Genomic DNA, 56,833 nt, shown 5'->3' on the forward strand with positions numbered 1-56,833 from the left:
TCAGTTCGTCCGCCTTCAGGGTCGCAAAGTCGGTGGCCGGGTTAGGGGGTAGCTTCTTCGGCCAAGCCACGTCACCCACCTTCCGCACAGCGGGGATGGATACTGTGATGTCGGCGAACGTTGGCGCACGCGCCCTCTCGCCCGTGAACATTTCTCCGGGCACTTGCGAGCGATCACGCGTTGTCGTGATCAACATGTCCACCCGGCTTGCGTCGGCTTGCGTCTCGGCGACCGGCGTCAACACACCCTTCGGGTGGCCGCCGCATCCGGAAACCACGATGAGCGTCAAGCAAAGGCTGATCACGTGGCGGCTGCCTGCATACCCTGTCCGACCGAAGACTGAATTCGTCAAATGCGTCTCCACAAATCTGCTGTTCTACGACGTCACTAGTGAACTAACCTTGTCTGGCGATGACCCAACCCAAGGAGAGAAGACCGACAGCTGCAGTCCAACTGCCCAGCACGCGGCAAGCGACCCGCAACGGAAACGCTGTGGCCGAAACGACCAGCGCTGTGGCTACCACTATGATTGATGTCGCAACGGCGGTCGTTCCCAGAAGCGTAATGAGGCCGGCATCGTCGACCTGTATTTCTATCCCGTTCTGGAAACCGAAAAGCCCGCCATAGGCAGCTGCCACAGGGATGGCGAATCTTGGCGGCAGTTGAAGATCGGCGGCTATCGCAGCGCCGATCAGGAAAAGCGCGGCCCTGTTCACAATTTCCAATGTGCCTGTGGTGCCGAGGCTTTGACCAGCCAGGCTTGTGAGAAACAATGCAATCGGCGCGGCAAGCACGATTGCTCGCGCGGAGGCTGGTCGCTGTGCGCCCGCCAGGAGACTAAGTGCAATCAGCCGAATGACGTCCGTCGGGCTCAGGAGCAGGTGGATCGCACCATCGTAGAAGGGACCCACTCCAGAATTTACGAGATGCGCATGGGCGATCGATGGCGCTGACCACGCCAACAGTGCCATCACTGTCCCGACGCTATGCGGTTTCACGCCAATGCACCCAATAGAAAGTAGGAGCCGCCCAGCAGCACGCCTCCACCGAGAAAGCGCACCGCAGTTCTGCCCCTTGGGAGCTTTTCCACCGCGCCAATTCCGATGCCCACGGCATGGAGTAGCCCGGTCCCAATGACGAACCCGGCGCTATAAAGGACTGCGTCGGCGCCCGGAGCGAGTTCCGTTCCATGCGCGTGCCCATGAAACAGGGCGAAGACCATCACCAATGGGATCGCGATCGCCAGGCTGATGCGCACGTCGGTCAGGATGAACAGCCCGAAGATGATCGAAGAAGCCGCAATGCCAATTTCGACCCAGGGCAGGGGAATTCCGAGAAGCCCCATCATCCCCCCGGCCGCCATGGCGACAGGAAAGACGATCGGGAGGATCCACAGCGCCGGAGGCCCAAGCAGGGCACCCCAAAGACCGACCGCGACCATCGCAAGCACATGGTCCGATCCGCTGACAGGATGGCTCAGCCCCGAGAGGAGCCCGCTGACGTGTCCCCCTTCCGCGTGCGCAAAAGCGGCGTCGGCATAACCCACAAGCATCGCGCATACGATTGCCGCGAGGAAAAACTGTGAGACGTATCGGTGTATCATTGGGCCTCGATGACAGTTTAGAAGAGAAGCAGCGTTCGTTCGATTGTCCAGTAGGCGCCCAGGGAACCGACGATATAGCCGGGGGCATAGCGCGCCCAGCCGGACAAATCGAATTGAAGCAGGCGCAGCGCGCGGTGGAGCATGAGGATCAGCAAAACAAATGCCAATTGCCCGATCTCTACCCCGACGTTGAAGAAGAATAGAGCGAGGGGAATATCGCCTTTGGGTAGTCCAGTCGTCACCAGACCGCTGGCAAATCCAAACCCGTGCAGCAGGCCGAAGGCAAAAGCGACAATCCATGGTTGGCGGAGCGTAAAACTTGTTTGGCCCCGCCAAAACCGCGCGATCTCAACACCCAGGAACAGGATCGAAAGGGCAATCGCGGCGTTGAGAGGGCCGGTAGAGATTGAGACATAACCAAGTGTGGCCAGAGCGAGCGTGATGCTGTGCGCAACTGTGAAGGCGGTGATGGTCTTAAGTAACGAGCTTGCCGTGCGAACGATGATCATCAGGCCGACAACGAAAAGCAGGTGGTCCATTCCGAGAAGAATGTGCTCGATACCGAGCGACGCATAGGTTTTGGCCACTTGCCAGATGGTCTGATTGTCGGAGAGTTCGATCCACGGCCGCGCCGGTTTGATAATCTCCGTCACTTCCCGGCCGTCAAGCCAAGACATGCGGACCAGCACATCTGTAATCGTCGCCTGCAACCCCACGAAATCGATCCGCCGGCCTGCAATGTCGCCTTCGTCGAGCGCAATGCGGCGTCGTTCGATCGTGGAATCACTCAGGCGCTGAATGAGCGGATCAGCTCTGTCGCGAGAACCCTCGGGCATTTGCAGTAACACGGGCAATGGCATGCCGGCGTTGACTGGTGTCCGCCAAAGGACATCGTATTGTTTCGGCCCAATCTCCCGTATCTGAAGAAAGGCGGGTCGGGATTCATGCGCGTAGGCGGCTTGCGTCGTGCCGACGCATGCAACGCAAAGCGCTGCGGTGAATTGCACTATCAACAGCCATAGGCAGCGCAAATGACGGAATCGCCCAGTCACGATCATGGAGTGCGAGCTCCCGAAGGCGGTTCCCCGCGCTCGACAGCGGGAAGGGTAACCTTGTACTTTTCGCGCATCATTCGGTAGGCTTCTTCCCGGAACTCCGCACGTCGAGCATTGAGCCAGGCAGCCCGAACCTCGTCCTCGACTTCGTCGAAGCTCGGCTTTGTCGGGAGCGTCTTGCGTTCGACAAAGACAGCATGCCAACCATATCCAGATTCGACCGGGCCGACCCATTTCCCCGGTCCAAACTCGAAAACACTCTGGGCAAACGCCGGACCGAAAATTGTCTGGAGATCCGTTTCCGTCCGCTCCGCATAGGAATTCTGGAACATGAACCGATCACCGTCCTGCGGGTCGGCCATGGCTGCCACCGCCTGCGCAGCAGCGCGTTCAGCATCCTTCCCGCGCTGGTCTCTCGAATAGTAGACATGGTGGAAGCTGATCCTCGGCGGCAAAAGGAACTCGCTCTGGTGGGACTGGAACCACTCGCGCAGTTCCTCAGCTGTTGGATCGTGAAGTGCCGACAGGTCTTCCGCCAGAAAATCCATCTTTTGCGCCAGTCGACGTTTGACGATAATGTCGTCTTGGTCGAGCCCCATGGCGATTGCTTCGCGATAGAGCACTTCCTCGCGAACCTTCGCCTCCACCAATCCCTGAACGATTTCTTTTGAAGGGGGAGGGAGCCCTTGAGACCGCCACGCGACGAGCAACTGATCAATGTCGCCTTCGCTGATGACGATCTCGTTTTGCTGACGCGCGCCCGTCGGCCCTTCCTGGCCGCCCACCAGAAAGAGCACCCCGCCAATTACCGTGAAATGGACAAGCGGCTCACGGACGAGCCGCTTCAAAGCTTCATTCACTCGATTGCTCAAGATACGCCCTCAACCAAGCTGTTGTCGCTCAAGCCTAGCGCTTGACCGTGTTGAGGTCCGTCAGCGTTTCAGGTGCGGGAATGACTTCGTAGTTGGCATAGCCGAACTCATTGCTGCGCGCGAGCAGCGTCCGCTCACTGACCTGGTAGGCGGTCCAGCTCAGCAGTTCATTGCCGAAGTTCTCGACGATTTTCCCGTCTGTGACTTCGTAGTGAACTGGAACACCGAGGTAGGCATCTTGCGCGCTGTTGCCGAAGTGCTGCGGTATCGGGTGACTGGGGTCGAGATTGAGCAATACCCGCTGCCCCGTTGCGTCCCACACCGTACGAAAGACGTCGCCGGTGACCAGGTTCTTCAACCAGACCGTTTTGCCCACGATCAGCCCGGTCAGAGCCTGCTGGTCGAGTGTCTTGCCGCCTGTGCCGATATCGGCGATGCGAACGCCTGCCGCTGCCCGCTCCTTGCTCTCACCTGGCGCATACCAGATCGGCGAGGTCCAGGCACGCTCCTGAACCGTCGCTGGAACGACTTGCGGGACCTTGATGCCCAATTCCTTGGCCTGAATCGTTGTCCAGCGGGGAGTCGGGATTTCCAGTACGCGTGCGTAGTAGAAGGCATGAACGGATGGATCGAAGTCCGGGTCAGTCCAGACCTTGGAGAGTTCGGCTGATCCAACGCTGTTCTCGTAGGTCGCTCTCTCGAGGTCGACCGTGGAGCCGATGGCCGGCACTTTGCCGGTGACCGGGTCGGGCTTCCGGTCGCCCGACCACACGACATCATAGACTTTCTCGAAGGACTGACCGCTCGCAGACCATCCCTTGACGATCTGAACGCGATCGAGGTTCCCCGATGTCGGATCCTTGACGGCCCAGACGAGGAAAGACGGTGCCTTGTCCGTCTCCGTCGAGGGTAGATCGGATCCCATCGGCACGCCTCTCTTGTAGGCCTCCTTGACCCAATGCTCGCTCCAGCGCTCGCCCCAGAGAGACCGGTCGGAGAAATCATAACCACCGAAGAGGCGGACCTTTATACGGGTGCCGCTCGTTGCATAGGTTTCCTTGCGTTTCATTGCTTCAAACAAGGAATCGCGCGTGTTCTCCTCGGCCCAGAGCGCGCTCAGGCCGGCGGGGTTTTCGTATTTGGGATCAAGGCCGGCAAACATCTTGCCTTCCATGCGACCCTTCATGTCGCCGTCGCCGGCGGCGTGTCCGCCGTAGAAATTGTCCTGACGGTAGGGAGCCGCAGCGTTGTGGGAGTCCGAGCCGCCGACAAAGCCAGGTTTATACGGATTGTAGCCACGCGTGTCCTCGAACGCGAGGCCGTTGCGGAGGGCGTCACGCACGAAGCTGCCCCTGATCCCGTCAAAGCGGCCGGCCGGATCGCCGAGCAGATAGCTCATGATCTCGAAGTTGGCGAACTCGTCGTTCGGGGAGAGCAGAGGATGGGTTTCAGACGCGCCCTTGATCTGCTTGATTTCGATCAGCGGCTCATTGCGCATGCGCGAGGCCGCCCATGCCTCGTCGATCGGCCGGCCCTTGCTGTCGACTTCGGTCGGGTACATCAGACCATCGGACAGATTGGCGTTGTGCGAGATGGCAAGGAGCTCTATGCCGGCCGCCCGCTGCTTATCCATCCATGCCCACAGATCTTCGGGCGCCTCTGAATCGAAGGACGAGAAGGGGAATTCCGGAAGATGCGCCGAGTCCTTGAAGTAGATGTTACGGTGCATGTTGCGGCTGTTCGGCGTCGACGTCCATTCATAGGCGTTGAAAGCGGTGAATTTGCCGGGCTCGTTCGCCGCGTTGGCCATCTCATTGTTGCGGTCCCAGACCGATGACATTAGTTCGGGCGAAACCAGCTCCTTGATCGGCTGGTTCGATGTCATGGTCCGACCGAGCTGCAGATAGACGCGCTGGATGTCTGCCGGCGTCTTGATCTGGAGTTCCTTGCCGAGTTCGCTCTTGGCGAGAGCCGCGCTTGGATCGTTTGCCTGCTGGATCACGCCCACATATTCGGAGTGATCCGTGACACCCATCCAGTCGAGCGGCTGCTCGATCTTCATGTCGAAACCCAATGCGTGCTTCAGCGGCTTGCCCTTGGCGTAATCATAGGCGTCTGCCGGCGTGGCCTTCGTGTTGCCGAAAATATAAGCGTCGAACGACCAACTTGTATGGATGTGTTGCTCTCCGAAAAAGACATCCCTGTCGGGATTGGGATCGGCGAGCGCCGGAGATGAGGAAAGAATGGCGAGCACGCTAACCCGGGCCATCCAAATAGCGACTGAAGAACTATGAAGTTTAGACATATCCCCTCCAAGACCCGCAAAACGGGGTAAAGTATCGATCAGACCATCCAAGCTCGCCAACGAGGTCAGCATCTCTCGGCGAGAACTTAGCTTCAGCCACCGATCAAACTTTTCATTTTACGCCAAAGGCGCTCCTTTGATGTGTCCGGATTCGCCTAGGTGGCAAAGCGCGCCCGATAGTAGTCGAAGAGAATCATGCTTGAGATGCGAATGCCTGGCGTCTCGCAAGCCCTCGTTGCGTTCGGCCGCTTCCAGACAACCGCTCAACCGCCGTTTTGTCAACGGAGTCCGCAGAGATTGTCGAGCCGGCCGCCTGCTGGGGTAATCAGAACCGCTCTGACCGCTTCGACGCCGCAGTCGCGCTGCCCTTCAAGGGGCCCGCGAATCTGAGGGTCCAGTTGGTTCCAACTACCGAATGGACAACATTGACGTAAGACACGTCCGCGCTTCTTTTTCAGCCCTGATAATACCAACCTTCTGTTGCGTTGCGTACGTCCCGCATATATATGATTGAACTACTTTAACGATAGCGTGGGGAGCGCCGTCAATAGCCGAAGTCCCTGTCATCTCCAGCCATGTCCTGCATGGCATACCCAGCTTCGTACGCGATGAGATCGGGGAAAAAGCGCTGAGCCGCGCGAACCGGGCTGCAGGATTCGATGTCGATTTGATTGAGGATCGGAATTTTTTCATTCCGCAGCGGGCCCTATTGAACTTCATCGATGAGATCGTAAAGGCCGCAGGAGAGCCCAACCTCGGGCTGTTGTTGGCTCCAAGCATGAATGTGGCCGCGTATGGCAGCTTCGGCCGCTTCATTTTTGAAGCAGAAACCCTCGGTCAAGCGATTGAACGCAGTGTGGCAGGCCTGAGCTATCACAGCACATACGATCGCCTGTCGACGACGATACGCGGTGACGAGGTCCTCTACAGCTACGCCTTCGCGTTGGCTGGCTCACCAGGATATGTCGCGGTGGCAAGCGCCGCGGCCGGAGAACTGTTAAGTGTCGCAAAGGCATTTCTGCCAACGAGTTGGCGACCGCTGCGTGTCGAGCTCGATATTCCGAAGCCGACAAACACATCTGTTTTTGAAGATGTCTTTCAATGTCCTGTGATGTTCAATGCGCCCGCGGTCGGGGTCGCCTTTGAACGTCACCGGTTGTCAGCCTCGACGAAGCGAACGTCACCGGCTGCCCTAACGATTGCCGACCTAGCGCGCGAGCGGCTGGGAGGTGCTCCACAAAACCTTATCCAAGTTACTGTCGAGCAGATCCGAACACAGCTAATGGCCGGTAACATCATGATCGACGATATCGCCCGGTCGATGGATACCAGCGTCCGGACCCTTCAGCGGGAACTTGGCCGCGCAAATACGGATTTCCGCAGTTTGACAAACACAGTGAGAACGCAACGCGCCATCGAACTCCTTCAGCACACGGGATTATCGATAACCAGCATCTCCGGCGATCTGGGCTATTCGTCTCCCACCGGGTTCACCCGCGCCTTTCGAAAAGCAACCGGCTGCGGACCACGCGAATTTCGTGACAAAAACTCAGATAGCGCCGCCGGATGACGTTCTGCGTCAGGCGAATGCCGCGGCGGGGCGTCTGAGCGAGCATCACAACTTCAGGCGAACAGTTGGACGATATGATTCCCCCGATGCGCTCTCACCGGCACACTTGCGCCGAACGAACGCGGCGCCCCCGCCGGCGCTATTGCCGAGGCTGCATCCGAGCAGCCCGACAAACGAACTGGGCAGATGCACCCAGGGACACCGCATTGGGCTGCAGACGGTGAGCCAGTTCCGCATACAGTGCCCACCGGGTGTTTTGGCGGATCGTCGCGCCTAAGTGTTCGGGAGGAGGGCCGGTGGATGGGTCAGAGGGGTGTGACCCACCGGCGAGCCTAGTGAGTGGGAGATTGATGGTCGATGGCCTGCTGTTGCGATGGCCAAACCGCTTGAAACATCGCAAACATGAAGGCAGTGGTGAGACCGAACAGCAGCAGACCGGCCAGCGACTGGAGCACGCCCATCATCTGCCAGTGCGGCGGCAACGAGACGTTCCCAGTCCCAAACCCCGTCATGGCCCCCAGTGAATAAAGCATGGCAGATTTTGTATCCGGGATGGCGCCGAGCGCGAGGTAGGCGAGAGCCCAGCTGATCGCTTCAATCCCGTGCAACGCCACGATCAGGAAGACGGCTGTGTTCATGGCTACCGCAAAGCGGAACATGAATTTGCGCCGTCGGTCTATTTCCTGAAGGAGAACGGTGAAGCCGTCGTAGATGAACGCCAAGCCGAACACGTGGATGATAACATTCAAGAGAATGAGTGGCAGGCTCCAAGCCCAATCGGTGCCCCACGGCGTCTCATCGAGAACATTCATGCAGTGTTGTCCCATCCAAATTGGATTCCAGTGAACCCAGCGCGTCAACAACGCAGCGCGCAATTAGCGTCACGGCCGCGGCCCGGATCTCAATAGTACGCAAGGGCGAGAGGAATTTAGGCTTGTCTTGCAGATATGCACAAGGGCAATGTTCTTGTTGTCTGGAGGCTCGGTCGGTTAGGGCGGTCGCTCTCACCTGATAGCTTCTGCATATTCGCCGCCACCGAGCGTGGCAAGAGGGGTTGGGGGAAGCTTGTCCATGCAACCCCGCGCTCGCGTTTCTGACGCTGATCTCGCAAGGGCAGGTGACGTGGCTGGCTGGCGCGTGCCTGCCAATTCGCTGAGCTGAACGGCCCGTGCTGCTGCACGAGCAACGCAGCCCAGCGTTGCAGGGATGCGGTGGGGGAAGTGCCTGATCAAGACCGAGCGGCTTGATAGCGCAAAATGCGGACTGCCCAGTCTGAGGTGCCACCGATTCTGGCGGATGAAGCAATGTCAACGACTGCTTGGCGTCAAATGGTAAGAACCGGCCACGAGAGTGTAGCAAGAGACAGAGCACCCGCTCGGGAGAGCCACCGCCGGTGAGCACAATCGGTTGGCTAAAGCCTGTGCGACAAATCTGTGATTGTGGCGACTGCTTGCGTGGTGGGGGAGCAATTGATGGACATATCCGTGACACAGAGGTCGCAGGACTCAGAAGGATCGCAAAGATCTTCGCCAAGCCCAGCAGAGGTTCGTGATCAGCTTGCGCGCATCATGTCCAGTCCGGAATTTCCGCGAGCGGGCCGCGGCGCGGCTTTCTTGACTTTCGTCGTCGAGGAGGCCCTGGCGGGCCGCGCGCAGCGCCTGAAGGGATACACCATCGCGATCGACGTGTTCAAGCGCAGCAAAGACTTCACCCAGGACGATCCCGTCGTCCGCATCGAAGCCGGACGGCTGAGGCGTGCTCTCGAGCGCTACTATCTTGTCGCCGGACAGCTCGATCCTATCAGGATTGACATTCCGAAAGGGCATTACGCACCTTTGTTCGCTTGGAACAGCCAGATACCAACAGCCCCCAAGACAGCTTCGGTCGAGGATGGTGGCGTACAGCCCGGCCGATCCCGGCTACGTCGCTGGTGGCCGACGCTTGGTCTTGTCGGCTTCATCGGCCTTGCCGCGCTGACATACTGGGCGAGCGAGCATGCAATTGGGGCCGCGCAACGAGACAGTACTTCGAAGGCGCCTAATGAGCCGACGCTCGTGATTGCACCGTTCGCCAATCTGGGTGACGGGCCGCAGGCGGAGCTCTACACTCTCGGTCTGACCGAGGAGCTGCTCAGCGCTCTGCCACGGTTCAAGGAGATCAAGGTCTACAGTCGTGAGACGTTACGACAGCTTGCCCCAGGGAGCAGAGCTTCGGAAGTTCTTGGCGGGCCGGGCGCTCGCTATCTGCTGGCAGGCGGTGTCAGGGTGTCCGGATCCAAGGTCCGGGTGACGGCCCGTCTCATGGATACATCTGACGGAGCAATCCTCTGGTCGCAGAACTACGACGACGACCTTAGCAGTCGAGAACTCTTCATCATCCAGTCCGACGTCGCCCGCAAGGTTGCGACCGCTGTCGCCCAACCTAACGGTATCGTCGCGCGGGCCGTCGCCGACAACCCTCCTTGGGTGGCCTCGGGATCCACGACTCGCCTCGCTTCTACCCATATCGGTCGAAACTGATCTTGGAGACGCGCCTGGCCGCCATAGACTGTCTTTAAAAGCGCCGTGGCAGGACCTACTTCGAAAAAAAGTAAGATCGAGCCGGAAGCCCAGACCGCTGTGGCCGTTTTCCGGCGCCTCCGCCCAGTAGCGGATGCCGGCTGTGAGATTGATCGTTTTCCACGACGAGGCGTTTCGCGACATGTGCGACGACTTTCAGACTGCAAATGACGAGAAGTTGCTTTGGGAACGACCGACCGCTCCAGAATGGTAAGCGTGGCGTGATGGCCGCCTACCGGCGCCACCCTGTAGTGAGATAGTGTCCACCAAATTGTAAGTGGACACTATGGCGGTATCCGATGTCGGGAACAGGCGAAACGGCGAAGCGCGGTCGACGAAACTGGTCGCTGGAAGAGAAATGGCGAATTGTTGAAGAGGCGCGGCTTCCCGGCAATTCGGTAGCGGAGGTGGCGCGCCGCCACGGAGTCAACAGCAACCTGCTTTTCCGCTGGGTGCGGGCAGCCGAGGTTGGAGAACTTGGTCACCCGCCGGCCTCCCTTGTGCTTCTGCCGAAACCCACCCTAGACTTCATTCCGATCGGCGTGTTTGGACGAGGCGATGACGAAGGGCCAGCGATGGCAATACCGGTCACCCCTGCTGCGCCCGTTCCCCCGGTGGAGAGTTCGGTGCGGCCAAAATCGGTGTTGCCACCCAAAGGGCCGACATTGGACGAGCGCCCCGGCGTCATCGAAATCGATCTTGCCAATGGTGTTCGCGTTCGAGTTGACGCGTTCGTCAACGAGAAGGCTTTGCGGCGTGTTCTTGCGGCGCTGAGTGAGGCGTCGTGATTCAGATTGCTGCGGGGACAAAGGTGTACCTGGCCTGCCGGCCGGTCGATATGCGCCGTGGGTTCGATGGTCTGTCGGCGGAGGTCGCCAACACACTGAATGCCGATCCCTATAGTGGCCATCTCTTCCTCTTTCGGGGGAAAAGAGGCGGCTATTTGAAGGCTCTTTATTGGGACGGAACTGGGATGTGCCTTTTTGCCAAGCGATTGGAGCATGGCAAGTTCGTTTGGCCGTCGATCGTCGATGGCGTTCTGCAGATGTCGGCAGCCCAACTTTCTCTGCTCGTTGAAGGGATGGACTGGCGGCGAACGCGGATGCCCGACGCTTTGCCGAAGCCGGCGATGGTTTAATAACGCATTGTTTTTGCGAGAGAAACTCGTAGCAGGATAAGGCTTCTTGTGCTACAGAGACGCATGTCTCTTGTTGCTTCCGATCCGCTTGCCGAACTGGAGGAATTGCGTGCGTTGACCGCGCAGTTGCAGGCGGAGCTTTATGCCAAAAACCTCTATATCGAGAAGCTGAAGGCGCAGCTTGCGACGTTAAAGCGGGCCCGTTTTGGTCGTTCGTCTGAGAAACTTGATCGCCTGATCGAGCAACTCGAATTGACGATCACCGACCTGGAGGAAACTGAGGCGCAGGCCGGCGTCGAACAGAGACAAGACTGTTCATCGCTCTTGCCGCCCACCGCTGCCGCGAAGGTGAAGTCGCCCCTGGGGCGCAAACCCTTACCGGCCCACTTGCCGAGCGAGACGATCACCCATCCACCGGTCTGTTCCTGTCCGAAGTGCGGCGGGACCGTCTTCAGCAAGATCGGTACGGATGAGCGCGAAGTGCTGGAATATGTGCCTTCACACTTCAAGCGGGTCGTGCATCTTCGGCCGAAGATGAGTTGCCGGGCCTGCGAGACGATCGTGCAGGCGCCAATGCCGTCGCTGCCAATCGAGCGCGGCCGTCCTGGCCCCAACCTGCTTGCTCATGTCCTGGTCTCCAAATATTGCGACCATCTTCCCTTGCATCGCCAAAGTGACATCTATGCTCGAGAAGGCATCGACCTCGATCGTTCGACGCTTGCCGGATGGGTCGGGGCGATGGCGGCGCTGCTCAAGATCCTGAGTGAAAGGATCGGTGACCATGTCCGGGCAGGCGAAACGGTGCATGCCGATGACACACCCGTTCCAGTCCTTGATCCCGGACGCGGTAAGACTAAAACCGGCCGCCTTTGGACTGTCGTTCGAGACGAGCGGCCGTGGGGATCGACCGTACCGCCCGCCGCTTTCTATGCCTACTCCCCAGATCGCAAGGGAGAACGTGCCCATCAACTGTTGTCGGAGTGTCGCGGCTTCCTGCATGCAGATGCCTATGCAGGCTTCGATAAGCTTTATGAGGGCCATGAGCTCACCGGCCAGGCACGGCTGACGCAAGTCATGTGTTGGGCACACGCCCGTCGCGATCTGTACGATGAATTCCTTCGCAACCGCTCGCCGGCAGCCGAGCAAGCTCTGAAGCTGATATCGGATCTGTTTGCGATCGAGGCAGAGGTCAACGGCGCGGGACCACAGATGCGGCTTGCCACGCGGCAGGCCCGGTCCGTCCCCGTGTTGGACACGTTGAAACGCCATCTCGACGGCACGCTCGCCCGCATCAGCGGCAAGAGTGAGTTCGCCAAGGCGATCCGCTATATCACGTCCCGCTGGCAGGCATTTACCGTCTACGCGACTGACGGGCGCCTCGAAATGAGCAACAATGCCGCCGAGCGGGCAATCCGGCCTTTGGCCCTTGGAAGAAAGAACTATCTCTTCAGCGGCTCAGACGCCGGCGGCGAACGCGCCGCCGTCATCTACACGATCGTCGAGACCTGCAAATTGGGCGGCATCAACCCGCACTCCTACCTCGCCGACATCATCAATCGCATCGCCGATCATCCCGCAAATAGGATCGACGAACTCCTCCCCTGGAATTGGTCCCCCCAGCCATAGTGTCCACTTAAAATCATAGTGGACACTATCCAACTTCAGACCAAGCACTCCCCGCGGTCATCACGCAACGCTTACAGATTGGTGAGGTGCAAATGGTGTGATGCGAACGGTCGAACCGGGATCCTTAAACCCGCTGCTAGGGGCAGTGCGCATAAAGTCGCGTTGAACTGAATGGGACTGGATCCGCGGAATTCATCAGGGCCAGCGGCATTGAACTAAACGGCCGCAATCGAAGGCCGTATACATGCCTGCACCCGACCAACGCGCTGCCACACCAAAAGTCCTTGCCAAGCGGAGACCGGACACTCAGCATAAGCAGGAAGGCTCGAGCACAGGCTTGAGATTGCGAACTGATGAACTCGCGCGGAGATTGATATCCTAAGGCGCTGTGCGGGTGAAGATTATTGTAATGTTCGAACCAGAACGGCAGTTGCGCCATGACGGTTTCGGCATCCGGGGTGGGATTCACCGCGACGTAATCGCGCTTGAAGGCTGCGCACCGGCGTTGTGCACGGTTCCATGCCGATGTCGCAGAGCAAGGACGCGGTGTCCCTGGCGATGAAGCAGGAGCCGTTGTCGGTGAGCCATTCGATGGGCTCGGACAGCATGTTGATGCGGCCGAAGCGGTTCTCTACGGCGGTGATCATACTCCTACACACTTAACTAAGTGGGGGAGCATGCCTGGGCCTTTCGGGGGCCAATTCAGTCTCGGCCTTGGAGACGAAGGTCAACGATCACTCTTGCTTTCGCCAACGCATCTTCTTGAGTATCTGCCAGGATATGGTCGGGGTCTGTGGAGAGAAGGTGAGCGCCTGGCGTTATATGCACGCGCCACCCCGCCCCGTAGTGAACCATCTCTAAGCTGTATCCACGATATTGAACGCGGCTGTTTTTCAGGTCTATCATATAAGTTTCCCTTTCGATTCAACTTTGACACGGTCTGCCACACACACATTGACGGCTATCAACGATTTGGATTCGATACGAAGTACGGCGTTCGCCAACGGTTGAGAATGTTGCAAAGAGGAGCCCTTGTCGGCTCGACGATCGCGTCGGCCTCCCTGGCCGCCGCCGTTATGAGCACCTGTCGCTATCGGGGGGCAAAACTAGTTGGCGAAGCAATTCGCGCATCCGTATCATGATCGTAAGGGTCTCAAATTTTGCTGGGACGGCGGGTATCATGACGTCCGGCCAAGTCAGAGAGCAGACCACGGCATCCACTTTGCCGAAGGCACGGGTCGTTGTGTTGCACAGTGCCTCTAAGTGCGAGAGTTCGTGTATGTCCGTAAACAGTGCAATTGCGATGCCGCCATTGGCTTCTATGTCGCTGATCACCTTGTTCACACAAGTCGAATCGCCGGCGAATGGAATGACAACATTCATGCCTGAGATCCCCAGGGCTGTTGCGATCCTGGCACCTTGTTCCTGATCGCCGCCGAGGACGATTACCGTCTTACGCTCTTCGAGCCTCAATGCATCCGTCCTTCACATCAACAGCACCGCCGTCAACGCCAAGACATCCGGATAAGGATGTCAGCTCCTTTCTGAGAGAGAACTGAATATTGTGGTCGGCGTCCGAGGGGGCCGCGCATCCAGCATGTAACAGGCGGCGGCGACCTTTTGCGTAGCGCGAAGGCCGCGCATCGGAGCGACGTTGGGCGAAACAGCTGTCTACGCTGACGGATCGCGGCTGAGAATCGTGCATGGTAGAAAACTCTCATCGCATGGATCGCGAAATGGATAATTCTACGCTCAAAACGCTCGTTTGGATTTGATGCAGCGCAAGATCGGCCGCCTTCGGAAAACCCAGTGAGGCCGATCGCTCGTGACGTCGGCATGGAGGGTAATGCAGTGTGGCCGATAGGCGACACTTTCAGCCGATGTGGACCACGCCGAATATTCAATGGCAGTTCATCTCGTATCGACGTCAGGGCCGGCTACCCAGTCCACGATCATTCGATATTGTACCTTGGCCTGCGAGTAGCTTCGGTAGAAGTCGAGCAAATCCCCAGTCGGGTCGGACAGGCGCTGGAAGCCGGAAATAAAGGCCATAACTGTTCCTATCGTCGTCTGGCCTGTGATCACCAGATAGCCGCCCGCGAGCAACACCATCAGCGAGCCGAGCGAGTTGGCGATATTGAGCAGGGACTTCAATCCGAACTTCAGAAGATAAAGTTCAATCCGGTTTTGAAAGATTGTCCTGGTGGTTCGATGGGTCGCGTGGAGCATGGCCCTCTTACTGGACGAACGGTCAACAGCCTGATCGCCAAGCTTGCGCACCAAGCCGATCTGTCGCTCGACCCGCTGATTAAGGCTTTGTTGCAGGTATCTGGCGAGGAAAAATTGAGGGATAACTGCAGCAAGACTGAAAATGGCTATCAGCGGCTCCATGTAGATCATATAGGCGAAGACCGACATCATCATGCTGGTGTTGACTACAAATTCCGAAATGCTCGTTCCGACGAAGCCGCCCACGGTGTCGACCTCATTGCCAAGCACGTTTGCAGTCTGTCCACTTGCTTCTGTCGGTTGCTTTGCTCTCTTACATGCGACTTCCGCCAACTGGTCGCGTGCGGTCTTGATAGCGCTTTCCCCCATCCAGCCCTGATAGATCATCAATACATATTTCAGGCTGGAATAGGCGCCTAGGATCGCGAGGTAGACAGCGCCGAGGACGGCGAGTCGCCTGATATCCTTTGTTGCGACGGCCTCATCTATCACTCGTCGCTGCAACTCGATCGGAATGAAGTTGAACAGCGTCACGCTGATGGCGACGGCGCCGACATAGAATTGGTGAAAGCCCGTGGCGCCCCAGATGAATTTCCCAAATGTTTCGTTCAACTGAACAGACGCAGAGGGGGCGAGCGGCCTGATGCGACGTGCGATAGTCTTTAAAATACTCCATCGAGGGCTCGTCATTTCCGAATTTTCCGTCCTGGCAGTCATGTTAATTCTCGATCGCTTGGAAGTCGAATACCGAAGATGTCCAGCCAGTGCCCCGTCGGCCGCGATCGCCTTCAATTGGCATCGAACTCAAGGCCAATCGGCCTGGAGTTAGTCGCCTTCAAGTGCGCGGTAGATTTCCTGTTCCTGGGCAAAGTGCAATCGTACGACTGCGTCGAGCCCATGAAGCAGACGTTGGATCTCCTCGAGTTGCTCCGAGCTTGGGCCTACAAAGCCGACCGCCCGGCTAAGGGATGACAGATGATGGACTTGGCGCCGAATTTCCATGTGAGTCCGACTCATGCCGGCCAGGGCATGCGATGAACCCAGCCTCCGCCGCAGCAAAGGATACAACTCGCCATCGTCCCGCTTTTCGTGAGGGAGGAGCTGCTCTCGCAACAGTACTTCCAACTTGGCCAGACTTTCACGGACGTCGGCGTTGGAGAGATGCTGGATTCGATCGCTCGTGTGGCGTATTTCGTCGACGATCGAGATCAGATTGCGATGCTCAGCCTCCAGCTCGAATAATTCTTGCTGTGACAAGTATTTGCCGTGGGCCCATAGGCGCAGCGGACGACCCAGGGCACGCAGAGCGTTGAGAATGGCTATGACATCGATGGCTTCCTGCGCAAGCGCGCCTTCGATCGGTGCGAGATAACCGAATGCGGCCACGACCATGCCAACACATGACAGGCCCATTCCGACGTAAACGCTCTGGAGCGCGATGCGCCGGGATCGATTTGCGATACGAACTGCACTGACGAGACGATCGAGGCGGTCAATGAGGATGACGACATCGGCCGCTTCTGCTGATGCTGCGGCCCCACCCGCACCCATCGCCACCCCCACGCTGGCCGCTGCAAGGGCAGGAGCATCATTTACGCCGTCGCCCACCATCATGACGGGCGCTACCACCTTTTCGGTCTCCACTAACCGTATCTTGTCTTCCGGTTTCATTTCGGCGACGATGTTATCGACATCGAGAAATGACGCTAGGCTTTCGGCGAGATCTTTCCGGTCCCCCGTGGCAAGCACAATCCGCTTGCACCCGGCTTCACGCAGCTGCCTTAGAACTGTGCCGGCTTCCGGTCTGACCTCGTCAGCCAGAAGAAATGCGCCTGCAAGGATACGATCCTTAGCAACTGCGATGGCAACGGTTCCCTCCCGTTTGATCCAGAACTCAAGTTCGCGCGAGAAGTCGCTGTCATCGGTGATCGGGCGGATGAAGTCCCAACCGCCCACTGCGATATTATGGCCATCAATGCGCCCTCTAATGCCGGAGCCAGGCAGTTCTTGCAGATCGGATGCCGGCCGGAGGTCGAGCCCACGTTCACGAGCGGCAGCGACGAACGCACGGGCAACGACATGGTGGGAGCCTTGATCGATCGAAGCAGCCAAACGCAGGATCTCGTTCGGATCCAGATCGTTGCGGACTTTGATCTCTAAAAGACGAGCGCGACCGCCGGTGATCGTCCCCGTCTTGTCAAGCAGAACCGTTGTTGCGCGCGTGAGCATTTCGAGGGGGCCACCGCCCTTCACGAGGATTCCTTTGCCGGCGCAGCGCGAGACGCCCGAGATCAGCGCGACAGGAACTGCAAGTATGAGGGGACAAGGGGTCGCAACGACCAACACCGCAAGTGCCCTGACCGCTTGCCCTGAGAAAAGCCAGGCAAGCCCCGCAACGAGCAGCGTCACAGCGAGAAAGATGAGGGCGTAACGGTCCGCAAGCCGAGCCATTGGCGCTTTGGTTGATTTCGCAGCCTCGACCAGTCTTGCAATGCCCGCATAGGTGCTCTCATTTGCTGATCGTGATGCTACCATCTCGAACGGATTTCCGGCGTTGATTGTGCCGCTCATCAGGTGTTCGCCGGATCGATGTTGGACAGGCAGCGCCTCGCCCGTCAAGGCGGACTCATCGAGGAGCGCCGTGTCATCCTTCAAGCTGCCATCCACCGACAGTACTTCACCACCACGCACGAGGACCCGGTCGCCAGGCGCAATGCACTCAATCGGGACTTCTTCAAACTGCACACCGGTGAAACGCGTCGCCGTGCGCGGAATCCGTTCAAGTAGCGCGGTCAGCTCGCGGCGTGCCCTCCTTTGCGCAAAATCCTCGAGCGCCTCTCCACCGGCAAACATCACTGCTATGATAGTCCCAGCGAGGTATTCGCCAAGGAAGAGTGCACCGCTCATCGCGAGAGCGGCAATCACGTCCAGTCCGAACTCGCCTTTACCGAGGCCCTTGGCAATTTCCATGAAAAGGTTCGCCAGGACAATGGCTGTTCCTCCTCCCCAAAGCCACGCACTAATATCCGGCCGGCCCGTGAGCCAAGCGAGCATGCCCGCTGTTAGAAAGATCACGCTCAGCGCAAGAAGCGCGCGTTTTGGCCATCTTCCTTCTTGCCACCCAAGTGTGGATGCCAGCTGCTTGCCCAAGGGTTGACTTCCTCAAATCACTGGCGGACGATCTCACAAGTGTAATGTTGCGTCGCAGGTTCGTCAGGGGCCGGCGAACAATGCCGGGTCCGGATCTACTCGCTAGCGTAAGGCGTTCGGTCTGGTGTGGAGCGAGGCCAGCGGTTCTCGTCGCAATCTTCAGCGTATGATCAGGACCGAGCAATGCGCGTGCTTGGTGACTGTCTTCGACACGCTCCCAAGGATCATGCCCTGAAGACCTCCAAGGCCCCCGCTTCCAACGACGATCATGCTTGCGCCAATCTCCCTTGCAGTGTCGAGAATGGTTTCCGCACAATCGCCTATTTCCACGCGCGCATCGACATTCTCAACGCCCAACCTGCATGCCTCGTTGGCGGCCTCCGCCACAATTTCCTCGCCAAGCGCCAACGTGCTCTCGTCGATGCCATCGCCCGGTCTCTGCAAGATCTCTGTCGTCCTTGGCATTCTCGGGACCATAGTGCCGATCGCAAACACGCGCCGCGGGCCGAAAAAGCCGTGCTGCACGCCCGAGAGCGCCGGTGGGACGACATGGAGCACGGTCAGGTCAGCGCCTATCGCCTTGGCAAGCCTTGCGCCCATCGCCACGGCGTCGCGCGCTTGGTCGGATCCGTCCGTTGCAACAAGGATGTGGTCATTAGCCATCGGAGCCTCCTCGAAGAAACAGCCTCATGCATTGCCGGCCGACAAGCATTGACCGACGTCAAAGACAAGATGAGGTTAGCTGTCCAAGGAAATAGGTGAGTTGATCTCAGTCGAAATACGACCATTGGAACAGAGCAAAATGGAACCGCTTATCCTTCGCCTGGGGCTCGCACTTGCAATCGGTCTTCTGGTCGGACTGGAACGGGGATGGCGCGAAAGGGATGCGCCGGAAGGCAGTCGCACTGCCGGCATTCGAACCTTCGGGATTTCCGCTCTTCTTGGCGGCATCATCGCAGCAATGTCGGAAGCTCAGAAGAATCAAATCGTTTTTGCCGCAGGATTGCTGGGCTTTTCGATGAGCTTGACCTGGTTCAAACTGCGTGAGGCTCGACGCGATGAAGATTTCAGTGTGACTGGTGTCGTAGCTGGACTATGCGTTTTTTCATTGGGTGGGTTGGCAGTCGTGGGCGACTACAAGGCTGCGGCTGCTGGTGGTGCCGCTCTTGCCGCGGTGCTTGCAAGTCGCGAGCTTCTGCACAATCTCCTCAAGCGGCTAACCTGGGTGGAACTGCGTTCCGCGCTGGTACTTGCGGTGATGACGGCCATCGGGTTGCCACTATTGCCAAACCGGGCAATCGATCCCTGGGGAGGTTTCAATCCCCGAGAAATCTGGTTTCTCACTGTCTTGAGCGCTACCATTTCTTTTGGCGGATATGTGGCAACGCGCCTGCTGGGTCGTACGCGCGGGCTTCTTGTCAGCGGTCTAGCGGGTGCGATTGTCTCGTCTACCGCAGTCACGGCAAGCTTCGGACAGAAAGCCCGTAGCGGAGAGCCGGCTCGGCCGCTCGTAGGAGCAGCAAGTCTTGCTGCGGCCATTTCCTTGCTACGCGTGCTGGTTATTGTCCTTGCGCTGTCCCCGCGACTTCTGCCGCTCATTCTGTTGCCGCTGCTGACAGCAGCTCTCGTATCCGTTGCGTGCGGGAGCCTTCTATTGGCCAAGGGGGTACCCGCCGCAGGCCAAAGCGTCGATGCACGGAATCCTTTCGAACTTGTGCCGCTTCTCGTGTTTGTCAGTCTGTTTGCCGTTACAGCGACACTTGGCGCCGTATTGGTGACGAGGATCGGCAACAATAGCTTGATTGCCATTTCGGCGGCATCCGGGATCTTCGATGTCGACGTGGCCGTGCTGACGGCGTTGCGCTCCGCCGGCGGAACGATGCCTTTGGAAACCGTCGGCGCTGCCGTGCTTGTTGCCGCTCTTGTCAATGCCGGGGGGCGAATATTCGTCGCGATGCTGTCCGGTAGTGCTGGGTACTGGCTGCCGCTCGGACTCGTCTCGCTTGTCGCCGCAGCAGGCGGTGCGAGTGCCTACTTCTTGACTACGTAATAGGGTTGCCACGGCCCCGCCATTTGTCGAATTCCATGACGAAAAGGACGGAAGATGCTGCAATCAAAAGGATCCCCCATTCGGTCGGCTCTATTGGTGAAACCTGCAAGGTGTCACTGAGTAGTGAAACATGCATGGCGGTGATGTGGAGAGCCAGGGCTACGCCAATGCAGATGATCAGGAGCGGATTGGCGAACATCCCGAGCGCAAGCACGGATTTTCGTTCCGAGCGGCTCGCGAAGGTCTGGAAATTTTCGAAAAGAACAAGGAGCAATAAGAGCATGTTGCGCGCATCGCTTTCGCTGTATCCGGTTAGGAGAGCAAGGTAAAACATCGTGAACCCTCCGCCGCCCATGACGAGCGTTGTCTGGCGGAGACGGCGGATCATCACTCGGTCAAAGATCGGCTCTTTCGGGCCGCGTGGGGCCCGCGAGAGCTCATCGCCCTCGGGTCCTTCGCTTGCAAGAGCGATATCTTGTATGCCGTTTGTGACAAGGTTGAGCCAGAGGAGTTGCACCGGGAGAAGCGGAATTGGCAATGCGAGGGCGGCGGCCAAAAGAAACAGCACAAGTTCCGCCGATCCCGTGGACACGAGCATGAAGATGACCTTACGGATATTGGCGTAGGCGACGCGACCTTCCCTGATGGCACTGACAATTGACGCGAAATTGTCGTCCGTGATGATGATGTCGGCGCTTTCCTTGGCGACGTCCGTTCCTTTGCGCCCCATCGCCACTCCGATATGCGCCTGCTTCAGCGCGGGCGCATCGTTGACCCCGTCACCCGTGACGGCGACGAAGTGTCCGTTGCGCGTAAGCGCGCGCACCACCGCCAGCTTTTGCGAGGGAGCAATGCGTGCATAAACTCGCCCCCGGCGGGCGAGCGCGTCGAGGCTTGCGTACCCTCGCTTCTCGGCCTGGCTCACCTCTTCGCCAGTGACGACCTGACTGATCGTGAAGGGAAGGCCTGCATCAGCCGCGATCGCCGCAGCGGTCTTGGGATCGTCTCCGGTAAGCATGACCACCTGCACCCCTGCATTGCGACAGGCGCGGATGGCCCTCGGCACTTCCGGTCTGATTGGATCCCGCATGCCGACGAGCCCGAGAAAGACCAGATCGACGAGAAGATGCCGGCCAAATCCGCCACCGTCTGCGACTGCTGTTTCGCCTTCCGCAAACGCAAGTACGCGCAAACCACGGGCAGCCATTTCTTCCTTCTGGCGCAAAAGCCTGTCGCGGTCGATCATTACCGCACGGCCATTCGCCTCCATCCGGTCCGACATCGCGATGAGGGTTTCAGCCGCTCCCTTCACGAAGATGCGCACCACGTCTCCATGTCGATGAAACGATGCGGCATATTTGATCTCCGGCTCATAGGGAATTCGGGCAATCAGAGGATAGTCGTTCTCAATCGACTCCCGCGGCAGGCCCGCCTTGTGGGCGGCGGCCAGCAGAGCGACGTCGACCGTGTCGCCAACACTGGTCCACCCATTTTCACCTCTTACAAGTGATGCTTCATTCGGTAGCGAGGCCGCCCTGAGAAGGGCGGTTGCGCGATTGCGCGCCTGGACGGGGGACGCGTCCTGCCCGCGGATGTGGCAGGACTCGATCTCGGCGTGCGTGTCGCAGAAAAGGTTGGTTCCATCGGGTAGGCGAATTTCGGTGACCGTCAACTCATTCAGCGTTAATGTCCCGGTTTTGTCGGTTGCGATTATCGTGCATGACCCTAGCGCTTCGACAGCGGGCATGCGACGAACGATGACGTGTTTCCTGCTCATCCGGCGCATGCTGATTGCCAATGCGACCGAGATCGCGATCGGGAGGCCCTCGGGGATTGCGCTCACGGCCAGTCCGACGGCCATCATGAACAGATCGCTCGGCGGCATGTCGCGGGCAACACCGACAAATATCAGCAGGGCCACGACAATGGCGACGACCAAGGCGATGAGTTTAGAAAAGCCCTCCAGCCGGATCAACAACGGTGATTTGGCAAGAGGCGCCCTCCCGATGTCGCTTGCTAGTTTACCTATTTCGCTGTTCTTGCCCGTCGCGTCGACCACGCCACGTGCGCGGCCGCGTGTGACAAAGCTACCAGCATATGCAATGTGGCGTCGTTGCTCGTCGCCTGTGATTGAAGCCGGAGCGGCCGACTTTCGAATTGGCGACGATTCGCCTGTTAACAAGGACTCGTCACAAAAGAGACCGTCAACAACGGTTAGTCGCATGTCTGCCGGTACGCGTCGGCCCGATTCCAGGGCGACCAGGTCGCCCGGCACGATCAGTCGCGCGTCGAGCTCGAGCAAGTTCCCATTTCGCACAACGCTGGCTTTCGGCTGCTCGAGCTTGCGCAACGCCAATGCCGCCTGACCGGCAGAGTGTTCCTGAACGGTTCCTACGATGGCGTTGGCAACGAGAACAATCCCAATAAAGAACGCGTCCCTCACATCGCCCAACTGAAAGGACACCAAGACCGCCGCCAGCAGAATGTAAATCAATGGACTACGGAATTGACGCACGAATGTTGCGGCCAGCGACTCTTCCCGCGATTCGGGAAGGGCATTTGAACCGTACTTAGTCAGCCGGGTGAGGGCTTCCTCGTTCGTCAGCCCGGTATAGGCGCTATCGTCCTCCTTATTTCTAGCGAGGCTGTCGAGCAGTGTATCGGTCATCATGGGCCCTCGTGGCGAAGCACGAAGGGTGCTTATTTGTCCGAAACTGTTAGATAGTCGGTAACCCCGCTCACCCCTTTTGCGGACCAGGCAGCCTGCTCGGCCGTGGTACGCTCATGTGGGCTTTGGACTTTCCCCCGCAAGGTAACGTGGCTGCCAGAAACTTCGACCTCGATGTCCTCGGCCTCGATTTCGGCATTCCGTCGCAAGGCTTGCTTGATGCCGTGGCGGATGTCGACGACATCCATCCTCGGTCTAATCCTCAACTGGTTGTCGATGCCGGTTACACCGGAGAGTTGTTGGACCGAGTGTTCGGCCGCCGAGCGTTGGAAATACCAATCAACGGTGCCCACAAGTGTGACGAACCCCTGCTCCACCTTGACCTTTATATCGCTCGGCTCGGATATAGCCGCGCCCCAGTCGAGAATCTTCAAGACACGGCTTGCGATTTCGTCATCGGCTGTCTTCTTGTGCGCGGGCAACCGCACCTCGATTTCCTCCGCAATCGCGCGTACGCCCTTAACCCGTTGAGCCACATGCTCGGCGGCATGCTTTTCGGCAAAGCTGTGGACATGACCGGTCAAGGTCACGATCCCTTTCTCAACGGTTACGCCGATGTTTGCGGCGTCAATGCTGGGTTCATACTCGAGTTCGTCGAGAATATCCTGTCGTAAACTAATGTCGCTCATGGCGGTCACCTCCAAAGGTCTCCTCGTGCAGTTTGCGCCAAAAGTATGCTTCATCGTCGGGCATTGGTCTTTGAGGGGCGTCAAAGCACGGCAACGCTGATGAACTTAATTTGGAGATGTTTGTTCAAGGAGGTGGATCATGATCGTCAAGGAGATGTCCCGCCACGACTGCAACTGTGTCGTTCAGGAAGGTCATGTGGCACGCCTCGCCTGTTGCCTGGACGACAAGCCCTACGTTGTTCCGATCACATATGCCTACGCCGGAAACTGCTTCTACGCATTTTCCATGCCCGGTCAGAAGATCGACTGGATGCGCAAGAATCCTAACGTCTGCTTGCAGGTGGACGCGGGTTCAGGAGACGAATGGAAGAGCGTCGTGATCTACGGGCGCTATCAGGAGCTTGCCCCAACCGGGCAGTGGCACCGCGAGTATTTGCACGCCTGGTCCCTTCTCGAAAAGAGAGCAAATTGGTGGGAACCCGGTGGGCTGAAGCCGAGTCCTCAAGAAATGTCCGGCCATTATCCGCACCTCTTCTTCAGTATCGATGTGCTCGAAATGACCGGGCGGGCGTCCTGTGGTTCCGAGACATGAACCCAAAAGAAGTGCGTCGCTTGAGGGTCGGCGCACCTCTTTACTTTTGTTCTGTGGCTCAATGTATCATCAACACCGGCACCGCCGGTGACTCGATCATCGCCTTGGTGACCCCACCGAACATGCGTTCGCGGACACGTGAATGGCCATAGGCACCCATGACGATGAGATCGGCTGCGGTGTCGAGCGCATGCTGCAAAAGCACCTCGTTGACTTCGCGCCCAGTGCTCGGGAGCCTGTCCACGATGACCTCGATGCCGTGCCTTGCGAGGTAAGTCGCAACATCCGCCCCCGGTTCTTCCCCGTTCCTTGCCGGCGCAGCGTTGGGATCGACCAGCACAACATTGACGCTGTCGGCCTTCTTCATCATCTCAAGCGCTTCGCGTGCGGCTCTCGCGGCTTCGATGGTGGAGTTCCATGCAAGGAGAATCTTTTTCGGTGCCAGCGTCACCGATTGGCGGTTGCCAGATAGAAGGACCGGCCGGGCTGAACGAAAGAGCGCACCGTCAATGGCGTGCGAGCGAAGCCGCGAACTCGCCTTAAGGCTTGTCCCGATCAAGGTTACGTCAGCGTAACGTGCCCGTTCTCCAATCTCATCCTCCGCCCACGCTTCTTCAGGGTAGCTCCCATGGACATCAAAAGAGACGCCAAGCGCTTCCAGGGTCGCGCGGGAATTCATAACGGCGTCGCCGAGTTTCTCGGTATCGCCGGCACGGGCGTCCAGCCACGCGACCGACATCGCCGCGTAGTCACCGAGGGGCACCGGAGCTGCAAGCTTTACAAGAAAAACGGACAGGTGCGCGTTCCCGGCCACGCAAAGATCTGCCGCAGTTCTCAGATCGATGTCATAGTTTTCGGCATCGGCAACCAATAGGACGGTCTTGTACGTCATTGCTCCATCTCCCGAATTAATGTTTGGGCTATCGGCCAATCTACGCATGGTCTCGCAAACGGCATTGACGGCAATCAAAGATCATCCTCTTGATTGGAGCCGGAGTGTCGCGGTTCTCAAACGAAAATCGGAGGGATGATCGGCGATGGAGCAACCGAATTCCCGGCACAGTTTCAGCATTTTAGTGTTTTCCGCCAGAACAATCCCCTCCATGCGCTTAAGGCCGTCGGCCGTCGCGTAATCCCTTAACTGGGAAAACAGTGCCCAGCCGATTCCGAGCCCCTGCAAGTCGGTCCGCACTAGCAGGCCGTATTCGGCGCACTCATGGTCGGGGTCGGCAGAAAACCGAGCGATCCCTGCGAGCTCGTCAGTTGCGCAATCCACTGCGACGAATGCCACCTCGCGCTCGTAGTCGATCTGCGTGAGCCTGATGAGCATCTGGTCCGAGATGCTCTTACCCGCCGCCAGGAAGCGCATTCGAATGTCGTCACTAGATGTTCTCTCTAGGAAGGCGGGGTAGAGAGCGGCGTCCGTCGGCTTGATCGGGCGAATGCGATAAGTTTTTCCCTTCAAGATGGCGTTCTTCTGCCAGTCACGCGGGTAGGGGCGGATTGCAAGCGCTGGGTTGGGGCCGGGACATTCGACCGATTTGGGATCAATCACGATCCGGGCATCGAGCGCAATGACGCCATGTGCATTGGCAACGAGTGGATTGATGTCCATTGAAACGATGCAAGGAAGGTCGATGACCATTTGTGAAATGGCGAGCAGTGCCCTTCGAATTGACGACCGGTTTGCAGGCGGCTCGTCACGGAAGCCGGCGAGAAGTTTGCCTATGCGCGTGCGCTCGATCAGACCGCTTGCGAGTTCCTCGTCAAGGGGCGGTAACTCGATCGCGCTGTCGGCAAGGATCTCAACCGCAGTCCCTCCAGATCCGAACAAGATGAAGGGACCGAACACGGGATCGCGGTCGATGCCAAGGATCAGCTCTCTGCCATGCTCGCTCTTGATCATCGGCTGAACTGCGAACCCATCGATGACGTCAGGAGATTGTTTTGACGCAAGCCGCGCTGAGATGCGCTCTGCGGCTCGCCGAGCGTCCAACGGCGAGGAGATATCGAGGGCCACGCCTCCAAAATCCGATTTACGAGTGATCGTGCTGGACACGAGCTTGACGACGACTGCTGCCGCTTCGCGCAGCATGTCGGTGGCGACGGCCTCCACTTCGTCAAAGGACGTCGCGAGAACTGCCGGCGGGACGGGAATTCCATAGGCTGCGATGGCCGCTTTTGCTTCGAGCTCAGTTAACCATTGGCGCTTCTCGGTTGCGACCTGGCGGAAGATCGCCTGAACCGCTTTCCGGTCGTAGGAGATACCTTCGACTGGGTTTTCCGGGACGCGCAACAATGTTTGGCGAGCTCTTGACCAATTGTGCAGATAAGAAGCCGCAAGCGCGGCGTCGGCGGGCGTATCGAAGCTTGCCAGTCCGGCCGCTTGTAGGACGCGCCGCCCGTCGCGGGCCGTGCGCTCTCCCAGCCAACACGTGAGGGTCGGCTTGGTCGAAATCGCACCGGACTGGCTGAGCCCGGCAACCGCGCGAGCGGCATCGACGGGAGAAGCCAGGCCCGTGGGGCAATTCATGACGATCAGAAGGTCTGTCTCCGGCGCCTGAGCAACCAGCTCGACTGCTGCCCTGTAGCGCTCGGGGGACGCGTCGCCGATGATGTCGACCGGGTTGGCGCGTGACCAGGTCGCAGGTAGGAGTCGATCAAGAGCCTGGATGGTCTGATCGGAAAAGTCGGCGAGTTCGCACCCGAGATCCATGAGGCGATCGACGATAAGTATACCCGCCCCTCCGCCATTCGTTACAATCGAAACACGACTTCTGCCAAGCTGCGCAAAGCGTCCAATAGTTTCCGCCGCATCGAACAAATCGGCCAGGTCATGGATCCGCAAGATTCCCGCCCTCCTAAAGGCTGCGTCCGTGACTTGATCGCCTCCACAGAGCGCACCTGTATGGGTGGTTGCCGCTTTAGCCGCCTCGGGATGTCTGCCGGATTTGATGGCAACAATTGGCCTTAGACGTGCCGCGGCGCGTGCGGCCGAAAGGAACTTGCGAGGATTGGGAATTGCTTCGAGATAAAGAACGATCGCCCGGGTTCCTGGATCGGTCGCGAGGAGATCGATGAAGTCGCCGGCGTCCACATCGGTCATGTCACCCAGAGAGATGACTTTGGAGAAGCCGACATTGTTCTCGACAGCCCAGTCGATCAAAGCTGTCGCGATCGCCCCCGATTGCGACAGCAACGCAATGTCGCCCGGCGAGGGAAGCAAGTGAGCGAAGCTCGCATTGAGCCGTGCAGACGGAATAATCATGCCGACGGTGTTGGGACCAATAATGCGAAACAGGAAGGGCTTTGCTGCATCCAGCATGGCTTGCTTGAGACCACTGTCCTCGCCAAGTCCGGCGGTGATCACCACTGCTGCTCGGGTGCCGTGTAGCCCGAGCGCATGCACGAGTTCGGGCACTGTCTTTGGTGGCGTGACGATGATAGCGAGGTCGGGAACTCCGGGAATGTCCGCAACATGAGCCAAACAAGGAAGTCCCGCGATTTCTTCATATTTGGGATTGATGGGCCAAATTTGACCCGGGAACCCGCTCGCCAGCACGTTGTTCATGACAACACGCCCCAGCGAACCCGCCCGTTTTGAGGCTCCGATGATCGCTAGCGATGAAGGGTTGATGGCTTGTTGAAGGTTGCGAATCGTCATGGTGGCGATCTCCAATCTCCGCCTGTCGGAGATACCCGGGCTGTGTTTGGCATGCACTCGATGCACCGCATTCAGCGGGGTTCCGGCACGCGATCAAGACGACCGCATCAGTCGAGCAGTTCGCGCAGGCGCTTGGCGAGTTTTCCTGCCGTATAGGGTTTCAGCAGCCACGAAGCGCCTTCGGGCAGCCCTTCTTCGGTAAGGCTCGGCGCCGCGTAGCCCGATGTTAGGAGTATTTTTATTCCAGGACGGAATCTGCGAACATGCTGCGCGAGCTCGTTACCAGTCATCCCGCCAGGCATGATCATGTCTGTAAACACAAGAGAAACGTCCGGGTGGTCGGCGAGAAGCTGAAGGGCTTCAGTGCCAGTCTCGGCTTCGACGACTCCATAGCCGGCGGCCAGGAGCCGAGCGACTGCGATGCGGCGTACGCGGGCGTCGTCTTCGACAACGAGAATCGTCTCATGCCCTCGTGGCACCGGCTCGGGTAGAGGATCCTTTGGCTCGCTTGCCTTGTGGGCTTGTAATTCTTCCTTTGCCGCCGGCAAGAAGAGCCGCACGCTCGTGCCGCGGCCAGGTTCGCTATAGAGCTGGACATGACCGCCTGACTGCTTGACGAAGCCATAAACCATGCTGAGACCGAGCCCGCTTCCCGCTCCTGTGGCCTTGGTCGTAAAAAAGGGCTCAAACGCACGGCGTCTGACTTCGTCCGACATGCCGACACCCGTATCGCTGACGGTGACGAGGACATAGTGTCCCATCCGGGCGTCCGGATGCATAAGGACGTAATCCTGATCCAGGTTTGTCTTCGAGACCTCGATCGTGAGTCGTCCCCGCCCTTGCATTGCATCGCGCGCATTCAATGCAAGGTTTAGCAGGGTGTTCTGAAGTTGCGGGACATCGACCAGTACGATATTGTCAGAGCCACGAACCAATGTGGACAGCTCCACCGTTTCGCCCAGCGTTCGCCCCAGAAGGTTCGCGAAATTCCCGATGAGGCCGCCCACGTCGACCAGTTTCGGAGCAAGGGGTTGACGCCGGCCAAAGGCGAGAAGTTGTGCTGTAAGCTTTGCGCCGTCGTCGGCTGCGGCCTGTGCCTCTTGCAGAAGGTGCCTGAGAACTTGATCCTCGAGGCTCGCCTCGATCATTTCGAGGTTGCCGTTGATGATAGTCAGTAGATTGTTGAAGTCGTGCGCGAGCCCGCCTGTAAGCTGCCCGACGGCCTCCATTTTCTGTGCCTGACGCAGTTCCTCATCAATGCGTTGACGGCTGGTCAGATCCCGAATGAAGCCGGTAAAAATCCGACCTTCGGCGGACCGCGCTTCTCCGACCGACAATTCCATGGGGAAGATCGTGCCGTCCTTGCGCCTACCAGTCACAACTCTCCCTATACCGATGATCCTCTTCTCGCCCGTGCGCAGATAATTATCGAGGTAACGATCATGCGCCTCACGGTCCGGAGACGGCATCAGCATCTTCACGTTCGAGCCGCGGACCTCATTTTCCGTAAAACCGAAGAGCCGTTCCGCCGCCGCGCTGAAGGAGGTGATTAACCCCCTCTCGTCAATCACCACCATCGCTTCGGGAATAGTGTCAAGAATCGACCTGAGATGAGCCTCTCTTGAAACGAGATCGGCCTGGGCGTGTTTCAGATTGGTGACATCGCTGTCAAACTGTACAATAAGATCGCTTTTGCCGTCTGGAAGATCGGCCCAAACGCTCACAACGAAGACCTTGCTTCCATCCTTGCGCTTTTGCACCAGTTCGCCGGACCATGACCCGTGTTGTTTAACCTGCGCGTGGATGTCATGGATTGGCTCGGGAAATGCGGTCGCGAGGAGATGGTGGATCACTTCACCTTCCGCTTCAGCTCGTGACCAACCGTAAAGTCGCTCACAGCCCCTGCTCCAGTGTTTGATCCTTCCACTGACCTCATGCACGATCAGGTTCGCGCCCTCAAGGAGAGTAACGATTTTCCCGACCGTCGTTCGCGTCATCATCAACCGCCACGTTCTCAAGCGAAACCGGTTCGCTTCACCTTGTTTGGCATTTGCGCCGAACGAAGTTCGTCACCGTCCGCGATCGATTGAAGCATATGCCTTTTGAGCACTATGATCGAGCGCCGGTCGGGCGCAACGATGATACCGTTGCTTGCGAATTTCGTTATAGTGCGAGATACCGTCTCGATAGTCATGTTCAAATAGTCGGCAATATCGAGCCGCGTCATCGGAAGGTTGATGAAGACAGTCGGCTCAGCATCTCTGCCTTTCGCCATAAGAAGCAGGAAGTTGGCAACCTTCTCGTCGGCGCTTCGGCGCGACAACAACACCGCCTGGTCTTGGGCTGCCGTCATTTCGTCGCAGAGCCTGGAAAGGAGTTGTTCTCGAAGGTGCGGCTGGCGCCCCACTTCGTCTTCAAAGCGACGACGAGGATATCGACGCAGTCTGACTTCAGTTATCGCTTCGACCGTATAGAGGTAGCGGTCCTTGAGAGAGACGCCCAAGAGATCACCGGGATGCAGAAACCCCACGATGACCCTGCGGCCATCGGCAAGCAGGCGCAATGCGCGCAACATGCCGCCTTCAACCTGAAATACATATTTGGCATCGTCCCCTTCCCAAAAAAGCGCTTGGCCAGGCGCGGCCTCGATGACCGGTTGAAGACTAAAGACGGACGACAGATCCGCTGGTGCAAGGGGGCACACCACCACTCGAGGACCGCCTTGCATAGCAACTGATTGAAGGGACATAGCGGAATCCTCCGTCTGACGCTGACTGAAGACGATTTCAGCATCGATGCGTGAACCGGCATCGACGCGCCTGCAACAATTGGTGCTATAGTGTGACGGAATGTAACAGCGTTTCAGGGCAGACCAATTTCGGTGAAGGCTATGGCAGACGCTCGAAACGAGCAGGAGCTTGTGCTCGTTGTGGATGACGATCCACGTATCAGGCAGATGTTGGCACGCTATTTCGAAGGGGAAGGCTACCGGGTCAGCCTCGCCGGCGATGGCCGGGAAATGCGCAACAAGCTCGAGAAAGCGCATATCGATATCATCCTGCTCGACCTGGGGCTTCCCGGAGAGGATGGGTTGTCACTCGCCCGCGAGCTTCGCGCCCATTCCGATATTCCTATCATTATGCTGACCGGCCGGGACGATGTGGTTGACCGGGTCGTGGGGCTTGAGATCGGCGCCGATGACTATGTCACGAAGCCCTTTCACCTTCGCGAAGTCCTTGCACGGGTAAGGGGCGCGCTTCGCCGTCGGCGTCCTCTTGCCGCATTGGTTCTGGAGGCCCACACGAACGAGACCTTCTGTTTCGAAGGGTTGCGTCTCGACGTTGCTTGTCGTCGGTTGACGTCGCAAGACGGCCGGGAGATCGCCTTGACGACGGCCGAGTTCGACATGCTCTGCGTATTGGTGAGGCATGCTGGCCGCGTTCTCAAACGGGACGTGTTGATGGACCTGACCCGCGGCAGATCACTGGAGGCCTATGACCGCGTGATAGATGCCCAGATCGCGAGATTGCGCCGCAAAATCGAGAAGGACCCTCGCTATCCGGAGCTTATCAAATCCGTCCGAGGAGTGGGCTACGTGTTCAGTGCACGGACGATGAAGTAGGACGCTTAGGCTTTCGTTGCTGCGGCATGCTTCACCGATCATCCGGGTCGCGGAGATTTTAGCGCAACGGGATAAATATACCGTCGGCCTCCCTCTCAGGCGTTCCGTTGGCAACCGGCCATCGGTCCGGTGTTAGGCTTGCGATATGAATGGCGCCGCAATGTCTATCGCGCGCTGTTGCGCGCAGATATTGAAGCAGGGCGTCGCAGACGCCAGGCGTGTCGCCGGCGCTGGCTATGACAAAAACCGGGACGGAGAGGTATCTGCCTAGTCGTTCACTATACCTGGCACGCAGGATGGCGATACCTCTGACGTAGTCGAGCGAATTCTCGACAACTGCAATCTCCTCGACATAGGGAGACGGGTATGTCCGCAGGAGCGCCGTTGCGCAGATTTGCCGCCATGCGTCAAGATCGATGCGGTAGCCGACGGCGCGGATCAGGCAGTAGGCCCGCTCGACCTGCGCGGCTTTGATTGGGGCGACGGCATAGGCGGAAGCCATGATTTCCTTCTCGATAACGATGTTCCCGATGGATTGATGGGTGAAACGAACCAGCCGAATCCAGGGCCCTGTGCCGTGCGGTTGTAGGCTCTCCTTCAGGATCGGGGCACGGCTCATTATGCGCGTAGTTTTCCCGTGAGCCCGGAAGCCGTCATTGACGAGCATCAATGCCAGCGATGGCGATCTGACTTTTATTTTGTCTGAAGAGTATTCTGCTCAGGAGAATGCGTCATGGTGGTCGATCTGCGCGGTCGTAGCGTGCTCACCCTCGACGAGTTGACTTCGGACGAAATCCGCTACCTGCTTCAACTCGTTCCTGATCTTAAGGAACTGAAGCGGGCTGGGGCTGAGGTCAAGCGATTGAGCGCGAAAAACATCGCGCTCCTCTTCGAACGAGAATCGATCCACACGCACGCCGCATTTGAAGTCGCAGCCTATGACCAAGGTGCCAATGTCACATTGATCGGGCCCACGACTGGTCACGGGCGATATCGGGAATCAGTCAAGGACGCGGCTCGTTTCCTCGGTAGGCTGTATGATGCAATCGGATATGTCGGACATTCCCAAGCGACTGCGGAAGAGTTCGCCAAATGGAGTTGTGTGCCTGTTTACAATGGGATGACGGACGAGTCACACCCTACGCAGGCTTTGGCCGACCTTGCGACGATGCAGCAATGCAGCGACAAGCCTCTCGATGACATGATCGTCGCCTTCCTTGGGGACGGACGCAGCAATGTCGCCAGATCACTGGCAGTGGCGGCGTCAAAGCTTGGCATCGACCTTCGTATCGTATCGCCGCAAAGTTTCTGGCCCGAGATACCCTTCGTCGAACGTGTGACGTCGATGGCAAGGGATAATGGCGGGCAGATAACCGTGCTGGAGCATGTCGGTACCGGCGTTCTTGGCGCTGACTTTATTTGTACGGCTCCCTGGTTTGTCGAGGGAGACGTCCGTTGGGCCGAGCGGGTAAGGCATCTTGCTCCTTTTGCGATCAGAGAGAATGTGATGGAAGCAACTGACAACCCGCGCACCAAGCTGATGCACAGCCTACCCGCCTGGCACTGGCGGGAAGATGAGGTCGGGGCGCGTATCGCCAGGCGCTTCGGCGTCGAGTGCATGGAGGTATGTGATGCTGTCTTTGAGTCCAAATCCTCAATCGTGTTCGATCAGGCCGAAAATCGGATGCCGGCAATCAAGGCGCTTCTCGTGGCCACGCTTGTCGGTTGATCACGGAGATCCGGCCTTTCTCGTGAGCGCCTAGGTTACACCCGAAACGACAAGGCCTCGGGTGCCTCCCGACGATAAGAAATGGAGTTTGTGCAGATGGTCACTCAACCCCTCATTCGATTTCACGGCGCCGCAGGCACAGTTACCGGCTCATGCCAACTGATCGAGTTCGGCGCGACGAGAGTTTTGGTCGACTGCGGGCTGTTCCAAGGGTCCAAGACGGAAAAGGAACTTAACTATCGCCCGTTCCCCTTCGATGTTGACAGCATCGACGCAGTGATCCTGACACATGCGCATATCGACCACTCCGGGCTGCTTCCGAAGCTCGTCAAGCTTGGCTATGAGGGGCCGATCTTCGCGACGCCCGCGACGACTGACCTGTGTTCCGTGATGCTGCCGGACTCTGCCCATATCCAGGAGAGCGAGGTCGACCAACTCAATCGTCGCAACCTCAGGCGCGGACGCGGGACCGTGACGCCGATATACACTGCCCGAGACGCAGCGGTGGCGGTCACGCTATTCAGGCAGGTGCGCCTTGGTGTATGGGAGAGGGCGGCCGATGGGGTGCGCTTTCGGTTCTGGAATGCCGGCCACCTGCTCGGTTCGGCTTCGGTAGAAGTCGAACTTGACACGTCCCCCACTCCTCTCAGGGTGCTTTTTTCGGGTGACATCGGCCCACGTCACAAACTTCTTCAATATGACGCGGCCGCACCGACGGGCTGGGATTATGTTGTATGCGAAAGCACCTACGGCGACGTCGAGCGGGAAGACGCCACCGACGAAACCAGGCGGCGCATTTTGCACTCGGAAGTGATACAAGCCACCCACCCTGCAGGCGCTTTGATCATTCCGTCCTTTGCGGTGGAGCGAACGCAGGAACTCCTCACTGATCTTGTCTACCTGATGGACACCGGTAAAATCGCGACTTGTCCGATTATCATCGACTCGCCTTTGGCGACCCGCGCGAGCGAGATCTTTCGCAGGCACGCCGGGGAACTTGAGAATGGTGACCTGCTCGTCAAGGCCCTGCAAGCCAAGCACGTGCGCTTTACCGAGACGCCCGAGCAATCGAAAGCGATCGATTTCACGAAGGGATTTCACATTGTCATCGCCGCCAGCGGAATGTGCGAGGCTGGTCGTATAAGGCATCGCTTGAAGAATTGGCTCTGGCGGGACGAGGGTACGGTGCTCCTTGTCGGTTACCAAGCCGCTGGCACTTTGGGAAGAATACTTGAAGACGGTGCCTCCGTGGTGCGCATTCAAGGCGAGGACATTCGTGTGCGCGCACGCATCAGGAAGCTGGACATCTATAGTGGGCATGCCGATGGCAGAGAGCTGGCAGAATGGGTGCGGTCCCGCGAGCCAATCGGTGCTGGCGTATTCCTGGTGCACGGTGAAGATGCGGCTCTGGAGGGGATGAGGCAACGGCTCCACACATTCCTGCTGGAGGACAAGGTGGTTCGTCCGCGTTTGGACGCAGCGTTCCGTTTAGAGGTGAAGGGAGCGGTCGAAGTATCCGAAGGCGTCTCCCCACCACGGATCGATCCACTTCGCGCAGGGCGGATGGACTGGAACAACGACTTGCAATCGCTGGTACTCGACTTGCAAGCGGAATTGGCCAAGGCAGCCGACGACAAAGCCCGAGGCGTAGTCATTCGCCGTGTACGGCGAGCACTGAACGAAGACGCTTGAGCCGCCGCGCAGGCCGGCGATTAAATGAATCGACCTGGAGCAGGCACGTTGGACGCGATATCATCAGCCGGCGAGCGCCATACGATCCTGATCCGCATCGATCAATTGGCTCGACTCTTCAATTCGCTTGATCCGACACCCTTCCATGAGCGCGATTTGGACGAGGATGCCGAGCGCTTCATTGTCGAATGGGCTGAGGAGGCTCCTAAAGGTCGATCAATTGCAATCGTCGTACAGTTGCCTTCGGGGGAAGCCGACACGGGAGTCACACGTGTCGTTCAGGACGCGCTGCGCTACAATTTTGAAAGCCGCGGCAAGCAAGCCAGTCGCGAGTTGCGCCAACTTCTGAGGGAGGGACGGCAAGCCTTGTTCATCGGTATTCCGATCCTCGCATTCAGTTTGATCGCAAGTCAGCTCGTGACCAATCTGTCGGGTGAGGGTGCGTTCTCGCGTGTTACCAGCGAAAGTCTCGTCATCTTCGGTTGGGTCGCAAATTGGCGGGCGCTCGAGATATTTCTCTACGACTGGTGGCCGATCGTGCGAAGGCGTCGGCTCTATCGTCGTCTGGCAGCAGCGGAAGTCCGGGTACTATCCTTCTGATATCCCGGTTTTCCTTGATGCGCGTCAATGCGCGGGTTCGCGCAGATGAGATCCTAATGTCCTTGTCAGGAGTGCAGGATATGCAGAATTTCCGGAGGTTTATGCTTGCCGCAGCGATCTGCGCGTTCGCCGCTTCGCCGACCCAAGCAAGTGGATTTGACGCCGGCTTCTCTGACAGCTTGGCGCGAGTAAGACCGGCCGTTGTCGGTATCAGCAGCACCGCCAACCGCATACTGACGAACGAACTGCTGGACGATGCGAACGTGCGAAAGATCCTGGGCCTCCCGGATGGTGTTCTTCTCGTGCAAAGCGGTGCTACCGTCACGGGCTCCGGCGTGATCATCGACAGCGTGCACGGTTACATCGTCACAAACAGTCATGTGATCGCCGATGCCGACGACATCGCGGTGACGCTAAAGGATGGCCGTGTCTTGCAGGCCGAAATTGTGGGCAGTGATGCGCCAACCGATCTTGCCGTGATCAAGATCGGTGCACCGGGCCTGATTGCCCTTGACTGGGGGCGTTCATCCGATCTGAAGGTTGGCGATTTCGTGGCTGCCGTAGGCAGTCCGCTCGGCTTGGAACAGACCGCAACCTTCGGGATCGTAAGTGGTCTGGGGCGGTCCGGTCTCGGTATCGACGAGTACGAGGACTATATTCAGACTGACGCAGCCCTCAACCCCGGAAATTCTGGTGGGGCGCTTGTCAACGCAAAAGGCGAGCTCCTGGGTGTGATACGCGGGGTGCCGCCGCCGAATGAAGGCGCCCAGGGCATTGGCTTTGTCATTCCATCCGAGCTCGCGTCCAAAATCGTTCGCGCCCTCGTTAAGGACGGCGAGGTCCGGCGCGGATGGCTTGGTGTTTCAGTCACTCTTTCGCAGGCAGGCGTGGGCGCGTCGCAAGATTTAGTTGTTGATCGGCTGGTCTGCAATTCGGCGGCCGAGCGGCAAGGGGTGAAGCTTGGAGATGCCGTGACCGCACTCAACGGCTACGCGGTCTCGACCGAGGCCGCTTTCAAGAATGCAGTCAGCCTGCTGGCGCCTGGCGCCCGCGTCATCCTGGACATCCGGCGCGGTGGAAGGGTGCAGAGATTGGAGCTGAAGCTCGCCGATCCCGGTAGCGTGCAAAGCGCTCCGGTCCATCATGCTCTGGGAGCGGTGATCCTTGCCTTGCCAGTTTCATCGCTTTCGCGCGCGTGCACGCCAAACGGGCCGATCTTTCTGGAGGTGCCATCCGACAGCATTGCATACGCCGCTGGCCTCCGGACGGGTGATTATCTGACTTCGATCAATGGTGAGCCGGCCATCTCGGCGGCGCAAATTCAAGACCTGTTGGACGCGTCTGATGGTAAGATTTCGCTCGATATCCTGCGCGCAGGTACAGCTTATCGGATCGAGGCTGATTAGGTGCATTCTTTATGATGCTCGGCTTCAGTTCACGGATTATCAGAACGAGAGAACGCCATGCAATGGTCCTTCAAACTCGGCTCCGTCGCGGGGACCGAAATTCGCGTGCACGTAACATTCGCCCTACTGCTCATTTGGATCTGGGTCATGCACTACCGGATCGGTGGCCCGCCGGCTGCCTGGGAGGGAGTTGCCTTCGTCATCAGTGTTTTTCTTTGTGTGGTGCTTCATGAGTTCGGGCATATTGCAGCTGCTCGCCACTTTGGCATCAAGACACCGGACATCACTCTTTTGCCGATTGGGGGCCTTGCGCGGTTAGAGCGCAACCCAACCAAGCCGCTCGAAGAGTTTCTGATTGCCATTGCGGGACCGCTGGTCAATGTCGTGATTGCCGGTCTCGTCATCATAGTCGTCGGAGGCACACTGGGCTGGGAACAACTGCTGTCGCCGCAGGACCCCCGCGTCGATTTCCTGGCGCGCCTCGCGGGCGTCAATATCTTTCTGGTCGTATTCAACATGATCCCCGCCTTCCCGATGGATGGCGGGCGCGTCCTCAGGGCAATTCTCGCCTGGCGTTTGTCATGGACGCGCGCCACCACGCTTGCGGCTCGGACCGGGCAAGCCATTGCCTTGGCAATGGGAATTTTTGGTGTCTTCTTCAACCCATTGCTTATCCTGATTGCCATCTTCGTCTATCTCGCGGCGGAGACAGAAGCGCAAGGCAGCGAACTTCAGGCAATCTCCGCCGGCACGAGCGTCTCTGACGTGATGATTACCGACTTTGCGACGCTCGGGCCCCGGGCCTGTGTCGGCGAGGCCGTAGAGCTCTTGCTTGCGACGAGCCAGAGCGAGTTTCCCGTCTTGAACGAGGCGGGCCGGTTCGAAGGACTGATGACGCGCGAAGGCATAGTCCAGGCGATGAGAGAAAGGGGTGCTGGTGCGCCCGTGATCACGGTGATGCGTCGCGACATCCCCATGGTGGATGGCCAGTCTCCGATCGACGCGAGCGTAAGGCTCATGCAGGAAGCCAGCACGTCGGCTGTGCCTGTGGTCGATCGCAACCAACGAGTTGTCGGCCTCATGAATTACGAAACCATCGGGGAACTGCTGATGCTTCGCAGCGCTGATAGGCGCTTTCAGCCCGGTGGCCGCGATCGTCGCTTGCGCTAATCATGTGCTTTCTATCGCTCGACGACTGCGACCCCTTCCGTGATGCGGTCACTTGGATAGAGAATGACCCTCTCACCCGGAACCAGCCCGTCGCGGATCTCCACTTCCAGGCTGTTGCGCTGCCCCACAAGGACCGCTTTTAATCGGGCGTGCCCTTTCTCAACGATGAAGACCGCCCATTTGTCCCCTTGCCGGAACATTGCGCCTAGTGGCAGTTTGAGCACCTGGCCCTCGAAGAGGAGGATCTGAACATCAGCGCGATAACCGTGCCCAAGGGATCGCCATCGAACCGGTGGATCGGCGAAATCGAGGATAACGTCAACACGCTGTTCTTCGATCCCGAGCGCCGATATCTTCGTCTGGCCGAATGGCTCGATTCGCCGGACGATTGCGTTGAGATCTTGCCCACCCCAATTGGTCACAATCGCCTTTTGACCCGGTTTAAGCTTGACGGCGTCCTCCGAGAGAAGATTGACGATGATCTCCATGTCATCTGGATCGCCGATCTCCAGCAAAGGGGTGCCTGCATCGACCACGCCTTCACTGCGGCGCATGACCCTTAGGACGACACCATTCACCGGTGCGGTCAACGGAACGCACTCGCAGGGTCCGCTCCGGTTCCTGATTTCCTGGCGCGACAGAAGCCGGGAGCGTGCCTGGTTAAGCTCATGGCGCCTGACATTGAGCGCTGCCTCCGCCGTGGCGAGGTTGGCCTCGGCTACGTTGTAGACGCGCTCTGCATCATCAAGAGCCCGCCTCGAGATCGTGTTGCGCTCCATCAGAAGACGCGCGCGACCTCGCTCTGCTTCCGCAAAAGCGAGGTCCGCCTTTGCTTTGTTGAGTTCGGCGGCTGCGAGGTTGTAGGCGGCCCCCGCGGCTTCCACCGCCGCCCGTTGCTCCGCTTCCGTTCTCACGTCCAGGAAGGCTGGCGCTGCCGGTTCAATCTGGGCGAGCAAGGTTTCTCCTGCCTTGACACGATCACCGGCTTCAGCCGTTATGCGCTGTAGCTGGCCACGAAGAGGCGCATGAAGTGTGTAAACTTCGCGCACCCGGGTTTCCCCTTCCTCATCGACAGTTACGCGCAGCGCGCCGGTCTGCGCTGTCGCAAGGTCCACCGGGACCGGCTGGGGTCGCAGCGCATAGGCGAGGCCGGTTACCAGCAATGCCGCCAGGCTTCCCCAGATTGCCAGTCGTTTTCGTGCCGTGCGCATCTGCTACTCCCTTGTCTTCAGCGCGGCGATCAGGTCCAGTCGGTCGAGCCTCCGACGCGCGACAGCGGCGCAGCCCAGCGCCGAGGCAAGCATGATGATGGCGGCCTTGCTGTAAGTTGAATTGTGAAGCACGAGTGGTACGCGGTAGAGTTCAGTCTCGAAGGCGCGTGTCATCCACCACGCGAGCCCCAAACCTATCGCGGCGCCAAGCGGAACGGCGAGCCATGCGAGCAAGCCGACTTCCCCGAGGAGAATGTAGGAGATCTCCCAGCGCGTGAAACCGAGTATGCGCAATGTTGCAAGCTCCTGCGCGCGCTCGGAGATGGCGATGCGGATTGAATTGTAGGTTACTCCGACCGAAAGCGTCATCGAAAACGCGACGAAGAAGCCAATGAAGATGAAGATCGTCTCGCCCATCGTTTTGTAGAAAGTATCGATAGCGGCACGTCGAAACTGAATGGAGGCTATGCCAGGTATGTCCTTGAGTTTTGCCATGAGGTCGGATCGGCCAGCCTCGTCGATGCGGATGTGCAGACCACTTGCTACATCACCGTCGTCCGCAAGGCGATTGAGCGTTCCCATCTGCATATAGGCGGGCTTGCCAATGTAGGTCTCGAATACTTGCACCACGGGCACGCTGAATGAGGCTTGGTGCCCCTCCAGAAGCTCAACGACGACAGTATCGCCGATCGCAATACGGAGCAGTTCTGCGAGCTTGCGAGAAACGACCAGTCCGCCAAGCGGAATTTCAAGGCGCCCACGTGAAACGTCGAATACCGGACTAAGGATAGCACTTCCCGACACGCCGATAATGCCCTGGCGCTCGGCAAGATGCCTGTGGCTGATGCGAGCGGATACGTAGCGATAAGGTTCAACCGACAGTACGCCGGGAAGGTTCTCGAAGTCTCTAACGGTCTTGAGCGGGTGGAGCTCGTTGAAAGCGATCGTCGCGTCCTGGTGTTGTCCGCGTTCGAAGACAGTTTCGGCAAGAGAGTCGATTGCATCCACCCATTGCAGAGCCATGATCATGACCGCCGTCGACATCGCCAGTCCAAGACTTGTGAGTAGTGCACGTCCGGGCCATCTCATGATCCGACGCAGGATCATGCGGGTCGGCTCGTCGAATGTTCCGGCGAACGCGGAACGCGTTGTGAACATGCGCCGATAAATTGCCGGTGAGGGCGGTTTCATGGCTTCAGCTGGCGGCAGCCGAACGGCACGATAGCTCGCCATCAGGCTACCGGCGAGCGCGGCAGTCAGACTGATTGCGGCGGACACCACAAATGCGGCGGGACCAGGACGATAGAGCAGGAATGGAAAGCGGTAGAAATTTGCGTAGAGTTCAGTGTTCCAGTGACCAAGCCATGCGCCGGTCAGCGACCCAATCACGATCCCAGCGGTTCCTATTGCGAGTACGAGTTTGAAGTAGTGCAATCCAATCGTCCAATTCGTATAGCCGAGAGCCTTCAGCAGGCCGATTTCCCGCCGTTCGGTATCGACGAGACGCGCCATCACCAAGTTCGTGAGGAAAGCAGCCACGGCGAGAAATATGGTCGGCATCACGCGAGACAGATTCTTCTGTTGCGCAATTTCGCTTTCGACGAACCAGTTTGAGGTCTGGTCACTCCGGCTGTAGGCGCCGATACCGCCGTAGGGCGCAAGAATGTCATCGAGCCGACGGATTACATCGTTGACGTCTGCATCTGGTACTAGACTGAGCGCAACGCTATTGAAGGAGGCCTTGAGGTCGAAAGCCGCGCCCAAGGCGTCCCGTCCCATCCAGAGAATGCCGAAACGTTCGTCGTCCGGCATCAACCCTCCCGGGGCGATCGCGTACACAAATTCCGGGCTGAGTGCGGTTCCCACAATGTGCAATGTGCGCTTGCGACCTCGCAAGATGGCATCAATGCTGTCGCCAGGTTTCAATCGATGCGCTTCGGCAAGGGGCTCGCTGACGACGACTTCATCAGGTCGGGTGGGATCGATCAAACGTCCTGAACGGATCACGAGCGCATTCAAGAGCTGCGGGCCACGGTCTGGCAGGGAGATGACCTGCGCGACCGCTGGCTCAAGATACCCGGCGATGTTGAGGATGGCACGCTCGTCGATCCGTGTTTCGACCAGCCTGACGCCGGGAATCTCCCCGATATCCCGCTTGCGGTACTCGGGTACACGTTTGGCGTGAGCGAAGACATCGGCAAAGCGGGTCCGCTCATAGTAGGCGGCAGTCGTTTCCTCAAGTGCTTCGATCGTTGTCAATGACATGATCAGTAGCGCCGCGCCAGACGCGATCACCAATGCGATCGCAAGAAGCTGAGCCTTCATTTGCCAGAGCTGTCGTAGCAGCTTTCGGTCGAGGCTCGTCATCGCGACTACTCACCAACTCAACTCGCCAGGCGCCCGCTGCGTCGCATTGCACCGCGTTTCAACAATGCGACCGTCCGCGAAATAGAGGACGCGATTGGCGATTTCGGCAATTACAGCATTGTGGGTGATGAGCGCGGTGGTCGTGCCGAGCTCCCGATTGATCTTGAGTATGGCCTCGAGTACGAGAATTCCGGTCGTGCTGTCGAGAGCACCTGTCGGTTCGTCACAAAGCAGCAAATCGGGTCGCTTTGCGATTGCTCGAGCGATCGCAACCCGTTGCTGTTCGCCACCGGAGAGTTGCGCCGGAAAGTGATCAAGGCGATCGGCCAGACCGACAAGCGACAGCGCGTCGGCGGGCGACATGGGGTCCCTGGCGATTTCCGTCACCAGAGCTACATTTTCGCGCGCGGTCAGGCTTGGTATCAAATTATAGAATTGAAAGACGAAGCCAACGTGGTTTCGCCTGTATTGATTGAGTGCGCGTTCACTGTCCAGCGGAAGCGGCTGATCGCCAAAGCGAATTTGGCCAGAGGTGGGTGTGTCGAGACCGCCAAGAATATTGAGCAAGGTGGATTTGCCGCTTCCGGACGGTCCGAGCAGCACCACCAACTCTGCCTTGTAAAGGTCGACATCGACGCCGCGAAGGGCAGGAACCTCAATGGCGCCCATCCGATAGACCTTCGTAAGGTCGTGCGCCGCCAGGGCGACGGATACTTTTTCGCTTGTCACCGACCATCCCTTGTGCTCTCAGTGATCATGGGCCGGGCGTCACGCTAACGCTGTCCACGGCTTAACTGGAGAAGTATTTTTCGATATCGGCGACCTCGAATTTGACCAGATCTTTTGCCAGTTCTGCGCTTGTTACAGACCGCGCCTGGGCGCCGAGTTGTCCGCGTAGCTGACCAAGTACGCGCGGGGGCGCAACAAGCACGAGATTCTTGATGTCCTCGTCGCGTACAAGAGCCGACAGTCTGCCTGCGACGTTGGCGACAAATCGCTCTTCGGCCTGTTCGTGCCAGTCGGTCTGTTCAACCTTGCTTCGTGCGCTACCGACCGACTGATAGATCCTGCCCTCGCGATCGCTTCCCAGCATTCGCGTCGGTGGTTCAAGGTTTACGATGGAATCCATCGTAATAAAGTTGAGGCGTTCAGCGTCCCCCGCATTGCGCATGACAAGGGCGCGGCCCCCGTCGCATGCGAAAACCCAGCAATCGTGCGGAATTCTCGGCTTCATGACCGTGCCCTTTCTACCTGCGAACGTCTCGGATATCCATCTGTTCAATGCGCCATCAAAATCGGCAGGGTCGCCGCTTTGAGCATAGATTTCGTGACACCTCCGAGAATGAGCTCCAGCAGTTTGGAATGCCCGTAAGCACCCATGACAATCATGTCGGCGTTGATGTCCAATGCGTGTCTCAGCAGAGTGTCGGTCACGGAGCGGCCGGAGCTCGGCAGGGTCTCAACCGAGACGTTAATGCCGTGGCGCGCGAGATAGGTCGCGATATCGGCGCCCGGCTCATCACCACTCGCTCTCGATGCAGCAACTGGGTCGACCATGGTGACGTGAACGGACTGAGCCATCTTCATCAGTTCGAGCGCATCCCTTGCGGCATGCGCCGCGCTTGGATGCGAATCCCACGCCAGGAGGATCGTCTTTGGCCGCAGGGTCGCGTTCACCTCGGGAGGAACGAACAGGACAGGGCGTCCAGCTTGAAAGAGTCCGCCGCTGACGACCTGCGACTTCAAGTCGTCGTTTGCAAAGATGCCGGGACCGGCCACAACCAGGTCCGCGTAAACGGCTCTTTCGCCGATATCATAGGCGGGGCCGGCGACTTCCGCGTATATACTGTCGACATCAAACGACAGCTCGGCCGCTGCCAGGCGCTCGCGAACCTTGGCAACGTGCTCGGAGAGCTTCTGCAGGTTGCGCTCGCGTACTTCCAGCCAACTCGGCGACAGTGTCTGATAGCGCCCGGTCGGTACTGGCGCCAATGTTACGAAAAGAGCGCTGAGATGCGCACTCTCTTCGCCGCCGAGTTTCGTCGCGATCTGGAGATCTTCGTCAAGTCGATCCTCGGCCAGCACACTTAGAATAGTTTTGTACGACATGGTTCCCTCCCTTAGGGTCGATGTTCCGCGCCGCAAGGGTTCTTGCGGCGCGGAAAACCCGATTCTAATCAGCTTTCACCTGGATTTTGCGATCGTTCTGTCTAGCCTCCTCGCTCTTTGGCAGGGTGACGGTCAGAACGCCTTTCGAGAAGGTGGCGCCAATGTCTTCGGCCTTCACGCCTTCAGGCATTTTGAATGCGCGCTGGAACGAACCGTAGCGCCGCTCCGACAGCATGTATTCCTTGTCCTTTTCTTCTCTTGATTCCTCCTTTTCGCCGCGGATCGTCAAAATCCCGTTCGAAACCTTCACCTCGATGTCCTTTTCCTCGATGCCCGGCAACTCGGCAGTGATCTCGTAGCTTGCCTCCTTTTCCACGAGGTCGACGGCCGGCGCGATGGCCCAGGTCGGCGGAAGAGACGCACGCCGAATGTTCGTTGGTTCAAAGGGGCGACGCCAGAAGCTCGGGGTGAAGTCATCGAACAAGCGGTCGATCTCGGCCCGAAGCCCCTCGAAAGGTACCCACGATTCCGGGCGGGAACGAGGTGTCTTTTCTTCTTGTTTGATGGGAAGTTTGGTCTCTGTCTCGGCCATGGCTGCTTTCTCCTTTGAGTAGACGTGGGGCGTGGCCGGCGACATTTGCGAGAAGGGAGCGGATCGAACTTCTATCCGTCCCTGTGCGGCTTAGTGTCGCCGACCAGCAGATGTAGTGATTAGACCGCGTTCGCAAAGGCGGCGCATTGACGCCCGTCAAAGGCAGTGTGCCGTTGCTTTGACCAAGCGCAATGCAAGGTGCTCGTCATGGTGTCGTTATTAAGCACGCGGTTCGAATTGTAGGATTTCGAGATGACCAAGCGCAGTAAACTGCAGATGATACAGGCGGGCCTGTTGAATTGGCTTATGCTGATATTGATCATTTTGATGGTCGCTTCGGTCTTTAGCGTGCTTCTGATAAAGGGAGTTCTTTTCAAAGAACGGCAAGTGAACCTCGAGCCGCATAGAGTTTTGGCGACGGTCTGTTGCGCTTTGCCATTGTCAGGCTCGAAGTCTTGAATGTTGATGCTGCAGATGACGGTGGCTGCGTCAGCTGGCCTCGCCCAAACGCCGTGTGAGCGCGACCGCCGCGCCTTTCAAAATCGCATCGTCGCTGCGGATGAGGAATATCGGTATCTCTGCAAGCCAGGACGAGCGTCGGCCTTTCGCCTCAAATGCTGCTCGAAATAACTTGCCCCTTAACCGTTGCTCCATTCTTCGTGGGATGAGTCCCCAGAGATAAATGCCACCACGACCATCATAGAGGAGCGCGATGTCACCTGCGAACCTTGCCAGCCAGGTGGCAAAAGTATCTACGGCCGTCGCGGCCAACGCGTCGTTCCGGATCAAGGCCGCATCGATGATGCTGGAGGCCGGCAAGCCGCGGACGGCCTGACCGGTACCTTCGACCAGCAGTTCATAGAGATGGCAAAGACCGGCATCTGACAGAAGGTTCTCGACCGAGACATAGTCCGTATCGCAGCGGATGCGCTCGAGAATGTCAAATTCTCCGCGTGTCTGGGGGGCAAAGGCGATACTTCCCGCGTGTGTGCGATGCGCGGTCCATGTGCCGTCAGCAAATGTCAGCGACCCCACGCCCAGCGCCTGTCCGATGCTGATGATTGCCTTCGGCGCCTCTGGCCCAATCTTTTGTCCACTGATGGCTTTGGTGTCGTGTGAAGTCAGGTGCGGGAGAGCCAATGCCAGCGCGTCGAGCGCCTCGACCTTAACAACGGGAACTGGTGACGAGCCCCAATCGAGTTGTTTTGCCAAGTCATGCTGAAGGTGCTCTTCGTCTGAGACCGGGCCGCCGTCGATGACCGCGATGCCGATCGCTGAAGACGCGACGGGGGTCGACCGGATATAGGCTATCAGAGCGTCGGTCACGCAAGAGAAGGCCTTGTTCTCGAACTGCACGTAGTGATCGATCGATAGTCTGTCATAATCCGTGACGGCGAGGCGCGTGTGTGTCTCGCCTATGTCCGCGACGATTGCTTGACGTGCAAATTTGCCCACCGCCGGTTCCTCCTATGTCGTCCACAAGATTGTGCCGGAAGTCCGCCAAATGCGCTTTGATGGCCATCAAGGTCAGAGCCCATCATGGCGCTTAAGATTTGCCAGCTGCTAATGCGGAGGCGTGGATGGAAACCGTGATCTGGCTCGAAGACGTTGGACGAGAAAACATCGGTGACGTTGGTGGAAAGAATGCTTCGCTCGGTGAAATGATCAACGGTCTTTCCGGGAGCAATATCAAGATTCCGGGTGGGTTTGCCACAACTGCGCAAACCTATTGGCGCTTCATCGATTTCAACGATTTGCGCGAGCCAATCCGGTCGCTCCTGGAGGCATGGGAATCCGGAAGAGAAACACTCGGTCAGGCGGGTGCGGCGATCCGAGCGCTTATCCTGCAAGGTGTTTGGCCTGCCGACATCGAAGCCGAACTAATTTCAGCTTATCGCAATCTGTCGGAAAGGCTTGGCGTCGACACCGCGTCGGTCGCTGTGCGCTCGAGCGCCACCGCCGAAGATCTGCCAGCCGCGAGTTTCGCCGGGCAACAGGAAAGCTACCTTAACATTGTCGGCGAACAAGCACTCGTAGATGCCTGCCGTCGCTGCTACGCTTCCCTGTTCACGGACCGCGCCATCAGCTATCGCCAGGCCAACGGCTTCGATCAGATGAAGGTAGCGCTTTCGATCGGCATCCAGCAGATGGTTCGCTCCGACCTTGGCAGTGCCGGCGTCATGTTCTCGATCGAAACGGAAACCGGCTTCGACAAGGTTGCCGTGATCAATGCAAGCTGGGGCCTTGGCGAGTATGTCGTCAAGGGTACCATCGATCCAGATGAGTACCGTGTCTTCAAACCACTGCTCGGCGACCCAGGGCTCGTACCGATAATAGAAAAGAGGCGCGGTTCCAAGGAACGAAAGCTTGTCTACGGCGATGGGGCGGCACCGACGCAAGGCGTGTCGACGGGCCAGGAGGAGAGGGCGCAGCTAGTCTTAAGCGACGAGGAGATTGTCAGGCTGGCGCGGTGGGCGATTGCGATCGAGGCGCACTATGGATGTCCGATGGACATCGAATGGGCGAAGGATGGTCAGAGCCAGGAGATTTGGCTTGTTCAGGCACGGCCGGAAACGGTTCAGTCACGAGCAGCGACCAACCTGCTTTTGACCTACCGCATCAATAGTAAGGGGCGGGCGTTGGCAAAGGGCCTTGCCATCGGCAACGCCATAGCGGCTGCGCCTGTTTGTCTCATCGAACGTGCGGGCGATTTCAATAGCTTTGTCGACGGTGCAGTTTTGGTTGCGACGACCACGGATCCCGACTGGGTTCCGCTTATGAAACGTGCCTCCGCTATCGTCACCGACCACGGCGGTCGGACGTCGCATGCCGCGATCGTCAGCAGGGAGCTCGGCGTTCCTGCCATCGTGGGCGTCGGAAACGCGACGCAATTGCTGCGCCCGGGGGAGACAGTCACTGTATGTTGTGCGGAGGGTGATGAGGGCACGATCTACGAGGGGCGGGCAGATTTTGCAGCGGAGCAAACAATCCTGTCCGACATACCCGAGACGCGCACAAAGGTGATGTTGAACCTCGCCGATCCACAGGCGGCGTCACGGTGGTGGAGATTGCCGGCAGACGGCATCGGGCTTGCGCGCATGGAGTTCGTAATATCGAATTCCATCCAGATCCACCCGATGGCACTCGTCCATTTTGACGACTTGCGGAATCAAGCCGCCAGAGAAATGATATCCGATCTGACGCGAGGATACGCAGACAAGACCGACTACTTCGTAGACAGGCTTTCAGCCGGGCTAGCGCGGCTTGCTGCTGTCGCATTTCCAAAGCCGATCATTATTCGCATGAGCGATTTCAAGACCAACGAATATGCGGGTCTTTGCGGCGGGGCCCAGTTCGAACCGGAAGAAGAAAACCCCATGATCGGTTTTCGCGGTGCCTCACGCTACCATTCTTCCCGATATCGCGATGGGTTCGTGCTGGAATGCCGTGCCATAAGACGGCTTCGAGAGAGAATGGGCTTTGCAAATGTCGCGCTTATGATCCCCTTCTGCCGCTCTCCGCAAGAGGCGGAGAAGGTGCTCGACACAATGGCCGAGAACGGATTGAAGCGCGGTAATGGTCTCGAGATCTACGTTATGTGCGAAATTCCTTCTAATGTCATTCTGGCAGCGGAATTTGCACGGTACTTCGACGGGTTTTCCATCGGATCAAATGATCTCACGCAATTGACGCTTGGTATTGATAGGGACGCCGAGGAGCTTTCTACCGTCTTCGATGAACAAAACCCGGCGGTAAAATGGATGATACGCAGGCTCATCGTGGAGGCAAAGACGGCAGGCGCCAAGGTCGGTCTATGCGGACAGGCACCCAGCGATCATCCCGAATTCGCGGCCTTCCTCGTCGACTGCGGCATTGACTCGATTTCGGTCACGCCTGACAGTTTTGTTGCCGTAAAACGTGCGGTTGCGGCCGCGGAGGCGAAACAAGTGTGAAGATAGTGGGATAGTGGAGCGAGGCGAACAGAGCGTGTAGCTTCATTCCTCAGCTTCGAGCTGTTCGGCTGCCACAAACAGGAGCGCGCGCATTTTCTCTCGCAGCGTCGCCTTGTCGACCGGCACATTGGCACCGAGCAGGTCGCCGAGCACCTTCAGCAAGACGTCATCATCTCCCGGCTCGGTTTGACCGGCCTTGATCACCTCTTCCACATAGGCCGATCTGTCCGCGCGTCCGATAACCTGAGCTGCCCATGCGGCCAGAATGCGGTTGCGTCGATCTCGGACCCTGATGGCCCTTTCGAAATCAAGGAAGTACTTCTCTTCGAGAGCCTTTTCGCGCTGATTCAATGCCGTCATCATGGTGCTCCGACATGTTCTAGGGCTAAGCTTGCATGGCAGCATCGGCAAGGCCGTCCTTTGCCGGCTCCGGAATTTCTGTCATGGTGGCTTCGGTCAGCAAAAGGACGCTTGCGACCGAAACGGCATTTTCAAGCGCCACCCGGACGACCTTTGTGGGATCGATTATACCCGCAGACATCAGGTCGACATATTCCTTCCGTCCGGCGTCGAAGCCATAATTGCCTTCCGCCTCCATCATCTTCGACACAACGACGCCGCCGTCGGTGGAGGAGTTCTCCGCGATCTGGCGCGCCGGAAGTTCGAGCGCGCGTTTCAGAATCTGGACGCCCGTGCGCTCGTCGCCTTCACATGCCGTTTCCTCATCGGCCACGGCATTGACGCATCGCAAGAGGGCGAGCCCACCTCCAGGCAGAATACCTTCGGCTACCGCCGCCTTCGTCGCGCTGATAGCGTCGTCAAGCGCCTCCTTCTTCGACTTGAGTTCAGCTTCGGTAGCAGCGCCCACCTTGATTACGGCAACGCCGCCCGAGAGCTTTGCCAGTCGCTCCTCGAGTTTTGCTCGGTCGTAGTCGCTCGTCGTCGTGGATACTTCCCGCCTTATCTGGTCGGCGCGGCCGGCAATTGCCTTCTTATCTCCCGCGCCGCCGATGATCGTCGTCGTATCCTTGGTGATGACCACCCGTTCGGCACGGCCAAGTTGTTCGGGTGTCACCGCTTCCAGTTTGATACCCAATTCTTCGGAAATCAGCTGACCGCCTGTAAGTATGGCTATGTCCTGAAGCAGCGCCTTTCTTCGGTCGCCGAAGCCGGGCGTCTTTACCGCGCAGTTTCGAAGCGTTCCGCGCATCTGGTTGACGATCAGCGTGGCCAGCGCTTCCGTTTCAACGTCCTCAGCTATGATCAGCAACGGCGTGCCAGATTTGGCGACGGCCTCGAGCAGGCCGACGCAGTCCTTCAGGGATGTGATCTTGCGGTCGAAAAGCAGAATGACAGGGTTCTCGAGCACCACTTCCATCCGCTCCATGTCGGTGACGAAGTAGGGCGAAAGGTAGCCGCGATCAAACTGCATGCCTTCGAGTACATCGAGGACCGTCTCCGTTGATTTCGATTCCTCGACGCTAATGACCCCTTCGTCGCCGACTTTCTCCATCGCTTCTCCAATGAGTGTGCCGATGTGCGTGTCGTTATGCGCCGAGATGGTTGCCACCTGCTCCTTTTCACGCTTCGAAGAGACTGGGCGCGAATTCGTTCTTAGTTCCGCGACGGCGCGCTTGAGCGCGCGATCCAGACCTCGCTTGATATCGATCGCGCTTGCGCCGGCCACGACGTTGCGCAGCCCGTCAGCGAAGATTGCATGGGCAAGAATGGTCGATGTCGTCGTCCCGTCGCCGACAATATCGCCGGTCTTTTCGGCCGCCTGTCGCAGCATCCGCGCGCCGAGATTTTCCTCGGGGTCCTTGAGATCGAACTCCTTAGCGATCGTCACGCCGTCATTGCAAACGATCGGCGAACCCCATTTTCTTTCAATCAACACGGCCTTGGACCGAGGTCCAAGCGTAACCCGAACCGCATCGGCGAGCTGAGCCGTTCCCTTCAGGATCTTCTCGCGCGCGGCGGAGTGGAACAGGACTTGCTTGTGCGTCATAGCTTCAATCCTCCCGACATTAAAATCTAGCATGCACGGGCACATGCAACCTTGATGGGCATCAAAGACATCTTCAGTCGCGCGATGCCGCACCTTTGACGGCGGTCAAGGTAAGACCGATCGATCAGTGCTTTCATGAAATGAGTGGAGTAGTGAAGCGGGATCGTGGCGATGATTTACAATACGATACTGGTAAGCTTGAGCATGCACGAAAGTGTCGCGCGGCAGCTAAAATTTGCCCGTGACGTCGCGTCGCGCTTCGAGGCGACACTCGTCGGTTTCGCCGCTGGCGACATTCGCATCATAACGGCGGCGCCTCCCGGTGTGGTCATGGATGATGAATTCATGCGCCTCGAAGCGATCGATATCGAACGCCGCCTGGAAGTGCTCAGAAAAGAATTCGAGTCGGAAAGCGGAGGCGCGGATTTGCTGCGAACGAGCGTTGGTGACCCAACGAAGGAACTCGCGGCCGCGGCGCGATTGGCAGATCTCGTCATCGCGAGCGTCTCTCAAGTCGGTAGCGAGCACGTCGATCTCGGTGAACTGATCCATTCGGCCGGTCGTCCTATCCTCATTCCGAGGAACGACCTTGAGCCTCTCGCAGCACACAAGGTTATGGTCGCCTGGAAGGATACACGCGAGGCACGACGAGCAGTGGTCGATGCGATGCCGTTCCTCGTTCATGCGCGCGAGGTCCTTGTCGCAACAGTCGAGGAGCATGGAAAGCAACACGCTGTGGAAACGATGCATGATGTCGTCCGCCACTTGATCCATCATGGTGCAAAAGCCCGCGGAGAGGTCTTCAGCTGTGATGCTCCCTCAGATGGCGAGGCCCTCATCGGTATTGCCAAGCAATTTGGTACGGATCTGATCGTTTCGGGAGCATACGGCCATAGCCGCCTCCGCGAATGGCTCGTGGGAGGCGTTACCCGCTCACTGCTGCGCGAAAACTCTCTCAATCGCTTGATGTCGTCCTGACCAAATAGCCAAGCGGCGGTTCGCGTAGAACTGTTGCCAGAAAGGCCGAAAACAGTGGAGTCGATGCCCGCGCTCGATGCGAAAATTCGCTTTCTCAGCGACCCGGCATCGTACCCTGATCCACCATCGAGGATCAAAGCCAGGGAGACCCATATGTCGTGGGTCTTCATCGCTGATGACTGGGTGCTGAAGCTGAAGAAGCCGGTCAAGCAGACCTTTCTTGACTTCAGTACGGTTGACGCCCGCCATTTTTTCTGTTGCGAAGAAATTCGCCTCAACCGTCGACTGGCCCGGGGAACCTACCGAGCCATCAAGTCACTATACGCCGCCTTTCCAACGCGCTGACTTTTGAGAAATTCGGAAAAGCTGTCAATTGGCTCATCGAGATGAGACGGCTTCCAGAGACCGATATGCTGGATAGTCGCATAAAGGCGTGCGACCTCGCCCCGACGGAACTGATCGGCGCCGCCGAGAAGCTCGTACGCTTTTACGCTGGCTGTCGGCCGGAGACCGCCGATCGATACGTGCGCCAACTGCTGGATGAACACGAAATCTCACGAATGATTTTGCTGCGGCCCGAATTCGATCTGGAGACCCGGGATGTCGCTGCATTGCTCGAAGGCGTCGGTTGGGGATTGCAGGCGATGCGTTCAACGATCGAGGCTAGGATCAGACGGGGAAACCTAGTGGAAGGACACGGCGACTTGCGGCCCGAGCATATCTGCCTCATCGGGCCTCCCCAAATCATTGATTGCCTTGAATTCAACCGGTCCATGCGCCTCGTCGACCCATATGATGAGATCAGTTATCTCGCACTCGAATGCGAGGCTCTCGGCTCGGTCTGGATAGGTCCAATCTTCCTTTCAGCCTTGGAACGCACGCTCGGCAATCGCCCTTGTGATCGCTTGCTGGCGGTGTATGGCGGCTTTCGCGCCTTGCTTCGAGCAAGGCTTTGTCTTGCCCACCTTCTTGAAAAGCCACTACGCAAGCCTGAGAAATGGCGGCCGCTGGCGCTCAACTACCTCGAGATTGCAAGGGTTCGCGTGTCACTGATCATCTCCTGAGAGTGTGGCAAGCGAGGCGCCGGAGTGGAGGCGTCGAATGGCTTCGGAAAAAAGCGGTGCGCTGCCTACGACCTCCACGCAGTTGCGCAGGACGTCTTCCGGTATATTAAATGGGGAAGCCGAGTCTGTCACGATCGTTCGGTCGATCGCAGGATGAGCCAGAACTGCCTCGCAGCCCCGGTCAAAGAGGGCATGGGTAGCCAGAGCATAAACGGCATTCGCACCCCGCTGGCGGCAAGCCTCCGCTGCTCTCAACATTGTTCTGCCTGTCCCGATCAGGTCGTCGATGATAAAGACGTTCGCCCCTTCTGCGTCACCCGCGAAAAGATGACCCGAGGCAACCCCACCGCTGCGACGCTTTTCCATGAAAGCGAGTTGCGCTTCGTTGCCCGACAGACGTTCGTAGTATTCTCTCAAGAGTTGCGCTCGTTTGATACCCCCAGCGTCGGGCGCCAATATCAGAGTCCGTTCGGCGCCGGCGAGGTTCGCAATGATCCCGCTATAGAGTTTTCGAGTGTCCAGGTGAACCGTTGCGCAGCGGAAAGCGTTCTGAAATGCCGCCAGGTTGTGGACGTCCAGAGTCACGACCACGTCGATGCCCGCCGCCTCGAATAGCTGTGCTACGTAGCGCGTCGTCACCGGGTCGCGTGTCTTGGTCTGTCTGTCCTTGCGGGAGTAGGCTAGATAGGGCACGACGGCGGTTACGCGCGATGCGCCGTGTTCGCGGCACGTGGCTGCGAAAAACAGGAGTTTACATAGCTTGTCATTCGCCGAACCCTCCGGCGAACCATTCAAGGAGTGAACGATGAAGACGTCCTTGCCGCGCACGCTGACAAGCGGTCGTAACTTGTGTTCCCCGCCTTCGAAGTCACGCTCTTCGTGGTCGGCGAGCGCGATCCGAAGATCGTCGGTAATGGCTCTTCCAAGCGCCATCGTTCCGTTGAGAGCAAAAATCTTCATGAGAGCAGCATGATACATGCATTCCTGACGCTCATTGATGGTCGTCAAGGATCCATAATTCTTTGCCCGTCGAAAGCTCGCGGTCATCCTAGCGTGGTCGGCTCAGCCGGGCTCAGTGTAACCTGCGCCTGATCCGGTCGGACGACTCGCTTTCCCACCATCGGCCCATGCGTGCTAGTCGTCACCACGGTCCGCCCCTCGGGTTCGCCATCCCGTTGGTGGTAGATGACCACCCAGTCCTTCGTCTTTCCGAGTTCGTGGGCACGCCTGCTGTTGGAAAAAAGTACGGTGAAATGCCAGTCCCCCATCTCCATGTGCATGATAGGAAGCCAGGCCTCGTGTGTCGGGTTGAAGCGTCTTGGGGCTATCAGGCGCAGCGCACCCGAAGCAGCCTTGTCACGATAGGCGCGGTCGACTTCGAGCAGCAGCGGAACCGGCGGTTGGCTCGACTTTTTCCAAAGGCGTGGCACGGATCGCCGTCCGAGGCGATCCGCCAGTGTGGCGGCGATCATCTGCTTCCGTCTGGGCCCAATGCCTTTCAGTGCGAGGTTGCCGAAATGGATGGCGTGCTCCAAATCTTCCAGGGTCTCAAGCGTTCCATCATCCGCCAACACTCCTGCCAGTCGCGCGCCAATTCCGGGGATGGTGCGAAATAGCACTTCCGGCGTGAGTTCGCCGCGCAGCCTTTCTAGTTGCGCCCAGCGACCGCTCGCGACCAATTGAATGATAGCGCCGGCGATTGCTTCTCCGACTGCAGGCAGCGCTTCAAGGGCCTCACGGCCTCCTTCGGCGAGAATTGCGGCGACGGGGCGATTGAGCGCGGCAACAATGTCGGAGGCGTTGCGATAGGCACGCGATCTAAAACTGTTCACTCCCTGCTCGTCGAGCAGATCAGCATATTCGCGCAGTTTCTGTGCGATCGCCATGTTATCGTTCGGTGGCTGGTCCTGTGATTTCGGATTGGTCTTGCTTGCCATGACGTCCTCCCGTCAGTCTCGTTTGGCCTTGGACGTCGACCGCAAGCGCGCTCCTTCCAAACTAAAGACGTCCCTTCTCGTACTCCTGGCAAGACTCGCCGAACGCAGCCATTGCCTCCTCCAGATAATCCGCAAGAAGCGGCGTGCCGATCAAATAGCCTGCGGTGTGTTCATTGTGGGCCTCAGCGGCTTCGGCGCGAATTCGTTCCCAGTCGTCCACCGTGTCGTCTCCGCGGCCGAGCCAACAAAGGGCGACGAGGTCAATCTGCTCGTCCTCGTTCATCGCCGAGATCGTACTCTTCAGCTCGGATTCCACAGGATCGTCGGGCTGGTCTTCGAGCACGGAGATCATGTTGTCATCCACGGCATTGGATGCAGGATCAATTTCCGAGACGACGTCCTTGGCGTCGAACTCGCGCGCCTTGATGATGAGATAGCAGACACTATCCGGCGAGATGGACAGGTTCCAGGTTCCGCTCATCTGATTTCTCCAGCTTGCAAATTTGCTCCCATGTCGGGCATTCGTCTTCGGCAACTCCAGGTCCGCTTGTCCGCAGACCGAACACGCATGTTGTTGGTCATGATCGCAGACTTGCGCTCAGGCACCTTGATGACCGTCAAATTGCCCAAGGCCTGCGTCGGTGATCAATGCTGGCTGGTCCAAAGATCGCTGGGAGACCCCGAGCGGCAAATTAACGGGAAGGCGATTGATCCGCATCAACGTAACATCGAGGCATGGCGCGCATGATTACGCCAGTTCTTTGCTTTGGCGGCGTGGCCCATTTGCCGACGCCAACATTCGCCATTCAAGCGAGGTAGCATGCTCGTCCAGGACCAGACCGATGCCATAGCATTCTTAAGCGACCGGAAAACGCACGGAAGCGAAGCGGTCGAGCACATCGAGACTCACATTTCGCATATCTTTCTCGCTCGCAATCGAGCATTTAAGGTTAAACGTGCTGTGAAGCTTCCTTATGTCGATTTTTCCACGCCGGAGTTGCGGCTGAAAGCCTGCGAGCGGGAGGTCGAATTGAACGGGGCCACCGCTCCGGGTTTGTACATTGGCGTCCGAAGGATTGCGCGCGATCAGGAGGGCAGGCTTCACTTCGGCGATGGCCAATTTGTCGAGCCGGTCGTCGAGATGGTTCGCTTCGACCAGGACGCGCTGTTCGATCGAATGGCTGTCGATGGAAAGCTGAACGCAATGCTGCTCACGCAAGCGGCGCGCATGATTGCCCGTTACCACCATGACGCACCTGTTGTTCGTCGAAGCTCGGGATCCGCAAACATTGCCGCAGTGCTCGCCATCAATACAGCTGCCTTCGCCACCAACCACCTCTTCAATGAAACGGAAGTGGCGACTGTCACTCAACTCTTCGAAGAGGCGCTGGAAGCGAACGGGCCCCTTCTTGATAGCCGAGAGACGTTGGGCAAAGTCAGGCTCTGTCATGGGGATCTGCACCTGCGGAATATATGCCTCATCGGCGGACAACCCAGATTATTCGATTGCATCGAGTTCAACGACCTGATCGCTACCGTAGACACGCTCTATGACCTGGCATTCCTGTTGATGGACCTGTGGCACAGAGGGTTCCCGCAACTCGCCAATCTGGTCATGAACCGCTACCTTGATGAAACAGATGACGAGGATGGCTTTGGGCTTCTGCCCTTCTTCATGGCGATAAGGGCGGCCGTTAGGGCTCATGTGATCGCCACCCAGGTTGCAGAAGGCGGAAGTGCGACGCATCTCATGTCCGACGCGCATTCCTATCTTGAGTTGGCGCGCTCGCTGCTTGCAAAGGTTCAACCACGCCTCATTGTGATCGGCGGCTTCAGTGGCTCGGGTAAGACTACCGTAGCGGATGCGCTCGCCGTCAGGCTCGGGGCTCCTCCGGGCGCTCGCATCATTGAGAGCGACCGCATCCGCAAGGCGTTGCACGGGGTTCCAGCCGAGGTGCACCTCGGTGTGGATGCCTATCGACGAAGTGTATCGGACAAGGTCTATTTCGAGATAGCCCGCCGCAGCCTAGCTATATTGAAGGCTGGCGGGTCTGTTGTCGCGGATGCGGTGTTCGACCGTTCGCACAATCGCAGCCTCGTCGAGCTTGCCTCCAAGGCTGCGGGCATCCCGTGCGAAGCGGTCTGGCTGGAGGCTGGTGTGCCCACCTTGCGACAGCGCATCGGCGGCAGACTTGGGGGGCCGTCCGATGCGGATCTGAGCGTTTTGGCGCGGCAGATGTCTGGTGAGCGAGAGCCTCTTACCTGGCGCATGATCAATGCGGAGCAGCCGGTTGGTCAAATTGTTCAAGAGATTCTCGAACCAGAAAAGGTGGCATGAGCGCCAGAACAATCCGCGATCCCCCGCGGCCAGCCGTCAGATGAATACGCTGTTGAGGGTAAGCTGGAAAGATGAGACACCCGCTTCACACGGGCGCCGACCTTGTGCCGAATATCGGCTTGCAGCCACGTGCCGGTGGCGACTTTCGTCCAGGCTTTTGGACCAAGTCCGCCCCAGAGCTTATGAGACTTCTCTCCACGCCGCCAAACGGCTTGTCATCGGCACAGGTTCGCGCCCGACAGAAGCGCTACGGACCAAACACGCTTGAGGCTCGCGCCACCGCAAAAG

48 protein-coding genes and 3 pseudogenes (1 of these 51 cut by a window edge) are annotated in these 56,833 nt (G+C 58.3%); 19 read left to right on the plus strand and 32 right to left on the minus strand.

Annotated elements, in window-relative coordinates:
- The 6 genes and pseudogenes from ACQ5BM_RS31455 to ACQ5BM_RS31480 form a co-directional block, all read right to left on the minus strand.
- A pseudogene (locus tag ACQ5BM_RS31455) lies at positions 1–289 on the minus strand (esterase); the annotation flags it as partial.
- A 106-nt stretch (positions 290–395) separates the two neighbouring features.
- Positions 396–971, minus strand: a complete 576-nt coding sequence (locus tag ACQ5BM_RS31460) for a HupE/UreJ family protein (protein ID WP_429819697.1) — start codon at positions 969–971, stop codon at positions 396–398.
- Between the two features lie 23 nt (positions 972–994).
- On the minus strand, positions 995–1,552 hold the full coding sequence (locus ACQ5BM_RS31465; RefSeq protein WP_429819698.1) for a HupE/UreJ family protein: 558 nt from the start codon (positions 1,550–1,552) through the stop codon (positions 995–997).
- A gap of 68 nt (positions 1,553–1,620) precedes the next feature.
- Positions 1,621–2,661, minus strand: a complete 1,041-nt coding sequence (locus ACQ5BM_RS31470) for a HupE/UreJ family protein (RefSeq protein WP_429819700.1) — start codon at positions 2,659–2,661, stop codon at positions 1,621–1,623.
- Positions 2,658–3,530 (minus strand): peptidyl-prolyl cis-trans isomerase, encoded by an 873-nt coding sequence (locus ACQ5BM_RS31475; RefSeq protein WP_429819702.1) that lies wholly within the window; start codon positions 3,528–3,530, stop codon positions 2,658–2,660. The genes ACQ5BM_RS31470 and ACQ5BM_RS31475 overlap by 4 nt, the downstream gene beginning before the upstream one ends.
- 34 nt (positions 3,531–3,564) lie before the next feature.
- The gene (locus ACQ5BM_RS31480; RefSeq protein ID WP_429819704.1) at positions 3,565–5,835 is read right to left on the minus strand and encodes a DUF3604 domain-containing protein; all 2,271 of its coding nucleotides are present in this window, start codon (positions 5,833–5,835) and stop codon (positions 3,565–3,567) included.
- Between the two features lie 589 nt (positions 5,836–6,424).
- Between ACQ5BM_RS31480 and ACQ5BM_RS31485 the strand changes: the two genes are divergently transcribed.
- Positions 6,425–7,405, plus strand: coding sequence for an AraC family transcriptional regulator ligand-binding domain-containing protein (locus tag ACQ5BM_RS31485; RefSeq protein ID WP_429819821.1), 981 nt, complete (start codon positions 6,425–6,427; stop codon positions 7,403–7,405).
- A gap of 332 nt (positions 7,406–7,737) precedes the next feature.
- On the opposite strand, the gene ACQ5BM_RS31490 is transcribed toward ACQ5BM_RS31485, so the two are convergent.
- Positions 7,738–8,217, minus strand: coding sequence for a hypothetical protein (locus ACQ5BM_RS31490; protein ID WP_429819705.1), 480 nt, complete (start codon positions 8,215–8,217; stop codon positions 7,738–7,740).
- An 801-nt stretch (positions 8,218–9,018) separates the two neighbouring features.
- Here ACQ5BM_RS31490 and ACQ5BM_RS31495 point away from each other — a divergent pair.
- Positions 9,019–9,924, plus strand: a complete 906-nt coding sequence (locus ACQ5BM_RS31495; RefSeq protein WP_429819831.1) for a hypothetical protein — start codon at positions 9,019–9,021, stop codon at positions 9,922–9,924.
- A 66-nt stretch (positions 9,925–9,990) separates the two neighbouring features.
- On the opposite strand, the pseudogene ACQ5BM_RS31500 reads toward ACQ5BM_RS31495, so the two are convergent.
- A pseudogene (locus tag ACQ5BM_RS31500) lies at positions 9,991–10,077 on the minus strand (transporter); the annotation flags it as partial.
- Positions 10,078–10,262: 185 nt separating this feature from the next.
- Between ACQ5BM_RS31500 and tnpA the strand changes: the two are divergent.
- The 3 genes from tnpA (at position 10,263) to tnpC (ending at position 12,727) form a co-directional block, all read left to right on the plus strand.
- Positions 10,263–10,751, plus strand: coding sequence for an IS66-like element accessory protein TnpA (tnpA, locus tag ACQ5BM_RS31505; protein WP_429819708.1), 489 nt, complete (start codon positions 10,263–10,265; stop codon positions 10,749–10,751).
- Complete coding sequence (gene tnpB, locus ACQ5BM_RS31510; RefSeq protein ID WP_223728233.1) at positions 10,748–11,101, plus strand: IS66 family insertion sequence element accessory protein TnpB; 354 nt, start codon at positions 10,748–10,750, stop codon at positions 11,099–11,101. The genes tnpA and tnpB overlap by 4 nt, the downstream gene beginning before the upstream one ends.
- Positions 11,102–11,164: 63 nt before the next feature.
- Positions 11,165–12,727 (plus strand): IS66 family transposase, encoded by a 1,563-nt coding sequence (tnpC, locus tag ACQ5BM_RS31515; RefSeq protein WP_429819712.1) that lies wholly within the window; start codon positions 11,165–11,167, stop codon positions 12,725–12,727.
- Positions 12,728–13,064: 337 nt separating this feature from the next.
- On the opposite strand, the pseudogene ACQ5BM_RS31520 reads toward tnpC, so the two are convergent.
- The 5 genes and pseudogenes from ACQ5BM_RS31520 to ACQ5BM_RS31540 form a co-directional block, all read right to left on the minus strand.
- Positions 13,065–13,374: pseudogene (locus ACQ5BM_RS31520) on the minus strand (integrase core domain-containing protein); the annotation flags it as partial.
- Between the two features lie 427 nt (positions 13,375–13,801).
- Positions 13,802–14,200 (minus strand): SDR family NAD(P)-dependent oxidoreductase, encoded by a 399-nt coding sequence (locus ACQ5BM_RS31525; RefSeq protein ID WP_429819714.1) that lies wholly within the window; start codon positions 14,198–14,200, stop codon positions 13,802–13,804.
- 438 nt (positions 14,201–14,638) lie between these two features.
- Complete coding sequence (locus tag ACQ5BM_RS31530) at positions 14,639–15,673, minus strand: ABC transporter transmembrane domain-containing protein (RefSeq protein WP_429819716.1); 1,035 nt, start codon at positions 15,671–15,673, stop codon at positions 14,639–14,641.
- A gap of 108 nt (positions 15,674–15,781) precedes the next feature.
- On the minus strand, positions 15,782–18,010 hold the full coding sequence (locus ACQ5BM_RS31535; RefSeq protein WP_429819823.1) for a heavy metal translocating P-type ATPase: 2,229 nt from the start codon (positions 18,008–18,010) through the stop codon (positions 15,782–15,784).
- Between the two features lie 255 nt (positions 18,011–18,265).
- Entirely contained in the window at positions 18,266–18,769 is a 504-nt protein-coding gene (locus ACQ5BM_RS31540; RefSeq protein ID WP_429819718.1) for a universal stress protein, read from the minus strand.
- A 139-nt stretch (positions 18,770–18,908) separates the two neighbouring features.
- Here ACQ5BM_RS31540 and ACQ5BM_RS31545 point away from each other — a divergent pair, with 139 nt between their 5' ends.
- The gene (locus tag ACQ5BM_RS31545) at positions 18,909–20,156 is read left to right on the plus strand and encodes an MgtC/SapB family protein (RefSeq protein ID WP_429819720.1); all 1,248 of its coding nucleotides are present in this window, start codon (positions 18,909–18,911) and stop codon (positions 20,154–20,156) included.
- On the opposite strand, the gene ACQ5BM_RS31550 is transcribed toward ACQ5BM_RS31545, so the two are convergent.
- On the minus strand, positions 20,149–22,824 hold the full coding sequence (locus ACQ5BM_RS31550; RefSeq protein ID WP_429819722.1) for a cation-translocating P-type ATPase: 2,676 nt from the start codon (positions 22,822–22,824) through the stop codon (positions 20,149–20,151). The genes ACQ5BM_RS31545 and ACQ5BM_RS31550 overlap by 8 nt on opposite strands.
- Before the next feature lie 32 nt (positions 22,825–22,856).
- The gene (locus tag ACQ5BM_RS31555; RefSeq protein WP_429819724.1) at positions 22,857–23,513 is read right to left on the minus strand and encodes a BON domain-containing protein; all 657 of its coding nucleotides are present in this window, start codon (positions 23,511–23,513) and stop codon (positions 22,857–22,859) included.
- Between the two features lie 139 nt (positions 23,514–23,652).
- On the opposite strand from ACQ5BM_RS31555, the gene ACQ5BM_RS31560 reads away from it, so the two are divergent.
- Positions 23,653–24,105, plus strand: a complete 453-nt coding sequence (locus ACQ5BM_RS31560) for a pyridoxamine 5'-phosphate oxidase family protein (RefSeq protein ID WP_429819727.1) — start codon at positions 23,653–23,655, stop codon at positions 24,103–24,105.
- A gap of 58 nt (positions 24,106–24,163) precedes the next feature.
- Here the strand turns inward: ACQ5BM_RS31560 and ACQ5BM_RS31565 are convergent, their stop codons facing one another.
- The 4 genes from ACQ5BM_RS31565 to ACQ5BM_RS31580 all read right to left on the minus strand — a co-directional run bounded on the left by ACQ5BM_RS31565 (position 24,164) and on the right by ACQ5BM_RS31580 (position 30,518).
- The gene (locus ACQ5BM_RS31565) at positions 24,164–24,997 is read right to left on the minus strand and encodes a universal stress protein (RefSeq protein ID WP_429819729.1); all 834 of its coding nucleotides are present in this window, start codon (positions 24,995–24,997) and stop codon (positions 24,164–24,166) included.
- 81 nt (positions 24,998–25,078) lie between these two features.
- Complete coding sequence (locus ACQ5BM_RS31570) at positions 25,079–27,769, minus strand: GNAT family N-acetyltransferase (RefSeq protein ID WP_429819731.1); 2,691 nt, start codon at positions 27,767–27,769, stop codon at positions 25,079–25,081.
- A gap of 107 nt (positions 27,770–27,876) precedes the next feature.
- The gene (locus ACQ5BM_RS31575; protein ID WP_429819733.1) at positions 27,877–29,766 is read right to left on the minus strand and encodes a PAS domain S-box protein; all 1,890 of its coding nucleotides are present in this window, start codon (positions 29,764–29,766) and stop codon (positions 27,877–27,879) included.
- Positions 29,767–29,783: 17 nt separating this feature from the next.
- Positions 29,784–30,518, minus strand: coding sequence for a Crp/Fnr family transcriptional regulator (locus tag ACQ5BM_RS31580; RefSeq protein ID WP_429819735.1), 735 nt, complete (start codon positions 30,516–30,518; stop codon positions 29,784–29,786).
- Positions 30,519–30,659: 141 nt separating this feature from the next.
- Here ACQ5BM_RS31580 and ACQ5BM_RS31585 point away from each other — a divergent pair, with 141 nt between their 5' ends.
- Positions 30,660–31,391, plus strand: coding sequence for a response regulator (locus ACQ5BM_RS31585; RefSeq protein WP_429819737.1), 732 nt, complete (start codon positions 30,660–30,662; stop codon positions 31,389–31,391).
- 58 nt (positions 31,392–31,449) lie between these two features.
- Here ACQ5BM_RS31585 and ACQ5BM_RS31590 read toward each other — a convergent pair whose 3' ends face one another.
- A complete protein-coding gene (locus ACQ5BM_RS31590; protein ID WP_429819738.1) occupies positions 31,450–32,058 on the minus strand; it encodes a hypothetical protein in 609 nt (202 codons plus the stop codon).
- 66 nt (positions 32,059–32,124) lie between these two features.
- Between ACQ5BM_RS31590 and argF the strand changes: the two genes are divergently transcribed.
- From argF to ACQ5BM_RS31615, 5 genes are all read left to right on the plus strand, one after another.
- A complete protein-coding gene (gene argF / locus ACQ5BM_RS31595) occupies positions 32,125–33,120 on the plus strand; it encodes an ornithine carbamoyltransferase (RefSeq protein WP_429819740.1) in 996 nt (331 codons plus the stop codon).
- 96 nt (positions 33,121–33,216) lie between these two features.
- Complete coding sequence (locus tag ACQ5BM_RS31600) at positions 33,217–34,812, plus strand: MBL fold metallo-hydrolase (protein ID WP_429819825.1); 1,596 nt, start codon at positions 33,217–33,219, stop codon at positions 34,810–34,812.
- 48 nt (positions 34,813–34,860) lie between these two features.
- A complete protein-coding gene (locus ACQ5BM_RS31605; protein WP_429819742.1) occupies positions 34,861–35,412 on the plus strand; it encodes a hypothetical protein in 552 nt (183 codons plus the stop codon).
- Between the two features lie 80 nt (positions 35,413–35,492).
- The gene (locus ACQ5BM_RS31610) at positions 35,493–36,818 is read left to right on the plus strand and encodes a trypsin-like peptidase domain-containing protein (protein ID WP_429819744.1); all 1,326 of its coding nucleotides are present in this window, start codon (positions 35,493–35,495) and stop codon (positions 36,816–36,818) included.
- Positions 36,819–36,875: 57 nt separating this feature from the next.
- Positions 36,876–37,988 (plus strand): site-2 protease family protein, encoded by a 1,113-nt coding sequence (locus tag ACQ5BM_RS31615; RefSeq protein WP_429819746.1) that lies wholly within the window; start codon positions 36,876–36,878, stop codon positions 37,986–37,988.
- Positions 37,989–37,999: 11 nt separating this feature from the next.
- Here ACQ5BM_RS31615 and ACQ5BM_RS31620 read toward each other — a convergent pair whose 3' ends face one another.
- The 7 genes from ACQ5BM_RS31620 to ACQ5BM_RS31650 form a co-directional block, all read right to left on the minus strand.
- Positions 38,000–39,199, minus strand: coding sequence for an efflux RND transporter periplasmic adaptor subunit (locus ACQ5BM_RS31620; RefSeq protein ID WP_429819748.1), 1,200 nt, complete (start codon positions 39,197–39,199; stop codon positions 38,000–38,002).
- A 3-nt stretch (positions 39,200–39,202) separates the two neighbouring features.
- A complete protein-coding gene (locus tag ACQ5BM_RS31625) occupies positions 39,203–41,566 on the minus strand; it encodes an ABC transporter permease (RefSeq protein WP_429819750.1) in 2,364 nt (787 codons plus the stop codon).
- A gap of 9 nt (positions 41,567–41,575) precedes the next feature.
- Positions 41,576–42,235 carry an ABC transporter ATP-binding protein gene (locus ACQ5BM_RS31630; protein WP_429819827.1) on the minus strand — a complete coding sequence of 220 codons (660 nt, stop codon included), beginning with the start codon at positions 42,233–42,235 and terminating at the stop codon, positions 41,576–41,578.
- 121 nt (positions 42,236–42,356) lie between these two features.
- Complete coding sequence (locus ACQ5BM_RS31635; RefSeq protein ID WP_429819752.1) at positions 42,357–42,800, minus strand: host attachment protein; 444 nt, start codon at positions 42,798–42,800, stop codon at positions 42,357–42,359.
- Between the two features lie 44 nt (positions 42,801–42,844).
- Complete coding sequence (locus ACQ5BM_RS31640) at positions 42,845–43,651, minus strand: universal stress protein (protein ID WP_429819754.1); 807 nt, start codon at positions 43,649–43,651, stop codon at positions 42,845–42,847.
- A gap of 88 nt (positions 43,652–43,739) precedes the next feature.
- Entirely contained in the window at positions 43,740–44,267 is a 528-nt protein-coding gene (locus ACQ5BM_RS31645; RefSeq protein WP_429819756.1) for an Hsp20/alpha crystallin family protein, read from the minus strand.
- Between the two features lie 489 nt (positions 44,268–44,756).
- Positions 44,757–45,722 carry a glucokinase gene (locus ACQ5BM_RS31650; RefSeq protein ID WP_429819758.1) on the minus strand — a complete coding sequence of 322 codons (966 nt, stop codon included), beginning with the start codon at positions 45,720–45,722 and terminating at the stop codon, positions 44,757–44,759.
- A 125-nt stretch (positions 45,723–45,847) separates the two neighbouring features.
- Between ACQ5BM_RS31650 and ppsA the strand changes: the two genes are divergently transcribed.
- Positions 45,848–48,220: a phosphoenolpyruvate synthase gene (ppsA, locus tag ACQ5BM_RS31655; RefSeq protein ID WP_429819760.1), complete on the plus strand. Its 2,373-nt coding sequence runs from the start codon at positions 45,848–45,850 to the stop codon at positions 48,218–48,220.
- A gap of 42 nt (positions 48,221–48,262) precedes the next feature.
- Here ppsA and ACQ5BM_RS31660 read toward each other — a convergent pair whose 3' ends face one another.
- Positions 48,263–48,583 carry a DUF1476 domain-containing protein gene (locus ACQ5BM_RS31660; RefSeq protein ID WP_429819762.1) on the minus strand — a complete coding sequence of 107 codons (321 nt, stop codon included), beginning with the start codon at positions 48,581–48,583 and terminating at the stop codon, positions 48,263–48,265.
- 22 nt (positions 48,584–48,605) lie between these two features.
- On the minus strand, positions 48,606–50,228 hold the full coding sequence (gene groL / locus ACQ5BM_RS31665) for a chaperonin GroEL (RefSeq protein ID WP_429819764.1): 1,623 nt from the start codon (positions 50,226–50,228) through the stop codon (positions 48,606–48,608).
- Between the two features lie 171 nt (positions 50,229–50,399).
- Here groL and ACQ5BM_RS31670 point away from each other — a divergent pair, with 171 nt between their 5' ends.
- The 3 genes from ACQ5BM_RS31670 (at position 50,400) to ACQ5BM_RS31680 (ending at position 52,270) form a co-directional block, all read left to right on the plus strand.
- Positions 50,400–51,206, plus strand: coding sequence for a universal stress protein (locus ACQ5BM_RS31670; RefSeq protein ID WP_429819767.1), 807 nt, complete (start codon positions 50,400–50,402; stop codon positions 51,204–51,206).
- A 63-nt stretch (positions 51,207–51,269) separates the two neighbouring features.
- The gene (locus tag ACQ5BM_RS31675) at positions 51,270–51,551 is read left to right on the plus strand and encodes a hypothetical protein (protein WP_429819769.1); all 282 of its coding nucleotides are present in this window, start codon (positions 51,270–51,272) and stop codon (positions 51,549–51,551) included.
- A 65-nt stretch (positions 51,552–51,616) separates the two neighbouring features.
- On the plus strand, positions 51,617–52,270 hold the full coding sequence (locus ACQ5BM_RS31680; protein WP_429819771.1) for a hypothetical protein: 654 nt from the start codon (positions 51,617–51,619) through the stop codon (positions 52,268–52,270).
- On the opposite strand, the gene ACQ5BM_RS31685 is transcribed toward ACQ5BM_RS31680, so the two are convergent.
- The 3 genes from ACQ5BM_RS31685 to ACQ5BM_RS31695 form a co-directional block, all read right to left on the minus strand.
- Positions 52,253–53,278 carry a ribose-phosphate diphosphokinase gene (locus ACQ5BM_RS31685; RefSeq protein WP_429819773.1) on the minus strand — a complete coding sequence of 342 codons (1,026 nt, stop codon included), beginning with the start codon at positions 53,276–53,278 and terminating at the stop codon, positions 52,253–52,255. The two genes, ACQ5BM_RS31680 and ACQ5BM_RS31685, sit on opposite strands and share 18 nt — an antisense overlap.
- 35 nt (positions 53,279–53,313) lie before the next feature.
- The gene (locus ACQ5BM_RS31690; protein ID WP_429819775.1) at positions 53,314–54,207 is read right to left on the minus strand and encodes a DNA-binding protein; all 894 of its coding nucleotides are present in this window, start codon (positions 54,205–54,207) and stop codon (positions 53,314–53,316) included.
- A gap of 61 nt (positions 54,208–54,268) precedes the next feature.
- Positions 54,269–54,688, minus strand: a complete 420-nt coding sequence (locus ACQ5BM_RS31695) for a DUF3775 domain-containing protein (RefSeq protein ID WP_429819829.1) — start codon at positions 54,686–54,688, stop codon at positions 54,269–54,271.
- Positions 54,689–55,027: 339 nt separating this feature from the next.
- Between ACQ5BM_RS31695 and ACQ5BM_RS31700 the strand changes: the two genes are divergently transcribed.
- Positions 55,028–56,545, plus strand: coding sequence for an AAA family ATPase (locus ACQ5BM_RS31700; RefSeq protein ID WP_429819777.1), 1,518 nt, complete (start codon positions 55,028–55,030; stop codon positions 56,543–56,545).
- Between the two features lie 71 nt (positions 56,546–56,616).
- Positions 56,617–56,833: the start of a cation-transporting P-type ATPase gene (locus tag ACQ5BM_RS31705; protein WP_429819779.1), read on the plus strand. The gene runs 329 nt beyond the window's last position; only the first 217 of its 546 coding nucleotides appear in the window; it begins with the start codon at positions 56,617–56,619; its stop codon lies beyond the right edge, outside the window.

It is taken from the genome of Ensifer sp. B1-9, assembly GCF_050474445.1.
Classification (GTDB): Bacteria; Pseudomonadota; Alphaproteobacteria; order Rhizobiales; family Rhizobiaceae; genus Ensifer.

What these genes read in the sequence shown, in the direction of transcription:
- ACQ5BM_RS31460 (WP_429819697.1), bottom strand. Translation starts at nt 971, where the DNA reads ATGGCACTGTTGGCGTGGTCAGCGCCATCGATCGCCCATGCGCATCTC.
- ACQ5BM_RS31465 (WP_429819698.1), bottom strand. Translation starts at nt 1,552, where the DNA reads ATGCTTGTGGGTTATGCCGACGCCGCTTTTGCGCACGCGGAAGGGGGA.
- ACQ5BM_RS31470 (WP_429819700.1), bottom strand. Translation starts at nt 2,661, where the DNA reads ATGATCGTGACTGGGCGATTCCGTCATTTGCGCTGCCTATGGCTGTTG.
- ACQ5BM_RS31480 (WP_429819704.1), bottom strand. Translation starts at nt 5,835, where the DNA reads ATGTCTAAACTTCATAGTTCTTCAGTCGCTATTTGGATGGCCCGGGTT.
- ACQ5BM_RS31490 (WP_429819705.1), bottom strand. Translation starts at nt 8,217, where the DNA reads ATGAATGTTCTCGATGAGACGCCGTGGGGCACCGATTGGGCTTGGAGC.
- tnpA (WP_429819708.1), top strand. Translation starts at nt 10,263, where the DNA reads ATGTCGGGAACAGGCGAAACGGCGAAGCGCGGTCGACGAAACTGGTCG.
- tnpC (WP_429819712.1), top strand. Translation starts at nt 11,165, where the DNA reads ATGTCTCTTGTTGCTTCCGATCCGCTTGCCGAACTGGAGGAATTGCGT.
- ACQ5BM_RS31530 (WP_429819716.1), bottom strand. Translation starts at nt 15,673, where the DNA reads ATGACTGCCAGGACGGAAAATTCGGAAATGACGAGCCCTCGATGGAGT.
- ACQ5BM_RS31535 (WP_429819823.1), bottom strand. Translation starts at nt 18,010, where the DNA reads ATGCTCGCTTGGCTCACGGGCCGGCCGGATATTAGTGCGTGGCTTTGG.
- ACQ5BM_RS31540 (WP_429819718.1), bottom strand. Translation starts at nt 18,769, where the DNA reads ATGGCTAATGACCACATCCTTGTTGCAACGGACGGATCCGACCAAGCG.
- ACQ5BM_RS31545 (WP_429819720.1), top strand. Translation starts at nt 18,909, where the DNA reads ATGGAACCGCTTATCCTTCGCCTGGGGCTCGCACTTGCAATCGGTCTT.
- ACQ5BM_RS31550 (WP_429819722.1), bottom strand. Translation starts at nt 22,824, where the DNA reads ATGACCGATACACTGCTCGACAGCCTCGCTAGAAATAAGGAGGACGAT.
- ACQ5BM_RS31555 (WP_429819724.1), bottom strand. Translation starts at nt 23,513, where the DNA reads ATGAGCGACATTAGTTTACGACAGGATATTCTCGACGAACTCGAGTAT.
- ACQ5BM_RS31560 (WP_429819727.1), top strand. Translation starts at nt 23,653, where the DNA reads ATGATCGTCAAGGAGATGTCCCGCCACGACTGCAACTGTGTCGTTCAG.
- ACQ5BM_RS31565 (WP_429819729.1), bottom strand. Translation starts at nt 24,997, where the DNA reads ATGACGTACAAGACCGTCCTATTGGTTGCCGATGCCGAAAACTATGAC.
- ACQ5BM_RS31570 (WP_429819731.1), bottom strand. Translation starts at nt 27,769, where the DNA reads ATGACGATTCGCAACCTTCAACAAGCCATCAACCCTTCATCGCTAGCG.
- ACQ5BM_RS31575 (WP_429819733.1), bottom strand. Translation starts at nt 29,766, where the DNA reads ATGACGCGAACGACGGTCGGGAAAATCGTTACTCTCCTTGAGGGCGCG.
- ACQ5BM_RS31580 (WP_429819735.1), bottom strand. Translation starts at nt 30,518, where the DNA reads ATGTCCCTTCAATCAGTTGCTATGCAAGGCGGTCCTCGAGTGGTGGTG.
- ACQ5BM_RS31585 (WP_429819737.1), top strand. Translation starts at nt 30,660, where the DNA reads ATGGCAGACGCTCGAAACGAGCAGGAGCTTGTGCTCGTTGTGGATGAC.
- ACQ5BM_RS31590 (WP_429819738.1), bottom strand. Translation starts at nt 32,058, where the DNA reads ATGCTCGTCAATGACGGCTTCCGGGCTCACGGGAAAACTACGCGCATA.
- argF (WP_429819740.1), top strand. Translation starts at nt 32,125, where the DNA reads ATGGTGGTCGATCTGCGCGGTCGTAGCGTGCTCACCCTCGACGAGTTG.
- ACQ5BM_RS31600 (WP_429819825.1), top strand. Translation starts at nt 33,217, where the DNA reads ATGGTCACTCAACCCCTCATTCGATTTCACGGCGCCGCAGGCACAGTT.
- ACQ5BM_RS31610 (WP_429819744.1), top strand. Translation starts at nt 35,493, where the DNA reads ATGCAGAATTTCCGGAGGTTTATGCTTGCCGCAGCGATCTGCGCGTTC.
- ACQ5BM_RS31615 (WP_429819746.1), top strand. Translation starts at nt 36,876, where the DNA reads ATGCAATGGTCCTTCAAACTCGGCTCCGTCGCGGGGACCGAAATTCGC.
- ACQ5BM_RS31620 (WP_429819748.1), bottom strand. Translation starts at nt 39,199, where the DNA reads ATGCGCACGGCACGAAAACGACTGGCAATCTGGGGAAGCCTGGCGGCA.
- ACQ5BM_RS31625 (WP_429819750.1), bottom strand. Translation starts at nt 41,566, where the DNA reads ATGACGAGCCTCGACCGAAAGCTGCTACGACAGCTCTGGCAAATGAAG.
- ACQ5BM_RS31630 (WP_429819827.1), bottom strand. Translation starts at nt 42,235, where the DNA reads ATGGGCGCCATTGAGGTTCCTGCCCTTCGCGGCGTCGATGTCGACCTT.
- ACQ5BM_RS31635 (WP_429819752.1), bottom strand. Translation starts at nt 42,800, where the DNA reads ATGAAGCCGAGAATTCCGCACGATTGCTGGGTTTTCGCATGCGACGGG.
- ACQ5BM_RS31645 (WP_429819756.1), bottom strand. Translation starts at nt 44,267, where the DNA reads ATGGCCGAGACAGAGACCAAACTTCCCATCAAACAAGAAGAAAAGACA.
- ppsA (WP_429819760.1), top strand. Translation starts at nt 45,848, where the DNA reads ATGGAAACCGTGATCTGGCTCGAAGACGTTGGACGAGAAAACATCGGT.
- ACQ5BM_RS31660 (WP_429819762.1), bottom strand. Translation starts at nt 48,583, where the DNA reads ATGATGACGGCATTGAATCAGCGCGAAAAGGCTCTCGAAGAGAAGTAC.
- groL (WP_429819764.1), bottom strand. Translation starts at nt 50,228, where the DNA reads ATGACGCACAAGCAAGTCCTGTTCCACTCCGCCGCGCGCGAGAAGATC.
- ACQ5BM_RS31670 (WP_429819767.1), top strand. Translation starts at nt 50,400, where the DNA reads ATGATTTACAATACGATACTGGTAAGCTTGAGCATGCACGAAAGTGTC.
- ACQ5BM_RS31675 (WP_429819769.1), top strand. Translation starts at nt 51,270, where the DNA reads ATGCCCGCGCTCGATGCGAAAATTCGCTTTCTCAGCGACCCGGCATCG.
- ACQ5BM_RS31680 (WP_429819771.1), top strand. Translation starts at nt 51,617, where the DNA reads ATGCTGGATAGTCGCATAAAGGCGTGCGACCTCGCCCCGACGGAACTG.
- ACQ5BM_RS31690 (WP_429819775.1), bottom strand. Translation starts at nt 54,207, where the DNA reads ATGGCAAGCAAGACCAATCCGAAATCACAGGACCAGCCACCGAACGAT.
- ACQ5BM_RS31695 (WP_429819829.1), bottom strand. Translation starts at nt 54,688, where the DNA reads ATGAGCGGAACCTGGAACCTGTCCATCTCGCCGGATAGTGTCTGCTAT.
- ACQ5BM_RS31700 (WP_429819777.1), top strand. Translation starts at nt 55,028, where the DNA reads ATGCTCGTCCAGGACCAGACCGATGCCATAGCATTCTTAAGCGACCGG.